Here is a 56,547-nt window from a genome sequence, read left to right as displayed (position 1 = left end):
GTGATCGGCTACCTGCACCAGATCAGCGGGAACCATGTGATCAGCGGCGTCCACAACAAGGAACCGCTCAGCCAGCCCTCGGCCTACACGGCCCAGGCCCACTCGATCACCGGGAAGTGGGCCGGGCTGTGGGGCGGGGAGTTCGGCTTCCGGCCGGACGACATCGCCAATCGTCAGACGATGATCGACCAGGCGAAGACCGAGTGGGCCAACGGCTCACTGGTCAACCTGACCTGGCACATGTGCCGGCCCGACGTGGCGACCTGCGACTTCGACACCGGCCCCAACCCCATCAAGGGCAGCCACCTGTCGGACCCGGAGTGGAGCCAACTCGTCACGGACGGCTCGACGCTGAACACCGACTACAAGCGCAGGCTCGACCAAGTGGTGCCGTACGTGCAGCAGTTGAAGGACGCGGGCATCCCCGTGCTGTTCCGTCCGCTGCACGAGATGAACGAAGGCTGGGCCTGGTGGGGCGGCAAGACCGGCGCGGCCGGGAGCGCCCGGCTGTTCCAGATCACCCACGACTACCTGGAGTCCAAGGGCCTGGACAACATCATCTGGGTCTGGAACGTCAAGGACATCGACGGCGGAGCGGCCCACGTGGCCGACTACTACCCGGGTGACGCGTACGTGGACGTCGCCAGCCTCGACCCGTGGGTGCACGGCTCGGCCAGCACCGAGTGGTACCAGGCGATCGTCAACCAGGCCCACGGCAAGCCGGTTTCGCTCGCCGAGGTCGGTACGGTCCCCACGCCCGCGCAGTTGGCGGCCCAGCCGCTGTGGACCTGGTTCATGATCTGGTCCGACTACCTCACCTCGGCCAACACCACCGCCGGTCTCCAGACCACCTTCAACACCTCCCGCGTCCTCAGCCAGGGCCAGTTCACCGTCCCCACCGGCACCCCGCCCACCTCTCCTCCGACCTCGCCGTCCGCTCGTACGGGACCCATCACGGGTGTCGGCGGCAAGTGTGTGGATGTGGCGTCGGCGAGCAGCGCGGACGGCACTCCCGTGCAGCTTTACGACTGCAATGGCACCAACGCGCAGTCGTGGACGGTCGGTTCGGACGGTACGGTCCGGGCGCTGGGCAAGTGCCTGGACGTGACGGGCCAGGGGACGGCGAACGGGACGAAGGTCCAGCTCTGGACGTGCAACGGCTCGGGTGCGCAGCAGTGGCAGGCCCAGGCGTCGGGCCAGCTCAGGAATCCTCAGTCGGGCCGTTTCCTCGATGATCCGGGCGGCAGCACGGCCAACGGCAGGCAGTTGCAGATCTGGGACTCCAACACCAACGCCTGGCAGAAGTGGAACCTCCCCGGCGGGGGAGGGACGGCGCCGGATCAGTGCGTGCCCGCGCTCGGCAGCGGGCAGTACAACACGCCGGTGTCGTTCGGCGGCGCGACCTACCAGGTCCTCGTCCGTATCCCGGCTCGCGCCCAGGGCGCGCTGCTGCCCCTGGTGCTGGATCTGCACGGCAGCCAGGGCACGGGCGCCGGGCAGCTCGCGTACAGCGACATGGCGCCGACCGCCGACGCGAACGGCTTCGTCGTCGCCGCGCCCACCGGGGTGGTGCCCAGCGGCGGCGGCTTCATCTGGAACGTTCCCTCCGTCACCCCGCAGGGCACCCGCGACGACGTCGGATTCCTGCGCCAGGTGATCGACACGGTCACGGCCTCCGCCTGCGTCGACCCGGCGCGGGTGTACGCGACCGGCTACTCCGGCGGCGGCCGGATGACCTCCGCGCTGGCGTGCGCGCTGGCCGACAAGGTCGCCGCGATCGCCCCGGTGGCGGGCATCCGCGCCGGGCGCCCCGACCCCGCCGATGGCAGCCGGCCGGACGCCGCGTCCTGCGCGCCCGGCAGAGCCGTACCGGTGATCGCCTTCCACGGGCAGCAGGACAGCACCAACCCGTACTACGGCGGCGGCGACAGCGCCGCCTGGCACTACTCGGTGCCCGTCGCCCAGCAGCGCTGGGCCTCCCTCAACGGCTGCACGACGGGACCGGCCACCACCCAGACCACCCCACACGTCCAGCGGACCGTCTACGGAGGCTGCCGCGACGGCGCGGACGTCGAGCTGTACTCGGTGTCGGACGGGGGTCACACCTGGCCGGGATCACCACAGGACTCCGCGGGCAACGGTACGACGACGCGTGAGATCAGCGCCGACGCCCTGATGTGGCAGTTCTTCCGCCGGCACCCCATGCCCCTCACGCCGTCAGTTCTCTGACGAGCGCGGCCACTTGATCCGTCTCGATGAGGAATCCGTCGTGCCCGTACGGCGATTCGACGATCCGCAGCCGGTCGGAGTGCGGGATGCCCGCCGCCAACTCGGCCTGCTGGGGGAGGGGGTAGAGGCGGTCGGAGTCGACTCCGGCGACCAGGGTCGTGGCGGTCACGCGGCGCAGGGCCGCCGCCGTACCGCCGCGGGATCTGCCGATGTCGTGCGCGTTCATCGCCTCGGTGAGCACGACGTAGCTGGCCGCGTCGAACCGCCGCACCAGCTTGGCGGCGTGGTGGTCGAGATACGACTCGACGGCGTACCGCCCGCCGCGCCAGGGCTCCTCGCCGTCCTGCGCGGAGCGGCCGAAGCGGGACCGCAGCTCGCCCTCGCTGCGGTAGGTGACGTGGGCCAGCCGCCGCGCGAGGCCGAGCCCCGCGTGCGGTCCTCGGCCCGGACCCGCGTCGTGGTAGTCGCCGCCGCGCCAGTGCGGGTCCGAGCGGATGGCGTGCGACTGGACGGCGGCCCAGGCGATCTGCTCGGCACTCGCCGCGGCGGGGGAGGCGAGCAGCAGCAGGGCGCGGGTGCGCTCGGGGCGACCGACCGCCCACTCCAGGGCGCGCATCCCGCCCATCGACCCGCCGACCACCAGCGCCCAGCTCCCGATGCCCAGCGCGTCGGCCAACTCCGCCTCGGCGGCGACCTGGTCACGCTGCGTCAGAAACGGGAAGGAGCCGCCCCAGCGACGACCGTCGGGACCGTACGAGGACGGACCCGTACTGCCCTGACAGCCGCCGAGGACGTTCGGCGCGACCACGAACCACCGGTCGGTGTCCAGCGCGCGGCCCGGTCCGATCAGGGCGTCCCACCACCCGGCGGTCGGATGCCCGGGACCCGCCGGACCCGCCGCATGGCTGTCGCCGGTCAGGGCGTGCAGCACTAGGACCGCGTTGGACGCGTCCGGCGCGAGCCGCCCCCAGGTCTCGAACGCCAGCCGCACGCCCGGCAGTTCGCCGCCCGCCTCCAGGGCCAGCGGCCGGTCGAGGGCGTGCCAGTTCCGGCGCCCCGGCGGGTCCCCCGGCTGCCAGGCGCCCGTGGCGGGCAGCAGGGGGACCCCAGTGGTGGCAGCGGTGTTCAGGACGCGCCCTTCGCCGCGCGGAAGCCCGCCTCCAGGTCGGCCTTGAGGTCGTCGATGTGCTCGATGCCGACCGACAGCCGCACCAGGCCCGGCGAGGTGCCGGTGGCGGCGAGCTGCTCCTCGTCCAACTGGCTGTGCGTGGTGGACGCCGGGTGGATGATCAGGCTCCGCACGTCACCGATGTTGGCGAGGTGGCTGAAGAGCGACACCGCGTCCACGAACCTCTTTCCGGCCTCCGCGCCGTCCCGCAGCTCGAAGGCGAGCACCGCGCCCGCCCCGCGCGGCAGATAGCGCTGGGCCGCGTCGTGCCAGCGGCTGGACGGCAGTCCCGGATAGTGGACGACCGCGACCTCGTCACGCGCCTCCAGCCACTCCGCGAGCGCCTGCGCGTTGGTCGAGTGCCGCTCCAGCCGCAGCGACAGCGTCTCGACGCCCTGGAGCAGCAGGAAGGACGAGTGCGGCGACAGCGCCGGGCCGAGGTCGCGCAGGAGCTGCACGCGCAGCTTCGCCGCGAAGGCGCCGGGGCCGAGCGCGGGCCAGTACTGGAGACCGTGGTAGCTGGGGTCGGGCTCGGTGAAGTCGGGGAACCGCTCGGCGTGCGCCCCGAAGTCGAAGGTCCCGCCGTCCACGACCACGCCCGCGATCGTCGTGCCGTGCCCGCCGAGGAACTTGGTCGCCGAGTGCACCACGATGTCCGCGCCGTGCTCGATCGGCCGCAGCAGGAACGGCGTCGGCACCGTGTTGTCCACGATCAGCGGCAGACCCGCCGCGTGCGCGACGTCGGCGACCGCCCGCACGTCCAGCACATTGCCGCGCGGATTGCCCAGCGTCTCGGCGAACAGCGCCTTCGTCCCCGGCCGGATCGCCGCCCGCCACGCGTCCGCGTCGTCGGGGTCCTCCACGAAGGACACCTCGATGCCGAACTTCGGCAGCGTGTGACGGAAGAGGTTGTACGTGCCGCCGTACAGCGACGCGCTGGAGACGATGTGGTCACCGGAGCGCGCCAGCGTGAGGATCGCCAGCGTCTCCGCGGCCTGCCCCGACGCCAGCGCCACCGCCGCGACACCGCCCTCCAGCGCGGCGACCCGCTGCTCGAAGGCGTCCTGCGTCGGATTGTGGATGCGCGTGTAGATGTTGCCGGGCTCCGCCAGCGAGAACAGGTCGGCGGCGTGCTGCGTGTCGCGGAACACGAACGACGTCGTCTGGTAGATCGGCACCGCCCGCGCGCCGGTCGTCGGGTCGGGCGCGGTGCCCGCGTGCACCTGCTGGGTCTCGAACGACCACCCCGGCAGGTCCCGCGCCGCGGTGTCCTCCGCGGTGGTGCCCGCGGTCACGGAGTCGATGGGCTGGGTCATGGCTCTCCCCTGGGAAATGGCGTACGGCCCTCGGCTCGCGCGGAGCGCGCCGTACGGATGTGCGGATGTGTCCGGCGCGCGGACCGCCGCCGCGACGACCCGTACGGCGGGCGGCGAGGACGGCACCCGGCGGTGGCACGGCGCGGCACGGGAACGCGCCTTGCGTGGTGAAAGGGGCTGATCAGCGGCCGTTGCGGGCGGCAGGACGTCGAGCGCGCGACGTCAGCGCACGGCGGGACAGGCCATGTTCGTGACACGCCCGTAGTCCACGTGGCGGCGCATCACGAGCAGCGGGGTCATGACGCCAGGGAACCACAGCGGCGGCCGGTGTGTCAGCGGACCGGCGCCCTCGACCGGCCGGTGTGACACGTTGTTCATCTTTCTGTCCGCGTTCACCTCTCTGTCCGCCTTTCGACCCGTCCTCCCGAGCCCCTCCGGGACCATGTCGCGCCCGCTTCCGCGTCACCGCCGTGACCGACGGTGTACCGGCCGGGTCCCCAGAGGCGGGCCGGGGCGTCGCGGGAGATGATGGGCGGGTCAGGAGGTCCCATATGGATTACCCGGAGATCTACGAGCTGGTGTTCCAGGCCCCCGCGGTGGAGGACGACGTCGTCGTCGTACGCAGGACCGAGAAATCCGGCGCGGGCGGCTACCCGGTCTACGAGGACGAGACGGGGATCGTCCGCGCCGAGATCAGCGCGGACGGCGAGGTGCGGATGATCGCCAGCGGCGGCCACCAGGCCCCCGGCGTCCCCCGTGCGGTCCGCTCCCTCCACCCCTGAGACCCCGGAGCGCGCTAGCCCCCGCGGAGGCGGCGGCGTAGGCCCCGTCCGGGGGTCCCCTACGCCTCCGCCCCGCCCTGCTCCACCAGCGCCCGCTCGCGCGCCGAGATCACCGCCGCGGACAGGCTGTCGATGTCGTACGCGCCATGGTGGCGGCGGCCGTTGATGAAGAAGGTCGGGGTGCCCGACACCCCGCTCAGGTCGGCGGACTCCACGTCCTTCGCGATCCGCCGCGCGCCGTGCCGCTTGTGCAGCGACTCCTTGAACAGCGCCACGTCGAGCCCGATCTCCCGCGCGTGGTCCAGCAGGTCGCGCACCTTGAGCGCGTCCTGCCGCTCGAAGAGCAGGTCCCGCATCTCCCAGAAGCGGCCCTGCTCGGCGGCGGCCTCCGACGCCTCCGCGGCGAGCTGGGCGTGCGGGTGCACGTCGTTGAGCGGCAGGTGCCGCCACACGTAGCGGACGCTGTCGCCGAAGTCGGCGAGCAGTTCGCGTACGACGGTCTCCGCCTGGCCGCAGAAGGGGCACTCGAAGTCGCCGTACTCCACGATCGTCACCGGCGCGTCCACCGGCCCGCGGACATGGTCGCGGGCCGGGTCGACGGGCTCGACGAGGTCCACGACGGACTCCGCGGTGCCCAGCAGGGCACGCGCCCTGCGCGTCTCCGGCAGCCGCCCGGCGACCAGCGCGACCACCGTCGTGCTGAGCATGGCGAAGACGACCGCGCTGAGCACGCCGATCTTCGCCTGCGCGAGCTGGTCCCCGTCGAAGGCCAGCGTCGCGATCAGCAGCGACACCGTGAAGCCGATACCCGCGATGGAACCGCCGCCCAGCACCGCCGCCCAGCCGACCGACGGCCGCATCCGGCCCCGGCTCAGCCTGGTGGCCAGCGCGGACGCGCCCACGATGCCGATCGGCTTGCCGAGCCCGTACGCCAGCAGGATGCCGAGCGTGATCGGCGAGGTGAAGGCGTCGGCCAGCAGCGAGCCGTTGATCTCGATCCCCGCGTTGGCCAGCGCGAACAGCGGCACGATCACATAGCTGCTCCACGGGTGCCACAGCCGCTGGAGCCGGTCGTTGGGGGAGACCGCGGAGGCCAGGCCCAGCCGCGCCTCGCGCTCCAGCTCCGCGGTCGGCTGCTCGCGGAAGGACCGGAACAGCCCCGTCGCCCGCTCCAGCGCGTCCCGCGACGCCGGGTAGGCGAAGGAGAGCAGGCCCATGATCAGACCGACGACCAGCGGGTCCACCCCGGAATGCAGGAACGCCACCCAGGCGATCACCCCCAGCACCCCGTAGACCGCGCCGCGCCGCACACCGGCGCTGCGGACCGCGTACACCACCAGCAGGACGCCGATCCCGACGATCAGCGGCGTCCACGAGATGTGGTCGCTGTACGCCACCGCGATCACGCCGAGCGCCAGGAAGTCGTCCACGACGGCGACGGTCAGGATGAAGGTGTGCAGCCGTTCGGGGAACCGCGAGCCGAGCAGTGCCAGCATGCCCAGCGCGAAAGCCGTGTCGGTGGACATCGCGGTGCCCCAGCCGTGCACCGAGGACCGGCCCGCGTTCACCATGAGGTAGATCGCGATCGGTACGGCCATGCCGCTGATCCCGGCCAGCATGGGCAGCGGGATACGGCGCCGGTCGCGCAGCTCGCCCATGTCGAACTCGCGCCGCGCCTCCAGGCCGACGACCAGGAAGAACAGCGTCATCAGCCCGCTATTCACCCATTCCCGCAGGTCCAGGTCGAGCCCGTGGTCCCCGAAGCGGAAGGACAGGTGCGTCGCCCACGCCGACTCGTAGCCGCCGGGCGCGACATTCGCCCAGACCAGCGCCACCAGGGTGGCCGCGAGCAGCACGGCCGCGCTGCCCGTCTCGGTACGGATGTACGCCAACGCGGAGGCGGCCGTCGTACGGTCGCGCTCGGTCCTGCCTGACAAGGGCGCGGTGAAGCCCCGGAACATCCAGCCTCCCAGCAGAGGAACGGTCTTCCCACACCCTGGCACGAGCGGGACCCCGGTGGCGCGTCCAATCGCCATCCACGGATGAGCGGTACGGTGCGGCGTTCCGTATTTGGTACGGACCGGTGACGGACCGGAAGAGGCCGCTGGTGGGAGGATGAATGAGACGGAGATTCCAGGACCGGAACGGACACGAGAAGTGAGGGGCGGCCGGGAATGGCGCAGGACGAAGCCGTGATCGGTTGTACGGGGGAGCTGCTCATCGGCACGCGCGGCCTCGCCGGACCCGGTGAGGTCTACGTGCGGGTCAGAGGAGGCAGCGAGACCTTCCTCGCCTGGTCCGAGGAACCCCTGCCTAAGGGGGCGACCGTGCTGGTGGTGGACTCGCGTGGCACACGCCAGGTGGACGTCATCGAGTGGGCCGACCCGTTGGACGCGCTGGCCGACTGAGCCGGCGCACATGAAGGAGACAAAGGATGTTCGGTTACCGCGTTCCCGCGCCGGACGAGGCGATGTTGATCTCGGGCGGTCGGCGTGGACTGGGGGGTGCGCCGTTCCGTGTGGTCACCGGCCACGGAAAGTTCGTTCTGCCGGTCTTCCGCAAGACCCGGTTCATCACGCTCGCGATGTGCGAGGCGGAAGTCGCCGAGACCTGTGTGACCCGGCAGGGCATCGCGCTGACGGTGAAGGCCGTCATCGCGTTCAAGGTCGGCAACGACCACGAGAGCATTGTCAACGCCGGACAGCGTTTCCTGTCCGACCAGGACCAGATGTCGATTCTGACCGGCCGGATCTTCGCCGGTCACCTGCGGTCGATCATCGGCTCGATGACGGTCGAGGAGATCGTCACCGAGCGGCAGAAGCTGGCCTCCGAGGTGCTGGAGACCTCCAAGACGGAGATGGCGAAGATCGGCCTGAGCGTCGACTCGTTGCAGATCCAGTCCATCGACGACGGCGAGACCGGCTACATCGACGCCATGTCGGCGCCGCACAAGGCCGCCATCCAGCGGCAGGCGCAGATCGCGCAGGCCCAGGCCACGCAGGCGTCGGTGGAGGCGCAGCAGATCGCCGCCAGGAACCAGGCGGAGTACGCCCGGCAGACCGCCGTCGTTCAGGCCGAGTACTCGGCGCAGGTCGACCGCGCGCAGGCCGAGGCCGCGCAGGCGGGCCCGCTCGCCCAGGCGCACGCGCAGCAGGAAGTGCTCGCCGCGCAGACCGAACTGGCGCTGCGCGCTGCCGAGTTGCGCCAGCAGCAGCTTGTGGCGGAGATCGTCAAACCCGCTGAGGCGGAGGCCGAGCGGATCAGGGTGCTCGCCGTCGCCGACGCCGAGCGGATGCGCATCCAGGCCGCCGCGGCGGCCTCGCACGACCGGGTGGCGCTCGACCGCATGCTGATCGACCAGCTCCCGCTGATCGTGAAGGAGGCGGCCGGCGGTCTGGCCGGTGCCAATGTCAACGTGCTCAACGGCGCCGACGGGCTCAGCGAGATCGCGGCGGGCCTGGTCAGCCAGGGGCTGACGATCCTCGACTCGGTCCGCAACAACCTCAACGGCGGCGAGGGCGGCTCCGGTTCGGACTCGGACAGCTCGGACCACCTGCCCGCGCTGCGCGGTCTGACGCACCCGGGCGACGGCCGCAACGGCAAGGGGAAGGGCGGCAAGGGCACGTCGTCCGACGGCCCGATCGACATCGAGTAGGACGCGTACGGCCGCTCCGCCGGGGCGGCCGCACGGCGTGTGCGCACGGCACAGACGGGCGGACCTCCTGTACGGAGGTCCGCCCGCCGCTTCTACGGGTGCGGTGCGGGCCGGGGCTGGAGCCCGCACCCTCAACCGTTCGTCCTCAACCGTTCGTCCGCAGCCCTTCGCGCTCAGCCCTTCGCCCTCAGCCCTTCGCGCTCATTCTTTCGCCCGCAGGTCCTTGACCCGCTGGATCTTGCCGACCGAGCGCTCCAGCGTCTCCGGGTCCACGACCCGCACCTCGACGCTCACGCCCACACCGTCCTTGACGCCCTGCGCGATGGCCGCCGCGCCCGCGTCCCGCAGCTCCGTACCGGCCTCGGCCCTGGCCTCTGCGTAGACGGTCATGTGGTCCATCCGGCCGCGCCGGGTCAGCTCGATCCTGAAGTGCGGCGCGACACCGGGCGTCCGCAGCACGATCTCCTCGATCTGGCTCGGGAAGACATTCACCCCGCGCAGGATGATCATGTCGTCGCTGCGGCCGGTGACCTTCTCCATCCGGCGGAAGGCGGGCCGCGCGGTACCGGGCAGCAGCCGCGTCAGGTCGCGGGTGCGGTACCGGATCACCGGCAGCGCCTCCTTGGTGAGCGAGGTGAAGACCAGCTCACCGCTCTCGCCCTGCGGCATGACGTCGTCGGTCAGCGGGTCGACCACCTCCGGATAGAAGTGGTCCTCCCAGATGTGCAGACCGTCCTTGGTCTCCACGCACTCCTGCGCCACGCCGGGGCCGATCACCTCCGACAGGCCGTAGATGTCGACGGCGTCGATGGCGAAGCGCTCCTCGATCTCGCGGCGCATCTGCTCCGTCCACGGCTCCGCGCCGAAGATCCCCACCCGCAGCGAGGTGCCGCGCGGGTCGACGCCCTGCCGCTCGAACTCGTCGAGCAGCGTGAGCATGTACGACGGGGTGACCATGATGATCTCGGGCTCGAAGTCCTGGATGATCTGCACCTGACGGGCCGTCATGCCGCCGGACGCGGGGATGACCGTACAGCCCGCACGCTCCGCGCCGTAGTGCGCGCCCAGGCCCCCGGTGAACAGGCCGTATCCGTAGGCGACATGGACCTTGTCGCCGGGACGGCCGCCCGCCGCGCGGATCGAACGGGCCACCACGTCGGCCCACATCGACAGATCGCCCTCGGTGTAACCGACCACCGTGGGACGACCGGTGGTGCCGCTCGACGCGTGCACCCGGCGCACCTCGGACATCGGCACGGCGAACATCCCGAAGGGGTACGTGTCGCGCAGATCGGCCTTGGTGGTGAAGGGGAAGCGCGCCAGATCCTCCAGCGTCCGGCAGTCGGCGGGTACGACACCCGCCTCGTCGAACTTCCGCCGGTACAGCTCCACATGGGCATACGCGTGGCGCAACGTCGCCTGAAGTCGCGTGAGCTGAAGGTCCGTCAGCTCCGCGCGGGTCATCCGCTCCGCCGCGTCCGGGGTCTCCCGCGGGGTCGTCCCGCCCAGGTGGCTCACGAGGTCTCCTTCGCGTCGGCGCCGCGCAGCGTACGGCTCCGGCCGCGGAATTCGGCGATCAGCTCGTCGCCGCGCCGCACCTGTACGTCGTAGATCCCGCTGCGGCCGAACCGCGCCCGCTCGCGGGCGGTGGCCAGCAGCGCGTCGCCCTCATGGGCCGGGGCGACGAAGTCGATGTCCGCCGCCGCGGCGACGGTCGCCGCCCCGTCGGTGTTGCAGGCACAGGCGAAGGCGGTGTCGGCCAGCAGGAAGAGATAGCCGCCGTGGGCGGTGCCGTGCCCGTTGACCATCGCGGCGGTGACGACCATCCGCACGACGGCGACGCCCTCACCGAGGTGCAGCAGCTCGACACCGAGCCCGTTCGACGCCCGGTCGGCCGAGAACATCGCCTGCGCCGCCGCGATCCCGGCCCCGTTTTCGGCCCCGTCCGTGGTCACTCGCGCGGCCGCTCGCACCGCGTCCGGGGGCGGACCCGGTGCCGGTCCCGTGTCGAGCCTGGCGTCGCTGCCCTGAGTCACCGCTGCCCACCACCTTGTGGATGCACCGACCGACCATTCGGTTCGGGCGTATGACAGCTAAAAAATCAGCATCGGGAGTGCCTGTCAAGCACAAGGCGGGACGAAGCGGCCGGCCGCGGGGGAGAGGCGGCACCGGACGGCCGGGCGCCCGGTCCGCCCGACCGCCGCGGTCGTCGCGATCACCACGGCCGCCACGGTTCGCCGGGAAAACCGGTACGCCGATCGCCGACCGGCTGCCTACGATCCGGGCATGAGTACACGCACCTTCCGGATCACCGTCCGCGGCGCCTTCGACGCGCTCACCGCGGACCAGCGGACCGCACTGCTCGCGCGGGCGGCGGAGCACGACATCCTGCACGCCGCCTTCACCGCCGAGGGCACCCTGACCTACGACCTCGCGGCCCGCCCCTTCTTCACCTTCCGCTACCTGGACTCGGGCGAGGCGGAGGAGGACATCCTGGAGGCCACGGAGCGCGCCGAGGCCGCCGCCCGCGGCTGGCTGACCGAGCGCGGCTACGGCTGGAAGAACCTCACCTCGAACGCCGAGGACCTGTCGCAGGCCGCCCTCGGCAAGCGCCGCCGCCAGGCCGCGGCCCGCGGCGAGGGCTGACCACCTGGGCGGGGTCGGCACCGCGACTGCGGGGGCTCACCGCGCGGCGACGGACGGGCGGCGCCGGTCGCCCAGGGCCGGTACGAGCGCGACGAGCATCAGGCCCGCGGTGAGCGTGAAGGCGAGCGGATAGCCCGTGGCGGCGGCCAGCGCGCCGTATCCGAGGGCGCCGAAACCCATCCCGGCGTCGTACGCGGAGTTCCACAGCGCGCTGACCGTGCCGTAGCCGGACTCCGGGACGCGCGCGTACATCAGGGCCAGCGTCGCGTTCTGGGCCATGCCGAAGCCGACGCCGAAGAGGGCGACCCCGGTGAGGACCGCGACCGCGCTGCCGGTGAGAGCGGTGAGCAGCAGCCCGGAAGCCGACAGCAGCAGGGCGGGCAGCACGAGGCGCTGCGAGCCGTGCCGGTCGCCGCTGCGTCCGGCGAACCAGTTGGCCGCGGTGGACGCGGCGGGTTGTACGAACAGGGCCGCGGCGACCAGGCCGGTCGCGCCGGAGGGCACGGCGAGCGGCAGGAAGGTCACGATGATCCCCACGCCGAGCGCGGTGGTCGCGAAGACCGCGGTGGGCCTGGCCAGCGCGCCGGTACGGAATCCGGCCAGCACACCCACCGACGCCTTGTGCCCGTCCCCGGCCGGCGCGTGTCCCGGCAGGGCGGGAACGACCGCGACGGCGGCGAGCGCCAGCAGCCCACCGGCCACGCAGACGGCGGTGTATCCGACGTGCGCGGCGAACCACACCCCGAGCGGCAGCGCGATGAACGAGGGCACCCCCTCCATGGCGCCCGCGAGCGCGAGGCCCTCGCCCCGCCGCTCGGCGGGGATGAGCGTCGCGGTCAGCGCGCCGCCCGCGACGATGGTCAGGGCGAAGCCCACGCCCCGGACGAAGCAGACCGCCGCGATCCACGCCATGCCGTCCGACGCGGTCAGCACCAGGGCGGGCGCGCCGAGCAGCACGAGACCGGCCGCCAGCGCCCGCCGGTACCCGTACCGGGCGACGAGCCGAGGCGTGGCCAGTTCGCCGCAGACAGTGGCCAGCATCAAAGTCCCCGACGCCAGCCCCGCCCCGCCACTCGCGCCGGACCGCTCCGCGTACAGCGGCACCACCGACAACAGCAGAAAGAAGCTCGCCGACGCGCCGACGATCGTGGCGCAGCGCAACAGCAACTCCCGCGTCACCAGCGTCGGCCGCACGCCGCCGGACCCGGCCCCTGCACCCGAGCCGGTCGCCGCCGGACCGCGAGCGGCCGACGAGCAGTCCCGAGCCTGCCCCGAGCCGCCCCCCTGGGCGGGACCCGAGTCCGCCCCCGCCTCCCGGCCTGAAGCGGGCTCCTGGGCGGAGCCCGAAGCCGGATTCGCCTCTTTGCCGGAGCCGGGCTCCGGTGCGTGGCCCGTGGCGAGAGCCGTCTCCTCGCCCGAGCCGGGCCTCTCGGCGGGAGCCGAGGTCAGGCCCGGATCCCGGCCCGAGCCGGGCCCCTGGGCAGGACCCGAGTCCAGGCGCGGATCTCGGTCCGAGGCCGAGGCGGGTTCCGGGGCCGGGTTCGGCTCACGGCAGGTGGCGGGCTCCGAGGGGTCGTCGGCATCTGGTTGCGCGGCCGGGTCGGCGGCGTCGGAGGCGCGCGTCGTGGTCGTCATGGCATTGACGCTAGGGGTGCGGCCGGTACCCGGGTAAGCTCCATTTTCATGCCGCTGGAGTGGTCCGGTTTGTCGCCGGAACTGTTGCTTGTGATCGACCGGGACAGTACGGAACCGCTGCGGTCGCAGCTCGAACGCGGGGTGCGGGACACGATCAGATCCGGCCGGCTCCAGGTCGGCGAGCGGCTGCCCTCCTCCCGGGAACTGGCCTCGGCCCTCGGCGTCTCGCGCGGCCTCGTCCAGGACTGCTACGCCCAGCTCCAGTCCGAGGGCTATCTGGTCACGCGGGTCGGCTCCGCGACCCGCGTCGCCGCCGGGGCCTGCGCGCCGCCCGCGCCGCAGCCGAGGAGGCCGCCCGCACCGCGCCTGCTCGCCGACTTCCAGGCGGGCGTCCCCGACCTGGCCGCGTTCCCCGTCGCCGACTGGCTGTGGGCGATGCGCGAGGCGGTCCGCGCCATGCCCGCCTCGGCCCTCGACTACGGCGACCCGCGCGGCCACGCGCTGCTGCGCGAGGTGGTGGCCGGATATCTGCGCCGGGTACGGGCCGCCGCGGCCGACCCGGAGCGGACCGTGATCTGCTCCGGTTACGCGCAGGGCCTCGCCCTGACCCTGCGCGCGCTCGCCCGGTCCGGCGTCCGCACCGTGGCGTACGAAGACCCCGGCTCCCACGCCGTGATCGGGCCGGCGGCCGCGGCGGCGGGCCTGACCGCCGTCCCCGTACCCGTCGACGAGCACGGCGTCGACGTGACCGCGCTGGAAGCGACCGGCGCCCGCGCGGTCGTCGTGACCCCGGCCCACCAGTGGCCGACCGGCGTGGTGCTGGCGCCCGAGCGGCGCCTGGCGCTGATCGAGTGGGCGGTGCGCAGGGACGCCGTGGTCGTCGAGGACGACTACGACGCCGAGTTCCGCTACGACCGCGAGCCGGTCGGCGCGCTCCAGGGCCTGGCCGCCGACCGGGTCGTCGCCATCGGCACCGTCAGCAAATCCCTGGTGCCCGCGCTGCGGATCGGCTGGCTGCTCTGTCCGCCCGCGCTCGTCGACGCGATCGTGGCCGACAAGCATCTCAGCGACCGCGGCTCACCCACCCTCGACCAACTGGCCCTGGCCCGGCTGATCGAATCGGGCCGCTTCGACCGCCATCTGCGGCGGATGCGCGGGACCTACGGGGCCCGGTGCGAAGCACTCAAGGCGGCGCTCGCCGCGCACGCGCCCGCCATCCGGCTCAGCGGCCTGGCCGCCGGTTTCCACGCCGTGGCGCACCTCGACGCCGCCGCGCGGCCCGGCGTCACCGAACACTCCGTCATCGCCGCCGCCCGTGGCCGCGCGGTCGGCCTCTACGGCATGAGCGCGTTCCGTTCGACGGGCGCGCAGTCTCCGGCCCAACTCGTCCTGGGATTCGGCAATGTGAACGAGCGCGCCGTCACGGAAGGGATCGCCGCGGTCGCCGACCTGCTCGCATGAGCCGGTGCCGGGCCGGTCGGCCGGGCCGAAGTCCGCGACGGCGTCACGTACCTGAATCCCGGTCAGGTCATGGTCCGCGCGCGACCCCTTGACGCGCCGCGTCCGGAGCAACACTCTTACTCCTCAAGCAGGTTAGGAACCTTTCCTAACTATCGCGACGACCCTCTCCTGCCCGGTGCGCGCTCCCGTGCCCGGCGCCGTACCCCACAACCGACGAGGAGTTGGAAGATGCCACGACCCGTGAAGACGAGGACGAGGAGGCTGGCGGCCTGTACGGTCGCCGCCTGCGCGTCCTTCGGCCTGCTGGCGACCGCGGGCGGCGGAACGGCCGACGCCGCCACCGCCCCGGCGCGCCCGTTCCCCGCGCACACCGCGTACAAGGTGGGCGTGCTGCCCTCCGCGACGCAGACCACCCGCGACGCGGCGGTGAAGAAGGCGTACGACTCCTGGAAGAGCGCCTACCTGGTCAAGGGCTGCGCCTCCAACGAGTACTACGTCTCGACCAAGGGCGACGACGACGCCCCGCACAACGGCACGGTCTCCGAGGCCCAGGGCTACGGCATGAACATCGTGCCCCTGATGGCCGGTTACGACAGCGACGCCAAGGCCGAGTTCGACGGCCTGTGGCAGCTCGTCAAGGACCACAAGGACGCCGACGGCCTCATGCAGTGGCAACTCGACGGCAAGACCTGCAAGTACACCGACAGCGGCACCCCGGACTCGGCCACCGACGGCGACCTCGACATCGGCTACGGCCTGATCCTCGCCGACAAGCAGTGGGGCGGCTACACCGCGGACGCCAAGGCGTGGCTCGCCTCCTTCTACGCCCACGACGTCGCGCCCGACGGCCACCTCAAGTGCGAGGACGACGGCCCCACCACGGACACCCGGCCGTCCGACATGATGCTCGACCACCTGCGCGCCTTCGCCGCCTACGACACCGCGCACGACTGGAACAAGGTCGTCACCCGCACCGAGGCCGTGATCAGCGAGTTCACCGCGGGCTACTCCTCGTCCGCCGGACTGCTCTCCGACTTCGTCGTCAACGCCAACACCACCAGCCCCAAGCCGGCCCCCGCCGACTACCAGGAGGACCAGCCGGACGACATCGTCGGCTACAACTCCCTGCGCGTGCCCTGGCACTTGGGCACCGACGCCCTGGTGAACGGCTCCTCGACCGCCGCCGTCGCCTACGGCGCGGCGAAGAAGGAGTCCGCCTGCCTGAAGTCGCTGTCCGGCGGCAACCCGGCCAAGGTCCAGCCGCACATCAAGCTCAACTGCGCCAACGGCAACGTCTCGGGCGACACCGAGGCGGAGGAGGCCGGGGACTCGGCCGGTCCCGCCGCCATGGCCTCCGGCGACCAGGCGTGGACCGACGCGATCTGGAAGCAGCTCGCCTCCAACCCCTTCGAGGACGCCTACTACGGCGAGACCATCAAGATGCTCGTGTACATCGTGATGGCGGGCGACTACTGGAGCCCGGCCGCATGAGCCGCCTGCGTACCCCGCGCGGCGCGGCCGTCCTGTGCGCCCTCGTCCTGGCCGTCATGGCCGCGCTCGTCGGCGCGACCCCGTACGCCTCGGCCGCCTCGAAGTCCCCCGCGGCGGCGGCCGCCACCGACCGGCAGGCGTTCCTCACCTTCTACGGCTGGTACGACAACACCCCGCCCGGCGGCGACATCTCCTACCCCGGCCTGCACGACACGGCCGGCGGCACCGGGACCTACGCCGACCCGATCACCTTCGCCTCGTCCACCAAGGAGATACCGGCGGGCACGCGGATCTGGGTGCCAAGGGTCGGCAAGTACTTCGTCATGGAGGACTCCTGCGAGGAGTGCGGCGCCGACTGGAGCGGCCACGGCCCCAACGGCGGCCCGAATCTGTACCACTTCGACCTCTGGCTCGGCGGCCAGGGCGGCAACGCCTTCGACGCCATCGACTGCGAGGACGCGCTGACCCACTACAACGACGACAGCACTCCGGTGCTCGAATCCGTCGTCGTGGACCCGCCGTCCAACGAGCCGTACGACGCCACGCCCGTCTTCAACACCAAGACCGGCGCCTGTTACGGCGGAGCCCGGCCGACCACCACCGTCGGCCAGTACAAGAACGTCTCCACCGGGCAGTGCCTGGACAATCCGGGGAACAGCTCGGCCAGCGGCACCAAGCTGGACACGGCGGCCTGCACCGGCTCCGCAGCGCAGGCGTTCACCTTCCACGGCGCCTTCTTGATCAGCAACAATCTCTGCGCGACCCTGTCCGGCTCGTCGATCACACTCAGAGCCTGCGACGGCGGCCCGAACCAGCAGTGGTCGGTCAACCCGAATCTCACCGTCTCCGACATCCAGACCGGGCAGAAGTGCTTCCGGGCGAGCGGCTCGACGCTCACCGCCGGAAGCTGCTCCGGGGCCGCGAGCCAGTGGAACTTCACCCCATCCGGCGGCACGGGACCGCCACCGGGCGGCGGTGACACCCTGCTCTCGCAGGGCAGGTCCGCCACCGCCTCCTCCACCGAATCCACCGCCTTCCCCGCGAGCAAGGCGGTCGACGGCGACCTCACCTCCACCCGCTGGGCCAGCAAGGAAGGCTCCGACCCGCAGTGGATCCGGGTCGACCTGGGCACGAGCGCGCACATCAGCCGGGTGAAGCTGAGCTGGGAGGCCGCCTACGCCAAGAGCTACACCGTCCAGACCTCCCCGGACGGCGCCGCCTGGACCACGGTCTACTCCACCACCGCGGGCAAGGGCGGCACCGAGGACCTGACCGGCCTCACCGGCACCGGCCGCTACGTCCGCGTCAACGGCACGGCGCGCGGTACGGCGTACGGCTACTCGCTCTACGAGGTCCAGGTGTACGGCGCCACGCCCTGACCCCCGGTCACGGCGCCACCTCCTGATCCTGCTCGTCTCGACGGCCCCGCCGGCGGCCGGCGGCCACCGCGCCGTCGGCCGCTGCCGTGTCCGCCACCTCCTCGCCGACCGCCGTGTCTGCCGTCCCTGCCGTGTCCTCGGCGTTCGTGGTGTCCTCCGGGCGCTCGTCCTGGTCGATCGAACGGATGCCGGGCACCGGCGACGGCAGCAGCCACAGCACGGACAGCGCCCCGCCGACCGCCGCGACCAGCAGGGTCGTACGCAGCCCGAGGAAGGTCGCGAGCACGCCGCCGACGACCGCGCCGAGCGGACGGATGCCGTAGTTGACCGTGGCGTACGCGCCGGAGACCCGGCTGCGCATCCCGTCGGGGATCACGGACGCCTGAAGGGAGTTGAGGTTGACGTCGAAGAGCATGACACCGAGGCCGGAAAGGAACTCGGTGCCGGTCAGCGCCACGGCGCCGACCCACGGCGGCCCGTCGGCGACCGCCACCAGCGCGATCGGCGCGGGGAAGAGCACCGCGCCGATCGCGATGCTGCGCCCCATCCCGATCCACCGCGAGATCCGCGGCGCCAGGACCGCGCCGAGCAGCGCGCCCGTGGAACCGATGCCGAAGGCCAGGCCGATGAAGCCCGCCGACAGACCGAGGCTCCTGGTGGCGAAGAGCACCATCAGACCGCTGCCGGAGACGAAGGTGAAGAAGTTGACGGTGGTCGAGGTGCCGAGCCCGGCCCGCAGCACCGGGTGCCGTACGACGAACGCCAGCCCCTCCTTCGCCCGCCGCAGCAGCGGCGCGTCCCGCCCGCCCGCGGCGACCGGCGGCTCGTCGATCCTGATCCGCCCGATCAGCACGGCCGAGGCGAGGAAGGACAGCGCGTCGACCACGACGGCCACCGGCGCGGTCAGCGCCTGCACGAGCGCGCCGCCCACGGCAGGACCCGCGACATACGACGCGGACCGGCTCGCGCTGAGCTTGCTGTTCGCGTCCACATACGACGAGCGCGGCACGAGGTGCGCGAAGAACGGGGGATAGGAGGTGTTGAACAGCACCTCGGCGGCGCCGATCAGCAGCGCCACCGCGTAGAGCTGACCGAGCGTCACCGCCCCCGCCAGGTACGCGACGGGCAGCGACAGCAGCACCCCGGCGCGGATCAGATCCGCGGCCACCATCAGTCCGCGCTTGCGGGCCTGGTGGTCGACCCACGCGCCCAGGACGATCGCCAGCAGATTCGGTGTCCAGATCAGCGCGGTCAGCCACGCCACCTGGTTGGCGGAGGCGTGCAGCGCGCTCACCGCGATCAGCGGCAGGGCCAGTTCGCTGATCCGGTCGCCGAACTGCGAGACGCTCTGGCCGGCCCAGAAGCGGACGAAGCGGCGGTCGCGCGCCACGGATATCGGGGGCGGCCGCGTCGCTGCGCCGGTCACCGGGTGCCGCCCCCGTCGCCGTCGTCGTCCTTACGCGCGGCCGTACGCGTACCGGTATCCGTATACGAGTCCGCGCCCGATTCCGTGCCCGGTGCGCGGCCCTGTGCCTCAACCTCAGCCGGACCTTCACCCTCACCTTGAGGTTCACCTTCAGGGAGCGTGTAGCGCAGCAGGCGTACCGAGCGGGCGGCGGCCGGGCGGTCCGCCGCGTCCCGCGTCACATAGGGCGCGAGCACGCGCTCGATCCCGTCCTCGATGGCGGCGGCCTCCTCGGGCGTCACCACGACGCGCGTGTTGGCGAGCCCCGAGAGCCGCCGCCACGCGGGATCGAGGCCGGGCTCCACGGTGGCCGCCCAGCGGGCCGGCAGATCGGCGGAGCGCAGGAACATCTCACGCGAGAGCAGCCGCGCCGCGGAGCGGCCCTCCTCGTCCCCGTCGTCCTCCGGCACCTCGAAGCGGAAGCCGCGCGCGACCGCCTGCCACCGCCGCTCACGCCGGTCCCGTCGCCCGTTGCCTCCGGCGTCCGGATCGGGGTCCGCGTCCCGGACGAGCCCGAAGCCCGCGAGATGCCGCAGATGCCAGCTCGTCACCGAAGGGGTCGCCCCGACGCGGGGTGCGAGCACGGTGGCCGTCGCGGGCCCGTTGCGTTGCAGATGCTCCAGGATCGCCAACCGCACCGGATGCGCGAGCGCGCGCATCGCCTTGGGGTCGGTGATCTCGATGTCTCCCAAACGGTTACCCGGTTCCATAGCGTGAGAGTGTCCTCTCGCAATGTATGAGAGTCAACTCTCACGCTTTTCGCGCTGCTTGTGGCGGCGCGCGGCGAGGTCCGCCGCGCGGGGGACATGCCGGGGCAGGGGGGATGTCGAATCGTCGAATCAGGGCGCCGCCGGGGCGTCGCGTACGGCGGTGGCGACCGTGCTCGTCGCCGTATCGGTCGGACCGGTCGCCCGACCCCGGGCTCAGCCGCCGCCCTTGACCGCCCAGGCGGGGTGCCCTTCCGTGGCCGCGTCGGTGCTGAGCCGCCGTTCGCCGGTGCCGTCGGCGCGGACCGCCCAGATCTCGGGAGTGGCGAGCGGGCCGCGGACGAAGGCCACCCACGCGCCGTCGGGAGACCAGTCGGGGTCCATCTCGTGGGCCGGGGTGGCGGCCAGCGGCCGGTCGCCGGTGCCGTCGGTGCCGACGAGGCGGATGTCGCCCTGCGTGCCCTTGCCGTAGTCGCCCGAGGTGTAGGCGAAGACCTTGCCGTCGGGGGACCAGACCGGGTCGAGGGCGGGCCGGGGCAAGTCGGTGATCCGCTGCGGGGCGGCGCCCGGCGTCGTCGGATCGACCATGTTGATCTGCCAGTTGCCCGTCCCCTTCTCGACGCAGATCGCGATACGGGTGCCGTCCGGTGACCAGGAAGGGTCCTCGATACGGGTGCTGCCGGTGGTCATCTGCTGGGCGGAGCCGTCCGCGACGTCCACGACGTAGAGCTGCTGGACGCCGCCGGTCTTGCGCAGCACGGCCAGTTTGCCGCCGTCGGGAGACCAGGAGACCCGGCCGCCCGAGGTCTCGGCGATTCGCTTGGCGCCGGTGCCGTCGGCGCCGACCGTCCACACCGAGGTGTCCTGGGCGGTCCTGCGGGTGAAGGCGACGGTCTTGCGGTCGGGCGACCACTTGGGGAGGAAGTCGCACGGGCTGCCTGACGCGAGCCGCTTGAGGCGGTCGGTCGTGCTGTCGCGCAGCGCGATGTAGGAGTGGCAGGTGGCGGGCCAGCCGGGGGCGGTGTCCACCCGGACCAGCAGCGGCACATCGGGGAACGGCGCCGGGGTCGGCGGCGCCGACGAGGCGGTCGTGGTGTGCCCGCCCGAGGGAGCGCCCGCGTTGTCGTCCTTCGCGGAGCCGGACGTCCACGGATGCCAGACCAGCGCCCCCGCGACGGCGGCGGCCACCACGACAAGACCCACGGCCGCGGTCCCCTTGCGCCGGTCGCGCGGCGGCCCCGACGGCGGACCGAAACCGGGCGTCGGGGTGGGCGCGGGCGTCGGCGGGCCGCCGTACCCCTGCCCCGGACCGTACGGGGACGCGAGCGGCGACGGCGAACTCCCCGCCGGGGGCCCCGCGTAGGAGGCGGTCGGCGCGGACGCGGCGGCGGGCCCGGTGGCGTGGGGCGGGGGCGGGGGCGTCGAGACCGCGGGCGGTACGGCCTGCGGCTCCACCTGCGTCAGCAGCGCCGTCGCCTCGGCGGGCAGCCAGTCGCCGTCCTCCGGGTGACGTACCGTCAGCCTGCTCAGGAACTCCGAAGGGGTGGGCCGCGCGGCGGCTTCCTTCGACAGACACGCGGCCACCAGCGCGCGCAGTTCGTCAGGTACCGCCCTGAGGTCCGGCGACTCGTGAACGACCCGGTAGTGCCGGGCCGCTGACGGGCCATCACCGAAGGGCGCGCCTCCCGCCGCCTGGCTGAGCACCACGCCCAGCGCGAACATGTCGACCGCCGCGGTGACCTGACCGCCGGTCAGCTGCTCGGGCGCGAGAAAGCCGGGGGTGCCGATCTGGAGCCCGGTCTGGGTCAGCGCCGTGCCGTCGAGGGCGCGGGCGATGCCGAAGTCGATGACGCGCGGGCCGTCCTCGGCCACGATGATGTTCGCGGGCTTGAAGTCGCGGTGGATCACCCCCGCCCGGTGGATCGCCTCCAGCGCCTCCGCCAGCCCGGCCGCCAGCACCGTGAGGGTGTCCGTCGGCAGCGCGCCGACATCGGCGAGCACGTCCGCCAGCGTGGGCCCCGGCACGAACGCCGTGACCAGCCAGGCCGGTTCGCCGTGCGGATCGGCGTCCACCACGGGCGCGGTGTGGAAGCCGCCGACCCGGCGCGCCGCCGCCACCTCGTCGGCGAAGCGGCGCCGGAATCCCGGCTCGGTGCTCAACTCGGGGCGTACGACCTTGACCGCCACCGCCCGGCCGGACCGCGACCGGCCGAAGTACACCACACCCATTCCGCCTTGGCCGAGCCGGCCGGCCAGCCGGTATCTGCCTTCGCCCACGGAAGTGGGATCACCCGCTTCGAGCGGCTTCATGGTTCCCCCCATTCGCACCGTCCGCGCGGTGACGGGATCTCCCTACCGCCCCGCACGGGACCAGTCAAGCACCGCCCGGCGCGGGTCCGCCCACTCCTTCACTCCGGTCCTTCACCCGCCCTTCCCCGTGCGTACGCCGGGGGCTGCTTCCCTGGGCACATGGACCACATCACATTCCTTGTGGCACTGGTCATCGTCACGGCCCTGGCCTTCGACTTCACCAACGGTTTCCACGACACCGCCAACGCGATGGCCACGTCCATCGCCACGGGAGCGCTGCGGCCGAAGGTCGCCGTCCTGCTCAGCGGCGCGCTGAACCTGGCGGGCGCCTTCCTGTCGACGGAAGTCGCGAAGACGATCTCCGGCGGCATCGTCGACGACGCGCTGGTGACCCCCGGCATGATCTTTGCGGGCCTGGTGGGCGCCGTCCTGTGGAATCTCATGACCTGGCTGCTCGGACTGCCGTCCAGTTCCTCGCACGCGCTCTTCGGCGGCCTGATCGGCGCCGTGTGGGTCGGTGCGGGCCGGCACGGCGTCCACTTCGGCAAGGTCGTCGAGAAGATCCTCATCCCCGCCGTGGCCTCGCCTGTCGTGGCCGGGCTCGCGGCGCTCGCCGCGACGTACCTCGCCTACCGGCTCACCGGCCGGGCCCGTAAGGACACCGTCTCCAAGGGCTTCAGGATCGGCCAGATCGCCTCCGCCTCGCTGGTCTCGCTGGCGCACGGCACCAACGACGCGCAGAAGACGATGGGCGTCATCACCCTCGCGCTGATCTCCTGCGGAGCGCTCGGCCACGACGCCGGTCCGCCGGTCTGGGTGATCCTCGCCGCCGGCCTGGCCATCGCGCTCGGCACGTACCTGGGCGGCTGGCGGATCATCCGCACCATGGGCAAGGGCCTGGTCGACATCGAGTCGCCGCAGGGCTTCGCCGCGGAGTCGGCGTCCACCGCGGTCATCCTGTCCTCCGCGAATCTGGGCTTCGCCCTGTCCACCACGCAGGTCTGCTCCGGCGGCATCCTCGGCGCGGGCATGGGACGCAAGCTCGCCGAGGTCCGCTGGGGCACCGCGGGCCGGATGGCGCTCGCCTGGCTGGTGACGCTGCCCTCGGCCGCGGCGGTCGGCGCGGTGGCCGCGAGCGTCGTCGTGCACGGCGGTACGCCGGGCGTCGTGGTGATCGCGCTGATCGCCGTCGCGGTGGCGGGCGGCATCGTCGTCCTCTCGCGCCGCAACCCGGTCCACGCCGACAATGTGAACCACGGCCACACCACCTCCGTCCGTCCCGCCGCGCCCGCCGGCGCGGGCGTCTGAGCGGCGACGCCACCGGAATCACCGGCATCATCGGGGAAAAGGGGAACAGCAGTATGAGTGTGGACTGGAACGCGCTGGGCGAGGTGGCCGCGGTGAGCTTCGGCGTCACCGTCGGCGTGGTCGTGGTCTTCGCGGTCGGGGTGCTCGCGCTCTCCGCCCGCGACACCGTACGGGCGTCGGGCGGCAGCGGCACGGGACAGTTCGCGGGCGCCGGGGCGTGTTTCCTGGCGTGCGCGTGCGCGGTGCTCTACGGGCTGTATCTGATCATTCCGCAGTTCCACTGAGGCCACCCGCGGTGGCTGAGGACCACCGGGTCCACTGACGGTTCCACCGGCGAAGGGCGGGCGAGCGATGAGCGCAGGCACCGACGGCTCCGCACTCCTTGCGGGCATGCATGTCGACTACACCGACCAGGACGACCCGGTCCTGGTCAGGGCGGACGGCAGCGTCGTCGACACCTGGCGGGAGAACTACCCGTACGACACGCGGATGGAGCGGCCCGAGTACGAACTGCACAAGCGGCTCCAGCAGATCGAACTGCTGAAACTCCAGAGCTGGGTGAAGGAGACCGGCCAGCGGCTGGTCATCGTCTTCGAGGGCCGGGACGCCGCGGGCAAGGGCGGCACCATCAAACGGTTCATCGAGCACCTGAACCCGCGCGGCGCACGGGTGATAGCCCTGGAGAAGCCGACCGAGCGCGAGAGCGGGCAGTGGTACTTCCAGCGGTACGTCGCCCACCTGCCGACCGCGGGCGAGATCGTGATGTTCGACCGCTCCTGGTACAACCGGGCGGGCGTCGAGCGGGTCATGGGCTTCTGCTCGGACGACGAGTACCACCGCTTCATGCGGCAGGCCCCGGCCTTCGAACGGATGCTGGTGGACGACGGCATCCACCTGGTGAAGTTCTGGTTCTCGGTCTCGCGCGACGAGCAGCGCACCCGGTTCACCATCCGGCAGGTCGACCCGGTGCGGCAGTGGAAGCTCAGCCCGATGGACCTCGCCTCGCTCGACCGCTGGGACGACTACACCGCCGCCAAGGTGGCGATGTTCCGTGAGACGGACACCGCCTACGCGCCATGGACGGTGGTCAAGAGCAACGACAAGAAGCGGGCGCGCGTCGAAGCCATGCGCAGCGTCCTCGCCCGCTTCGACTACGCGGACAGGGACGACGAGGTGGTCGGTACGCCCGACCCGCGCATCGTCGGCTCCGCGGCCACGCTGCTGGAGCGCGGTGAGGACACGCTCTGAAGCGCGGTGAGGAGACCGTCTGGATGCGGGCGCGGGTCCGGGGGCGGGCACGGACGCACGTACTGGCACTGGCACAGGCACGGCTGCGGACGAGGTTCCGGAGCCCGGCGGTTCCTGACCGGAATCCCGTGCCCGCCCCGGCGCGTCACTCTCCGGTGAAGTGGCGACAGGCTCCTACGATGTGACGAAATGTCAGAGTTCACCCCGTAGGAGCCTTCATGCTTCGCTTCTCGCGAGCCTGTGCCACCGGTCTCACCGCCCTCACGCTGTTGACCGCCCCCGTGGCCCAGGCCGTCGCGGCGGACAGCGTCGCCATGGCGCCCGCCGTCGCCCGACCCGCCATCACCGCCAAGGCGACGGTCAGCGCGATCAACGCATGGCAGCAGTTCCGGATCTACGGCGCGACCAAGAACATCAAGGTCGGCACGCGGGTGACGCTCCAGCAGATGCAGGGCAAGCGCTGGGTCTCGCTGCCCGCGTCGATGAACACCAACCACGACGCCACGTACAACCTGCGGGTCAAGCTGGGCATCAAGGGCCTCAACAACCTGCGCATCGTCGGCGGTGGCGGGATCTCCAACGTCGTCAAGGTCACGATCCGCTGACGCGGCGAACAGCGCGCAAGCCGCTCACGGCGCTCACGGCGTCAACAGCGCGAGCACCGCGTCAGCCGCGAGGACCGCGACAGCCGTAAGGCGTCGCGAGGCGTTCGGCCGCGGGTACGGAAGATGCGCTCCGGGCCCGCGGCCGTGCTCCCGCCGATGCCACCGATCCCGCCGTTCCCGTCGCACGCGCCGCTCTCCTCACCGATGTCACGCGGCGGTCGGCGGCAGCGACACCAGCGGTTCGTGGGCGATCACGGTCGCCTCGACGGGTGTCGGCAGCAAGGTCACCATCCGCACACGGGGGTTGTGGGCGGGGGAGGAGACCAGGGTGCGTACGCGGTACGGGGCACGGCCGCCCGGCGGGATCAGCAGCCGGACCTGACCGTCGTTGTGCAGCGCCATCCGTCCGCCCCGGCCGACCGTCTGCCACAACACGCCCAGCTCCGGGTCGAGTTGCAGCTCCGCGACGATACGCCGCAGCTCCGGCTCTTCGCTGATCCCCGCCTCCAGCCTGAGCTGCCGCAGGTACGGCACCGCCCAACTCGCCTGCCAGTCCCCGCACAGGCGTCGCGCGTAGGGCGAGAAGAGGATGAAGCGCAGCAGATTCGCCGGCGGCCGCTGGCCCTCGGGCTCGAACAGGCCGCGCCAGGCCGCGTTGTCCTCGTGGATCCGCCACGTGCTGTCGAGAACGAGCGCGGGCACCTGGAGCGCGCGCAGGTACAGCCGCCAGCCGCTCATCGCCTCCAGGTCCGGCTGCGCCGGGCCGGTCGGCGCGAAGCCGCCGGTCACGATGAACCACAACTCGTCGCGCTGGTACGGGTCGAGGCCGAGGGTGCTCGCGAGGCTGTCCAGCCGGTGGACCGGCACCGGCCGGCCGCCGCCCTCCCAGTCCTGGTACAGCCGCGGCGAGATGTCCATCCGGTGCGCCACCGCCTGCTGGCTCAGCCCGGCGGGGCGGTGTCCCGTGTGCCCGCTGCCCGGCTCCGGCGGCCCCGCGTAATCCTTGCGGGCCTGCCGCAGAAACCCGCGGATGAGCGGGGTGGTGCTGTTCGAGCCGCGCGTCATGACCGTTCCCCCCGGATGCTCGGCCCGCGCCCGGACTGACCAGTGGCGTGCCCAGCCGCAGAATGCGCTTACCAGTCGATCGTGTTCGCTGGACGCATGGGGTGTCAACCGACTTGGCCGACCCCCACCACCTGCGCAAACCCGTCCTCAGCGGTCGAATCCCGCCCTGCGTCAGTGGTCGGTCGCCGTCCGTGGCAACGTCGTTGACCTGCGACGACGTACCGACCAGTGGCAGTCGGCAAGCGCGCTCGCTACGCCGCCGCCACCATTGTCCAGTTGGGTCGCTGTCTCCTTTTGGACACCTCAGGTGGCCTGCGCGAAGCCGTTCACCGGGCATTACGTACTCGGGGGTTCGTAGCCAGCGGTTGTCGGGTGGGTAAAGATCGAGGTGTGGTCGGGTACGGCGCCGAATGTGACTTCGGCCGGTGCGCGGCCTCGGGGGGAACGGCATGCCGTCGGCTCCGGGAGGGCTCGTGAACGTTCAGGCGTAGCGAGGGAGTTGTCGGCAGGCCGATCACCATCACGCGGAGGTCCCGCGTGCGCACCACCCGCCGCGGGCGACGGCCGGACCGCCGCGGCGACACGACTTCCGGCCCGTGGATCCCCCGAATGTCCGCGGGCCGGGGCTGCCGGAGGCGGCACTCCACCTGGTGTGGAGGCCGCCGAAGGCAGTCGGCGGGGGCACCACCTGGGCCTGGTGGCGCCCCCGCTGGTACGTCACGGCCTTCAACGGGTCACCCCAGCCGGTCAGTTCAGCGGGTAGACCTTCATCAGGGCCGGGTCGCGGGCGAGTTTGAGACCCGCCTCGAAGCGGCTTGAGGCATTGAGGCGGTCCATCAGTTTGGCGACCGCGCGCTGGACCGTGCGGCGGTGCACGCCCATCTTCCGGGCGATCTGGTCGTCGCTCAGCCCGCTCGCCATCAGCCGGATGACCGTGCGCTCCTGGTCGTTGACCTCCGGGCCCTCGGCGGGCGCGGGCGGCGCGGCGAGGACGACGGGGGAGGCGCGCAGCCAGTAGTCCTCGTACAGCGCGGTGTAGCCCTTCAGGAGGGCGGAGCCGCGGATCAACAGCATGGACTCGCCCGGCCGTTCGGGGTCGCCGGGCACGCACGCGGTGTGCCGGTCGAAGAGCAGGATGTCGAAGGGGGAGTGCTCCAGGAGCCGCACCTCGACGCCGATGTCGAGCAACCGGTGCAGATACCACGTGTACTTGGGGGAGCGCAGCAGCGACTCGGGGTAGATCACCCGGACCCGGATACCGCGCGAGGTCAGCTTCGCGTCCTCGTCGAGCGACGCCTCCAGCGCCTCGGCCGGGGGCATCGGACCGGGGTGCATCGAGTCGCAGGCGTCCAGGACGGCGGCGTTGAGGTCCCGCACCGTACGCGTCCTGCGCTTGCGGTCGCCGAGCCGTTCCACCGCGACATCGGCCGAGTCACGGGCGACGGCCGGGCGGAAGACGGTCATCAGGGACTCGGTGACCCGGCGCAACGAGTGCGCGTCCCGCAGTTGCCTGGCGGTGTTCTCGTTGTAGGTGTCCATCGCGTGCGCCATGGCCGCGTCCGGATCGACCGGTTCGACGACCGCGCCCACGATCCGGATCAGGCCCAGCTCGTCCAGCCGCCGCCAGCCGCCCGCGGATTCCGCGGCGTCCAGACCGGCCGCCTCCGCGACCTCCGCGATCCGTCCCTCGCCCATGTCGCGCAGGGTCCGGTAGAGCGTGAGCGCCGCCGCCTCGTCGCGCTGGAGGTGCGCCGCGGACACGGCCGGGTGGTCCGGCGGGACCGGTCCGCCTCTGGACGCGCGCAGCGTCACCGGGATCTCCTCCAACCGCGATCGGCAAACGGTGCGTGCCTCCGCCCGCGTGTACGGCTCGACACTCTATGACGCGACACCGGCGTTCGCAGGGGTGTTCGGGTGGGGCCGGTCGCTCATTGCGGACAACCCGTCACGGACCGCACGGCGAGGCATCCGCACATTGCGAACCCTTTACCCGCGCCGGTGCCGTCCGGGCCTTCAGGCGCCGTCGAAGGCGGCGAACGCCGGTCCGGGGTCGCGGAAGCGCAACAGCAGCATCGCCGCGTCGTCGTGCAGCGGCCCCTCCGTGTGCTGCACCAGATCGGTCCGCAGCGCCTCCAACGCCGCTTCCGGATCCGGGTCCTTGAGGAAGTGCGCGCGCTGCCCCAGCGGATAGAAGGCGCCGGTGTGGTCGCGGGCCTCGGTGACACCGTCGGTGTAGAGCAGCATCTGGTCGCCGGGTCCGAAGGGGACGGCGAACGGCTCGGGAGCGTCACCGCCGTGCACGCCGAGCCCCAGCGGCATCGCGTACTGCGGCGGCTCGGGGAAGCACGCGCCGCCGTCCTGGCGCAGCACCATCGGCGCGGGATGGCCGAAGTTGAGGAGGGTCGCGCCGCGCTCCTCGCTGATCTCGGCGATGATCGCGGTGACGAATTTCTCGCCGCTCAGCGCCCGGTCGGCGGCCCGCTGCACCCGCTCGCCGACGCCCGTCAGATCCCGTTCGTCGTGCGCGGCCTCACGGAAGGCGCCGAGCACCACGGCGGCGGTCTCCACCGCTTCGAGGCCCTTGCCCTGCACATCGCCGATGATCACCCGCACGCCGACCGGCGACGCGACGACCTCGTACAGATCGCCGCCTATGCGCGCCTCGGCGACGGCGGAGGTGTACGACACGGCCGTGCGCAGATGGCCCGCGCTGCGCGGTACGGGGCGCAGCAGGACCCGCTGGGCGACCTCCGCGATCGACCGTACGTTGGCGAATTCGGTCTCGCGGCGCTGGCGCATCACGGCGGCGATCACTCCGGCGACCGTCACGCCGATCACCGAGGCGAGGGCGCTGAAACCGCGCCGCTCCTCGAACAGGCCGTCGTAGACGCCCAGGGCGCACACGAGCGCGACGGCCAGGGCCCCGACCAGGGCGGTCCGCCGCCAGCCGCCGACCAGACCGGAGAAGGCGGGGCCGAGCGAGACCAGCGGCAGCAGGCCGACACTGGTCCCGACGCTCACGTCCACCACGGCGACCACGGCCATGAACACGTACGGCAGTGCGGTGAGCACCGGCGGTGTCCGCCCGGCGACTGACACCTGCGGCGAGAGGTCGGGGTGGGGCGTCGGGAGGCGGCGGCCGAAGGATATTCGTCGTGTCACGGCCACCTCCCTCTCCCCGGCTCAGGCTAGGCAGATGATCCGGGGCCGGAGGAACACACCCTACTCATTGTCACCTGTTCAGGGGGCAACTCGCACCTGTGAACACCCTGAGATCTCCCGTCCCTCCCTTCCGGCGCGTCGCAGGTCGGTGCGGGTCCGGGGCGGCGCCCACAGGCTGAGCGGAGGGCTCCCCGGCTCAGGCGGAGGTCTCCAGCAGCCGCCGCAGATCCTCGGCCATCCGCAGCGCCGCCGCGCGCCCGTCACCGCCGAGCGAGCCGCTGTCGGCGGGCCGTGCGCGGTCCACGACCACCCGCAGCGCCGCCGCCGCGTGCCGGGCGAAGAGCGCCAGCAGATCCAGTTCGTCCAGGCTCGACCTGGACTGCGGCACGGGATCGAGGACTTCCAGCACCCCCAGCACCCGGTCACCGTGCGTCAGCGGCGCGGCCATCAGCGAATCGGGCACGTACTCCGTGGACTCCGCGAAGTCCCGGTCGAAGGACGCGCTGTGCGACAGGTCGTCCACCACCATCGGCTCACCCGAGGAGACCACCCATCCCGCGATCCCGCTCTCGGCCGGGAAACGCCGTCCCACCAGGAAGCTCTCGCCCTGGCCCGAGACGGCCTGGAAGACCAGCTCGTGGCTCGACTCGTCCAGCAGGAACACCGAACTGGCCTGGGCGCCGAAGATGGCCCGTGCCGTGTCGACCACCGACTGCATCAACTCCTGCGACAGCGGATCCGTCGCTGTGTTGCTCTGTGTCACGAAGCACCCCTGATGCCCAGTTGGACGTTGGCCGCGGAAAGGTAGAGCGCGTTCTTGAGCTGGAAGGTCGTCATCCGGCGGTGCCGGGACAGAATGCGGGCGCAGAGCCCGGCGATGTACGGCGTGGCGAAGCTGTTGCCCGTCGTCCTGATCGTCGCCCCGCCGAGCCAGGCCACCTGGACGTTCTGGCCCGGCGCGAAGAATTCGACCGGCGGGCTCGGGTTGTACAGGTGCAGATCGGGATCGTCCTCCTGGTGGCTGCCCACCGAGATCACCGAGGCGAAGCGCCACGGGTAGCTCTCCACCGGAGTGTTGTGCGCGGAGGCGACGATCGCCGTCCCCCGGAAGTACGCCTCGTCGGCGAGGACCCGCAACTCCTCGGCGAACTGCGGCCTCGTCGTGGACAGGCTGAGATTGATCACGTCGAAGCCCTGCCGGATCGCCCAGCGCAGTCCCGCGAGCAGGACGTCGCCGGTCCCGCCGAACCCCTTGCCGAGCACCTGCACGCTGTACAGCTCGCAATCCGGCGCGGTCCTGCGGATGATGCCCGCGCAGGCCGTGCCGTGCCCGCAGGTGTCGGTCGCCGTCGTCTCGACCACGCTGGTGCCCGTCTCGTCCTTGCGCACCGTCCACGCGCCGTCGACCGGGCCGATCAGCGGATGGCCGTCCTCGACACCCGAGTCCACCACGCACACCCGCACCCCGGCGCCGCGCGCGTCGTCCCAGCTCCGGTCGAGCGCGGGCAGCTCGCCGTCGGCGGTGATCAGCACGTCCTCGGGGCGCTTGCCGCGCAGCGTCCAGGTGAGTCCGGGGCCGGCGCCGTGTTCGGCGGTTTTCATCAGCAGCCTTTCGCGTTCTGGCGTTGTCGCCTTCCGATGCGGTGGTGGCCCGAGAGGCCGGAGCGGGAGCGGACGGGCGCCGGTCGGCGCCCGCGGCTCCGGTGCCCCTGGTCCTGGCGCCTCACGGCGGACCCTCCCGCCATCGCACGGCGCGGCGCGCCCCCGGCACATGGCCCTTGGCGCCGAAGTGCCGGGCGGCCTGCGCGGCGGCGCTCGCGGACTCCTCGGTACGGCCCGCCAGGCGCAGGACGTCGGCCCGGTCGAGCCAGGCCACCGCCAGGACGACGGGCGAGTCGGTGCCGGACGCGGTCCGCACCGCCCGCTCCGCCAGCGGTGCGGCCTCCTCGGCCGCGCCGCGCGCCGCGGCGATCCTGGCCAGCAGCCCGTCGAGGTCGGCGGCGTCCGAGGCGGCGAGTGCCGTGTGTCCGGGGTCCGGCGCGGTGGCCAGCCTGGCCGCGGCCTCGTCGTGACGGCCCGCGTCCACCAGCAGTCGCGCCGCGTCCCTGGCCACCGCGTCCCGCAGGGCCTCGGCCTGCAACTCCCGTGCTGCGCCGTCCGCTTCGTCCAGCAGACCGAGCGCCCGGCTCCCGTCGCCCGCCAGCGTCGCCACCGCCGCGGCGAACAGCGGCAGCACCACCCGGCCCTCGGCGTAACCGAGTTCACCGGCCAGCCGCTCCGCCCCGGCGAGACAGGCGTGCGCGTCGTCCCAGCGCTCCTGGAGCGCGAACAGCACGGCCAGCGGGCAGTTGAGGGTCAGCCGTACGGTGGGGCGACGGTCGCCGTGCTCCGCCAGCAGGCGGCGACTGCGCGAGACCGCCGAGGGGACCGGCTCGGGCCCGCGCCACAGCGAGACGCCGATCGCGCCCAGCGCCAGGGCCCGTTCGGGCTCGGCGCCCGAGCGGCGCGCGTGGTCCAGGGCGCGGGAGAGCAGGACATCGGCCTCGCCGTGCCTGCCGTGCAACTGCCGCTCCTGCGCCAGCCGGATGCACGCCCGTGCCTGCCCGAGGTCGTCGCCCGCGCTCTCGAAGACCGGCAGCGTCCGCTGGGCGACGCTCCCCGCGCTGCTCCCGTCGGGGGCCGCCGACACCGCGGCCAGGGCGAGGTCGGCGTGCGCGGCCTCCACCGGCCGCACCGCGTCACCCGGCGTGGCGTCCGCGGCGGCGAGCACGCGCAGCAGCAGCGCCCGGCCCTCGTCCGTCCGCCCGGTCGCCAGCAGCACGTCACCGAACCGCCGGGCCGCCGCGGCCCACTCCGGCTCGCCCTCGACGGTCAGCTCCACCGCCCGCTCCAGCAGCCCGCCCGCCCACGCCAGATCCGAGCGCGCGAGCGCCCTGGAACCGCCCTCGATCAGCAACGCGGCGGCCCGCAGGCGCAGTTCGTCCGTCTGCGGGCCGAGCGTGCCCAACTCGGCGCGGTAGCGGTAGGCGCGCTCCAAGTGGCCCGCCACGGCGGCGGCATCCTCGGCGCCGCGCGTACCGGGAGCGCCACCGCCGAACAGGACGCCGCCGTACGGGGCGGCGCCTTCCCCCGCGCTCCCCGCCGCCGTGCCGCCGCCCGCCAGCCGCGCGGACAGCGCCGCCGCGGCCCGCTCGTGCCGCTCCGCCCTCGTCCGCTTGGCCATCGACTGATACGTGACCTCGTGCACGAGACCGCTGCTGAAGCGCAGCCGGTACGGGGAAGGCCCCTGCCGGTCCGCGGGCCGCAGCAGGCGGTGACTGCTGAGCATGCCGAGCGCCGCGCCGACCGCGCCGTCCAGCGCCGGGTCGCCGGACCCGGTCTCCGCCGAGGGCGGGTCCGCGTCGTGCAGCGCGCCGCCGGGCGCGCCTTCCCGGTCCCCGCCCACCAGTTCGGCCACCTCGTCGGCGCTGAACTCCCGGCCCACCACGGCCGCGATGTCCAGCGCCGCGCGCTCCGCCCGGCCGAGCGCCCCGATCCGGGCGCCGAGCAGCGCCTGCAAGGTTGTCGGCACATCGCCTCCGCCGTCGGGGCGGTAGCCGGACTCGGGCTGCGCGAGAGCGGCGATGAGCTGTTCCAGATAGAACGGATTGCCGCCCGCGGACTCCAGCACCTGCGGCGGCACGCCCGTACCCCCCTCTTGGGACGGCGCCCCGCCGTCCCAGTGCGCCCCGACCTCGGTCAGCGCTTCGGCCACCGCCTCGGCCTCCGTCGCCGTCAGACCGGGCAGCGTCAAGGAGAGCGAGCGCGGGCCGCCCTCGCCCCAGCCTGCGCCGCGGTCGAGCAGGTCGGGGCGGGCCGCGCAGACGAACAGCACAGCGGACGCGGTGAGTTCGGCGCTGAGCGCGCTGACCATCGTCAGCAGCGGGTCGCTCGCCCACTGGAGGTCGTCCAGCACCAGCACGACCGGCCGTCTGCGCGCGAGCGCGGCCAGCAGACCGGTCAGCGCCGCGCAGGTGTCGTCGGTCGACGGATTCGGTGTGCCGTCCTCCAGCAGCCCGGCCGACAGTACGGCCAGCGCCGCGTCGATCTCCTGGCGCTCGGGGGAGGGCTCTCCCGCGCGCGCCGGGGACTGGGCGATCTCCGGGAAGGCGTCCAGGAGTTGGCTCACGGCGTCGGCCAGCGGCGCCAGGCTGCCGCGTTCACCGTACGTGCGGCAGCGGCCCGAGCCGTAGCGGAAGGCGCGGCCCGACCGTTTGCGCCACTCGTGGATCAGCCGGGTCTTGCCCATCCCGGCCTCACCGAGGACCGTCACCAGATTCGGGCCGCGCCCGGCGCGGTCCGCGACGGCGCGGAACGTCGCCCACAGAGCGTCCAGTTCACGGTCCCGGCCGACGAAGGGCACATCGAAGCGGCGGGTCAGCTCCGGCTCCTCCTCGACCACGTCCAGCAGCCGGTAGGCGGTGACCGCGTCCTCCTTGCCCTTCAACCGCAAGGGGCCGACGCGCTCGGTGACCGCTGTCGCCCCCGCGGCCCTGCGGCTCTCGGGACCGATCAGGACCTCGCCCTCACCGGCGTTCTGCTCCAGCCGGGCCGCGACGTTCACCGTCTCGCCCGACACCAGTGCCTGACGGGACGACACATCCGAGGCCGTGACCACCGGGCCGGTGTTGATGCCGATCCGGACACCGATCCGAATGCCGAGCGTCGGCTCCAACTCCGTTTCGTTGAGCCGCTGTATGGCGTCGAGCATCGCCAGGCCCGCGGCCAGCGCCCGCGCCGCGTCGTCCTCGTGCGTCACCGGCACGCCGAAGACGGCCATCACCGCGTCGCCGATGAACTTCTCGACCGTGCCGCCGAACTGCTCCAGGCACTCGCGCATCAGGTCGAAATAGCGCAGCACCACCGTGCGCAGCGTCTCCGGGTCGAGCACACCGGACAGCGCCGTCGAGCCGACGAGGTCGCAGAAGACGACGGAGACGACCTTGCGCTCCTCGACCGCCGTCACGGGTGCGGGGGAGTCGGCCGGTGTGCCGCAGGACGGGCAGAAGCGCGCGTCCTGCGGCAGGTCGCCGTCGCACGAGGCGCAGCGCGTGGTCATCTCGTCTCCCCGTCCCTTCCCCGTGTCTTCCCGATGGTGTGGACCCCGGTCTCTTCCCGATGGTGTGGACCCCGGTCGCGGGGAGATGTCAGAAGAGCGCCCCGCCGGCGATCTCGCTGTGGGCCTGCACCTCGGGACCCACCTCGTCCAGCCGGGCCTTGATGTCGAGCATCATCGACAGCTCCTGACTGCTCAGCCCGCGCAGCACCTCGCGCTGTTCGTCGGTGAGTTCGCCGACGCCGAAGCCGTGCGACTCCAGCACCACCAGCGCGTCGTCGGCTCCGTCGCCTGCCCGCTCCGCGCTCTCCCCGCCCCGCGCCGCCGTGTCACTCATGAGGTGTACGTCCCTTCCCTGAGGTGTTCCGGCTCCGCTGTCCGGCCGATGCGCGCGAAAAGCTCCACAAGTCCGTCCACGGTGTGCAGCGCGCTCATCACGACCGCGCGTACCTGGGCCTGGTCCAACGGCAGCGCGTCGAGCAGCGCGAAGAGCGCGGCGGTGTGCCCGGTGTCCAGTTCGGCGTGGCCGCGTACCGTGCGCAGCGCCGCCTCCGGCACGCCCGCGGCGGCGATCCGGTCCGCCAGCCAGGGCGCGGGCGCGTTGCTCTCCAGCACCGCGATGTAGCCGAGCAGCGCTACCGGATGGTGGTGCTCGATCCAGTAGTACTGCGCGCCCGCCAGGCGCGCGACGCCGGGTATGGGCTGCTCGGCGAGGACCGCCGCTGGTTCCCCGCCCAGCGCGGTGATGTCACCGAGCAGCCAGTCGTCGTGGCCGCGCTCCTCCTCGATGTGCTCCCGCAGATAGTCCGTGAGCGGCTCGCACAACGGGTCGCGCGGGCCGAATTCCGCCAGCCGCGCCACCGCCCGTTCCATCAGCGGCACCGAGGCGCGGACGACTCCGTGCATCACCGTCAGATACGTGGCGTAGCGCGCGGCGAGTCCGGGCGGTCGCCACACGGCCGCGGTCGTCGCCCGCACGGCGGGGGCCGTCAGCAGCAGCCGGACCCGCAGCGCGGCGCCCGCGCCCGCCGTACCGACCGTGGTCATCGCCGCGCTCCGGGCAGGTCGACCAGGTCCGCGTAGGGCGCGCAGCCGTGCCGCCGCACCAGCGTGGCCGCGCCCGCCTCGACCTGGCCGCGGGCCGCGTACCGGTCGAGCAGCGCCCCCACGGGCCCGCTGGCCGCCGCACTCGCCGCGGCCAGCGCCTCCGGATGGTCACCGAGTGCCCGGCAGCCCGCGCAGTAGTCGGGGCGCGCGGCCGCCTGCTCCGCGCCGCCGTACCGGTGCAGGAGGTGGGCCGGGCCGACCGTCCTGATCATCCGCAGGACCGGAGAGGTACGCGCCCGTACGGCGACCGACTGCCAGTCGTCGGTGGCGATGTGACCGAGCGTCAGGTGACGCGGGGCGGGCCTGCGGTCGACGACCCGCTGATTGCAGCAGGCGACCACCGTGCCGTCGGCGGCCACCACCGGCCACGCGGCCATCGAGCACGGCAGCGCCCGCTCGGGGTCGGGCGCCGCGGTACCGGGCAGCGCGGCACCGGGCAGCGCCGTGTTCGCGGCGGCCCAGGACGCGGCGCGTCCCACCCGGCGCAAAGAGTTGACGAGCATCGGGACGCGGTCGCCGAAGGTACGGCGGATGTCGGCGGTGACGTCCGCGAGGTAGGGGTCGTCGGGGCCGGCGCCGACCAGGTGGAAACTGGTGGCCACTCCGGCCTCCAACACCCGCCGGATCAGGCCGAATACGGACCTGCGGTCGACCTCGCGCTCATGGAAGGCGTCAAGGCTCACCGAGAAGTGGTCGACGGAGGTGACGGCCCGCCAGATCCGCTCGGGAACAGGCGCGGAATCGGGCACGGGAGCGGGCAGCGGGCCGGCGCCGGAGGTGAGGTGTCCCGCGCCGTGGTCCGCCCGGCCGACGAAGAAGGCGCCGGTCAGCAGCGCCGTCCTGGTACCCGCCGCGCGCGCCGTGGCGGCGAGGTCGGTGACCAACTCGGGCCGCAGCAAGGGCTCGCCGCCGGTCATCATCAGCACCGCAGGGTGCTCGGCCGGGGTGAAGGTGGAGACGAAGGCGCGCAGCCGGTCCGCGTCCGGCTCGTCCGCGGCCATCGTGGCGGCGGTCGAGCAGTGCGCGCAGTGCAGGGGGCAGCGGCCGGTGACGGTCAGGAGCAGTCCCGCGCCGGGTTCGGGGCGCAGCGTCATGAGTTCGGCGAGTTCCATCGCGTGCTCCCTTCCTCGTCCACCGAAGTCTCGGCGGGGCCGGTTCGAGGTCGGGGTCATGGACGGTTGGGAAACGGTAAATCCGCAGCTCACCGGCGCGCCTGGTGGCGTGTTCCGTCGCGTGTGCCCTGCGCCGAAGGCCCCTCAGGCGGTGGCCCGGGGGAGTGGCCGCATCCCCAGGAGGGATTGTTCACGCGCGTAGACTCTTGTCAGGCGCGGGAGTTCGTACCGCGCGGCGTGCGCGGTGACCTCGCTGTCCGGGGCGAGCAGCGCGCCCGCGTCGAGCAGGGACTCCAGCCGGCGCAGCGCGTCGTCCTGGCCGCAGGTGAGCGCCGCCGCGGCCTGCCGCAGCGTGAAGGGCCCCTCCGACAGGTGTCCCAGCAGGCACAGCGTGGTCCGGTCCGCCGCCGACAGGTCCCGCCACCCGCTCGCCAGCCGCGGCCGTACATCCGTGTCGCCCGCGACCAGTTCGTCCAGTACGGTCCTGCCGTCGGCCAGCCGCGCCGCGTACTCGCCGAGCGGCAGATGGCGTCGTACCGCGAGCTTCAGACCGCTGACCCGGACCGCGAGCGGCAGCATGCCGGTCGCGGTGACGATGCGCCGGGCCGCCTCCGGACAGGCCCGCAGCCGCTCGTGGCCCACGATCCGGCCGAGCAGTTCGAGGCTCTCGCCGAGGTCGAAGGGCGCCAGTTCCAGCCGGTCGGCGGAGACCAGTCCGGCCAACTGCGCGCGGGAGGTCACCAGTACGGCGCTGCCGCCGGAGTCCGGCACCAGCGGCCGTACGGACGCCTCGTCGGCCGCGTCGTCCAGCACCAGCAGGATCCGGCGCGGCCCGAGCCAGTCACGCCACGCGGCGGCGGCCTCCTCGGCGTCCTCCGACACGTCGTCGACGGCCGCCGCCCGCTGCCCGGGAAGGTCCGCCATCCGGGCCAGCTCGGCGACCACCGAGGCGGCCGAACGCGGACGCCCGGCCGCGTCGCGCATCCGGATCAGTACGCGGCCGTCGGGGAACTCCGCGGCGAGCCGGTGCGCGGTGTGCACCGCCAGCGCGGTCTTACCGGTGCCGACCGGCCCGGTGACGACCGCCAGATGCCGGTCACTGCCCAACAGCTTGAGCAGAAAGCGCAGTTGGCGTTCACGGCCGGTGAAGTCGGCCAGGTCCTGGGGGAGCAGGGCGCCGAGGACTCCGCAGGAGCGCCGCGCCGCGGCCCGCACGCCGGACGGAGCGAAGGGGCCGCCGGGCTCCTGCGGGCCGCCGTCGAGCATCGAGCGGTACAGCGTCTCCAGCGCGGGGCTCGGCTGGAGCCCGTACTCGACGGCGAGCAGCCGGCGCAGCCCCTCGTACGCCGCCAGGGCCTCCGTCTGCCGCCCCTGGTCGAACAGCGCGTTCATCTGGACGGCCCTGAGCCGTTCGCGCTCGGGGTGACGCTCCACCAGATCGGCGACGGTGTCGGCGACTTCGGTGGCCCGGCCCAGCCGCAACTCGGCCTCGGCCCAGTCCTCGTAGACCTGGAGGTAGCGGCTGTCGAGCCGCTCCGCCTCGGATCTGACGGTGGGTGAGAATCTCAGGTCGTGCAGCGGCGGTCCCTGCCGCAGCCCCATCGCCTCGCGCAGCATCCGGGACGCCGGGCCGAACGCGCCCTGCCCGGCGGCCTCGCGGGCTGATCTGGCCAGGCCCTGGAAGCGCAGCGAGTCCAACTCGTCGTCGCGCACCCGCAGCAGGTAGCCGCCCGGGTGGTGCTCGAGCCGGTCGCCCGCTCCCGCGCGGTCGAGGAGTTTGCGCAGCGCGGAGACGTACACCTGGATGTTCTTGCGCGCGGTGCGCGGCGGATTGCCGTCCCACAAGGTGTCCGTCAACAAGCCCAGTGAGACCGGGGTGTTGGGCCGGCACAGCAGCATGGCCAGGAGCAGCCGCTGTTTGAGCGGGCCGAGCGGGAAGGGGCCTTCGGCCGTGCCGACGGACAGCGGGCCGAGGACGGAGAGCCGCAGACTGACGTGCGCTGGTTCGGCCATATCCGGTTTCACCTTTCCCGCCCGTTGATCCGGAGATGGGATCGTGAGCTGAGATGAATGACATCAGGCAGACGACTTATATCAGATGATGTGCCTGTGGCGAACCGGCAATGCGGGGACTGCTGGTGAGAGTTCGGACCAACCCCGCATCACCTGGGACGATACCGCGCTTATACCGCGGCTTCACCGGTTCCGAAACGGCCGGTCCTAGCTTCTGAGGTGTTCCCACCACCTGCTCGTACCCCGCCCAGAAGAGGAGACGATCATGGCTGATTCCGTCGAGCCCACCAACGAGGACATCGCGGAGACCCCCGAGAACGAGGTCGAGGCGCACGCCGAATCCCCCCTGGACCTCCAGGAGATGGGCGTGAGCAAGCCCGACCAGGGCGAGGGTGTGCTGGGCGGCCTCCAGGCCCCGGGCAGCACGGTCAGCCTGGCCGCCTGCGCCTGACCGAGCTGGGTGGGTGGCGCGTCCTCGTGGACGCGCCACCCACACGTCTTTCCCGCTCGCGTTGTCCTCCGGGGCGGCCCTTCCGACACCTGAGAACCGACAGGAGACGACCATGAGTGATTCCGCCGAATCCGCCGCCGAGGAGAACGCGCCCGAAGGCGCGGACGCAGGCGAGGGCGAATTCGAGGTGGAGGCGCACGCCGAATCCCCCCTGAGCCTCCAGGAGATGGACCCCACGACGTCGGTGATCAGCAGCCCCGTCGCGTCGATGAGCGCGACCAGCGTCGTCGTCTGCTGCTGAGCCGCCGCCCCCTCGCGTCCCACATCGGAGAGGCCCATGATCCCCTTCCCGTTCGTCGTGGCGGACAGAGAGTTCTACGCGCCGCTGGAGACCACCCGTGACCGCGGTGAGATCTACCGGCCCGGGCCGGTACCGGACGGGTGGACCGAGACCCCGTCGGGGATCTGGACCATGTGGCACCGGGGCAAGCAGCTCCGCGGTGTCGAGGACGGCTGGAAGGTGCACGTGTCCGCGCGGCCCGACCGCCTGCCGTACGTCCTCGACACCGTCGCGGCCGTCTGCTTCGAGCAGGACGTCGCCTTCAAGCACCTCGCCGGCAGGCTCTTCTACTGGTGGACCCACCACAAGCAGGCCGCCAGGCAGCAGAGCGGGAAATTCATCGCCGCGTATCCCACCAGCGTCGCCGCGGCCCGTGACCTCATGGAACGGCTGCGCACCGAACTGGCCGACGAGGAAGGCCCGTTCATCCTCACCGACAGGCGGTACCGGGACTCGCGCACGGTCCACTACCGCTACGGGGCCTTCGCCCCGCGCGAGCGCGTCAACGCCGACGGCACCCACACCCTGCTCGTCCGGGGCACCGACGGCGAGTTGGAGGAGGACCGCAGGGGCTTCTCCTTCTACCTCCCGGCGGGCATGACCGACCCCTTCGTCGAGACGCGCCCGGCGCCGAAGTCCTCGGCCGAGCCCGCCGCCGCCGGCGGAGGCGGGCCGATCGTCTTCCACGGATTCGCCTTCGAAGACGCGCTCCAGTTCACCAACTCCGGCGGCGCCTACCTGGGACGGGAGACGGCCACCGGCCGCAAGGTCTTCATCAAGGAGGCGCGCGCGCACACCGGCGTGGCGATGGGCGACACCACCGCACCCGACCAACTCCGCTCCGAATGGCAGACGTTGACCGCGCTGCACGAAACGGCGCCCGGCCTCGCCCCGGAGCCGCTCGCCTACTTCCGCGAGTGGGAGCACGACTTCCTCGTCACCGAGTTCATCGAGGGCACGACGCTCCAGCGCTGGATGGTCGCCAACCAGGTCATGCTCGGCGTCGACCGCGGACCCGAAGCGGCCGGGGACTACTACGGCCGGTGCGAGAAGCTGTTCGCGGAGATCGAGAGCACGCTGCACCGGCTGCACACGGCCGGCTACCTCTTCGTCGACGTCAGCCCCGGCAATGTGATGGTCACCGAGGACGACGGCATCCGACTGGTCGACTTCGAGGCCGCCCAGCGCCTGGACAGCGACGACACTCCGGTGATGGGCACGCCCGGCTACACCCCGCCCGCCGAACTCGTCGGCGACGATCCGCTGATCCACGACAAGTACGGCCTGGCCGGCCTCGCCCTGCTGCTCATCGGGCCCTTCCACCAGGTGGCGCAGCGCAATCCCGACACCCTCGCGCACCTGCGCCGCGAACTGCTGGAGCGGGCGCCGCTGCCGGAACCGCTGTGGGAGCGGGCCGTCGCGTATCACCGGCCGCGGCCCGCGGCGCAGGGCGTCACCCCCATCCCGACGCCCGAGGAAGTCGCCGCGGACCCGCTGCGGCACCTGGCCGACCTGCGCGACCGTACCGCCGACGCCATGGTGGCCATGGCCGACCCGGCCCACCCCGACCGGGTGTTCCCCACCATCGCCGAGGGCTACCAGAGCAACACCCAGTGCCTGGCCTTCGGCACCGCGGGCGTCGTGCACGCCCTGACCCGGGCGGGCCGCGCGCTGCCGGACGGCGTGCTGGAGCGGCTGCGGCACGACGCGCTCGGCGGCGTCGGGAAACTGCCCCCGGGGCTGTTCGCGGGCACCGCGGGCATCGCATGGGTGCTCGCCGACCAGGGGATGCTGGACGAGGCGAGGGATCTGCTCACCGCCGCCGACCGCCACCCCATCATCGCCTCCGGAGCGTCGGCGACCCTCTACGGCGGCACCTCGGGGGTCGCGCTCACCCACCTGGCGATGTACGGCCACACCCGCGACGAGCACCACATCGACCGGGCCCTGGAGCTGACGGCGGCGCTGCCGGCCGACGCCGACCTCACCCCGTACCTCGGCGCCAACGACGCCACCGGCCTCGTGCACGGCCGCACCGGGATCGCGCTGCTGCTCCAGCAGCTCGCCGCCGTGACCGGCGCGGACGACGAACTCGCGCGCGGCGTCCGGCTGTTGCACGCCGAGCTGGACCGTGCCACCGAGCCGGACTCGCCGGGTCTCGCCTTTCCCATCTCGGCCACCGACAACCGCAGCCTGCCCTACCTCTACTGCGGTTCCGCCTCGATGGCGCACACCGTCACCCGCTACACGCGGTCGGTGGACGACGAACGGCTCGCCGACGCGCTGCCCCGGCTGCTGACCTCGACGCGCACCACCTACACCGTGATGTCGGGGCTGTGGCAGGGACTGTCCGGCCTCGGCCTCGGTCTCGCGGAGTACGGGCGGCTGACCGGTGACGGCCGGGGCCGGGACGACGCGATCCGTGCGGCGTGCGGGCTGTTCAAATTCGCGGTGCCGCACGAGACCGGTATCCGTTTCCTCGGCGACCAGCTCATGCGGTTCAGCGCCGATCTGTGGAGCGGTTCGGCAGGGGTGCTGCTGTTCCTGTCGCAACTCCTCGCCCCCGCGCCCGACCCGCTGTTCACCGTGGACGCACTCGCCGGCGCGTACTCCCGTTCCGTCGCGGCCCGTTGAGGTGAACTGATGAGCCACCAGGAAATCGCCGAGCCGGCGCAGGCGCCCGAGAGCGCCGGCCCGGGGGACCCGGGCAACGCCGTCGGACGTGACGTCAGTCTCTACTGGTGCGGGCAGACGGCCTCCGCCTTCGGCTCGACCTTCACCGCCATCGCGCTGCCCGTCGTGGCCGTCGTGCACCTCCACGCCTCGCCGGGCGCCATCGGCCTGATCAGCGCCGCCACGACCGCGCCGATCCTGCTGCTCGGCTTCCCCGCGGGCGCGCTCGCCGACCGCATCGCCCACCCTCGCCGCACGCTCGTCCTGCTGGACCTGATCTGCGCCGCGGCCATCGGCGTGGTCGCGCTGGGCCTGGCCGTCGGCGCCATCTCGCTGCTGTGGCTCGGCCTGCTCTGCGTGATCATGGGAGCCTCGTCCACCCTGTCCGCGGCCGTCTACTTCCTGCACCTGCGCCAACTCGTCGGCCCCGAAGGCATCGGCGGTGCGCGCGCCAGACTCCAGGCAGGACAGTACGGCGCCGCGCTCGTCGGACGCCTGCTGGCCGGTCCCGCCATCGCGGTGCTGGGCGCCGCCGCCGCGCTGTCGGTCGACGTGGCGAGCTATCTGCTCAGCGCGACCGCGCTGATGACGATGCGCTCACCCGACATCGTGCCCCGCGGGCCCGCGCCGTCGGTCCTCACCATGATGCGCGGCGCCATGGCGGGCATGCGGGTCTTCACCGGTGACGCCTTCCACCGCGCGCTGGGCCTGTTCATCGTGGTGCCCGCCGCGACGATGGCGGGCGTGACCGCCCTCACCGGTCCGTTCCTGTTGCGGGTGATCCATCTGCCGACAGCCGCCTACGGTTCCCTGTTCGCGCTCTCGGGGCTGATGGGCCTGGGCGGTTCCGCCGTCGCCGCACGGCTGCTCGCCCCGGGCCGCGACCCCCGGCGGGTGATGCTGATGTCGTTCACCGGCGCGGTGGTGTGCAGCCTGCTGCTGCCGCTGGCGGCGGGACCGCTGCCCCTCGCCGCCTTCTGCGCCGCGATGGGCATCGGGCTGCCGGTCTTCTTCGGCGCCGTCGCCAATGTGGCCGTCAGTTCCGTGCTCGTCGCCGACATGTCGGAGGACACCCTCGGCCGCGCGATGGCCGCGCTCCAGGTCTGCCTGGCGGGGGCGGGCCTGATCGGGGCGGTGGGATGCGGTCTGCTCGGTGACCTGGTCGGGGTACGCGGCGCGCTGTGGGTCATGGGGCTGACAGCCCTCGGCTGCGTGGCCCTGAGTCTGCCGTCCGCGCTGCGCGCCGCACGGCGGTCCCACGACGCGGCGCAGCCGTCACCGGCCTCCGTTTGACCCAAGACCCCCGTCGCCGTCCGGCGGCGGACCACCGGAAATCCCATGGACGAGAGACGAGGAAACACCCATGAACGAGGTGCTCAGGCTCCAGGCGCTGGGGAGCGAGAAGGACCAGGGCAAGGCGAATCTCCAGCCGATCAGCGTGGCCGGCAGCACGCTCAGCGTGGTGTGCGGATGGGACTGCGTCTGGGGCAGTTCCCTGCGCATCGCGCAGGAGCCGCAGGGCCCCGGCCTGCTGAACCCGGCCTGACCGACCCGCCCGACCGCACCGGTCGGGCGACAACTCCCTTGCCTCTTAGGCCAATCGGCGGCGGTGTCCGGCACGACGGACACCGCCGCCGCCGTATGGGCGCACGCAAGCGGGCCATTCCGGCGGCTGTGTGTACCAGCTAGGATGAAGCCGGACACGGGACGAACCCATACTGGCTGCACCGACGAAGGGGAGGCGGGCGATGGGCGAGAACGAGTCGCGGGCCCCCTCCGCGTCGACGCTGGCCGACAAGATCGACGCGCTGTTCCGGGTCGTGCGACGGCCCAACCGTGAGCCGTACAGCCATGAAGAGGTCGCCCGCGCCTGCCGCGAGGCCACCGGCGAGAGCTTCTCCGCGACCTACCTGTGGCAGTTGCGCACGGGCCGTCGCGACAATCCCACCAAGCGTCATCTCGAAGCCCTGGCACAGTTCTTCGACGTGCCGGTCGGATACTTCTTCGACGACGAGCAGGGCGCCGCCATCGCCAAGGAGCTTGAGCTGCTCGGCGCGCTGCGCGACGCGGGCGTCCGCAGCATGGCCCTGCGCGCGGTCAACCTCTCCCCTGAGGGCGCGGCCACGATCAGCGACATGATCGATGTGCTCGCCCGCAGGGAGCGTGGCTCTCCCAGCCGCGAACCCTGACAGCGCCTGAAGTGCACGCAGCGCTTGAAGTGCGCGAACTCTTCGGTGAGATCTCGCGGTTCCACCCGGCGGACAAGGGGACAGCGTGTGAGACGTGTGCGACGTGACCGGAGCCGAGCTCTGTGGCACAGATGTCAGCGGACGGTCGACGGGCTCGACCTGCCCAATCCGTTCGACGCGACGGTCTTCATCGGGATGCTCGCGGTCGCCCGCGGCCGTCCGATCGAACTCGTGCCCGTCTCCTCCCGGCCCCACACACCGTGCGGCCTGCTGGTGACCACCGACCACGGCGACTGCATCCTCTACGCCGCCGACACCAGCGCGCTGCACCAGCAGCACATCCTGCTGCACGAGGCGGCCCACCTGGTCTGCGGCCACCACGAGACCGCGCCCGCGGCGTCGGCCGCCGCCCAGGTCCTGTTACCGCACTTATCGTCGTCCCTGGTCCAGCGGGTACTCGGCCGCAGTGTGTACACCGAACCGCAGGAGCAGGAAGCCGAGTTGGTCGCTTCGCTGATCCTGACCCGTACCGCCCGTCCGTTGGGGAACACCGTCCCCGTGCCGCCGCCGCATCCGCAACGAACGCGTCTGGACAGGTTGTTCGGCATACCGGAGGACCGCGCGTCGGGCCGCCGTGATGGCTGATCTCCTGTCGTTCGTCTCCGCCGCGTTCTTCCTGGTCTTCGGTGTCCACCGGCTGGTGATCACCCGCCGGCCGTGGTCCGATTCCGCGCAGCGCTACGTCTACGGCTTCGCGCTGTGCCTGGGCTCGGGCATGCTGTTCAACACCCCCGCCCTCACGAAGGCGTTGTCCTCCGACACGACCTTCGACAACCTGGTCAACCTGGGCATACACGACGTGAAGATGGTCGGTTTCGCCTTCCTCGTCCTGGTGGCGTACGCGCTCAAGTCCCCTGCGGCGGCGGCCCCGCGTGCGGTGCGCCTCCAGATGTGGGCGGCCGGTGCGGTACTGGCCGTCTCCACCGCGCTCTACCTGGTGGCCGACCCCGCCATCGCGGGCGACACGCTGACCGTCTCCTCCGGCCACCGGTGGGCCCTGGCGTCGTACAACGCGCTCTTCGCCCTCTACGGTTCGTGGTGTCTGGCCGTCCTGGCCAGGGAACTCGCCGACCACGCCGCTCGGACCGCCCCCGGGCTGCTGCGTACGGGACTGCGGCTGATGCTGCTCGCCGCCGCGGTCGGCGCGGTGTGGACGCTGTGGGCGCTGGACGATGTCATCGCGGACCTGCGCACCGGCAGCCAAGGCGTCGCCGAGGACGTGGTCTCCTCCGTGCTCGGCGCGGTCACCGCGGCGCTCGCCACCGGAGGAGCCACCACCACGCTGTGGGTCGGCGCGCTCGGCGCCCCCATGCGCTGGCTGCGCGCCTACCGCAGCCACCGGGCGCTGGAGCCGCTGTGGTCGGCGCTGCACAGCGAACTGCCCGAGATCGCCCTCGACCCGTCGGCCGCCGACCGCCGACCGGGCCTGCGGCAGGCCGAATTCGCCCTCTACCGCAGGGTGATCGAGATCCGCGACGGCCATCTCGCGCTGCGCCCGTACTTCGAGTCCGGCGTCACGGCCTGGACCGACGGACGCGGGGGAGACGACGGCAGCGAGGTGACCGGCGGCGACGCGATCGACTGGGCCGACGAGCGCGGCCGTGACCGGCGGGCCGTGCTCGAAGCGGCCACGATCGCGGCGGCGTTGGAGAACAAACGCGCCGGGCGGCTGTGCGAAGGCACCGCCGCTGAGCGGTTCGCGCCCCCCGGCCACACCCCGCCCACGGTCCCCGGCACCGTGGAGGCCGAGGCGGCCTGGCTGCTGGAGGTGACGGCCGCCTTCACCTCGTCCCCCACGGTCGCCGCCGTACGCCACCGCACCCGTACGACCGCCGCAGCCCATACGGCCGGGGTCCGCGCGTCCGAGGCCCGCATGCCCGAAGCCCGCAACGGCTGAGCCGCCCCTCAGACGTCCTGTCCCGCGACCCCGTCGGCGTCCTCCGACAGCTCGAACCACACCGTCTTGCCCTCCGACTCCGGCCGTACGCTCCACTGCTCGGACAGGATGTCGAGCAGGACGAGGCCGCGGCCCGAGGACGCCATCTCGCCCGGGGTGCGCTGGTGGGGCAGTTCGTCACCGCTGTCGGAGACCTCGACGCGCAGCGTGCGGTTGCCGGGCTCGCCCGAGATCGAGGCCATCAGGGCCGCCGTCTGGTCGGTGTGCACCAGCACGTTGCCCAGCAGCTCCGACGCGAGGAGCACGGCGGTGTCCACCTGGTCGGGCTGCGCCCAGTCGTGCAGCAGCGCCCGCAGCTCGGAGCGCGCCTCGGCCAGGCCCTCGGCCTCGTCCTGCTCGATCGTGGTCAGGATGCGCCGAACGGGTCGCACGGGGCGCTGGACGCCGGTGTCGCGGCGCAGCATGAGCAGCGCGATGTCGTCCTCGTTGCGCGGGCTCAGCCGCTCCTCGCCGTTCTCGGTCACCGGGCCGACCACGCTCTGGATCAGCCGGTCGGCCATCCCCTCCAGGTCGGAGGTCGGGCCGGGCGACAGCGCGTCCCGCACCCGGTTCCAGCCGGTGTACATGTCGTGCCCGCCGGTCTCGATGAGCCCGTCCGTGCAGAGCATCATGATCTCCCCGGCCTGGAGCTCCAGTACGTTGACCGGGTAGTCGTCCTCGTCCGGCATCAGGCCGAGCGGCAGCCCGCCCCTGATGTGCTTGATCATGCAGGTGCCGTCCGGCATGCGCAGCACGGGGTGCGGATGCCCGGCCCGCGCCACGTGCAGCGTGCCCGCCGCCGGGTCCGCCTCGATGTAGATGCAGGTCGCGAATCTGTCCCCGTCCAGCGAGGTCAGGAAGCGCGACGTCCGCGACAGCACCGCGTCCGGGCCGTGCCCCTCGGCGGCGTACGCGTGCACGGCGGTCCGCAGCTGGGCCATCAGGCTCGCCGCGTGCAGGTCGTGGCCCTGCACGTCGCCGATGACCAGCGCCAGACGGCCCGAGGGCAGGTCGATGATGTCGTACCAGTCGCCGCCCACCACCAGCCCGCCGCCGGTCGGCACGTACCGCGAGGTCACGGTCATCCCGCGGTACACCGACGCGCCCCGCCCCATGCTGCTGCGCAGCCCGCGCGACAGGGCCAGCTCCGCCTCGCCGGTGTGCGTCCGCTCCAGGGCGCGGGAGATCAGCCGGGCGAGCGTGACCAGCGTGCTGCGCGTGTCGCTGTCGAAGTCGACGTCGTCCAGGAACGCCACCAGCCACACCCCGGTGATCCGGCCCGTGCTCACCAGCGGCAGGAACGCCCACGACCTGCTGCCCTTGCGGGCCGCGAGCCGCCACGTCGTCGGAAAGCGGTCGCGGTACTCCTCGACCGTGGGCAGATACACCGGGCGGCCGGTGCGCAGCACCTCCGCCGCCGGATAGTCGGTGGTGATCGTCATACGGACGGTCCGGCTGCCGCTGGTCCGGTACCCGTACCGCCCGATCAGGTTCAGCGACCGCTCGGTGACGCCGAACAGGGCCGTGCCGTCCATCGGGAACTCCGGCGAGGTGAGCGACGCCAGAGCCATGAAGACCTCGTCCACGGAGGTCGCCTCGGCCAGGGCGCGGCCCGCCTCCAGCATCCGCACATCACGGTGCCTGCCCGCGTCGGTGGGCGCGCGGGCGGCGCCGTCCCGCTCACCGTCCTCGCCCGGCGCGGGCCTGCGGGTCCTCTCGTGCGGGCCGGTCTCGTTCAGGGCATCGATCTGACGCAGTTCGGCGGCCTGCTCGGCGGCGCGCCCCGCCGTCCGGTCGTCCGCCGGGGGTCCCTCGTCACGATCGTTCATCCACGGCCCCTTCGACTCATCCGCCGTCCCGTCGCTTCGTCGTTTTGTCCGCTTGTCGTCCGTACCATGCTCCGTCGAGTCGGCCGTCCGTGCAGCGCGGTGTACGCCGTGACCGGCCGTCCGGCTGGCGGGCCCGCTCGCGCCGTACTAAGACAGGAGGTGTGCCGGACCGCGTTCACGGGGCAGGGGAGCAGACGGACGCGAAGACCTGAGAAGGGACGGATGTCGTGGCACGACCCAGGATTCTCGTGGTGGGCGCCGGTTTCGCAGGAGTGGCGTGCGTACGCCGCCTGGAGCGGTCGCTCGCCGCCGACGAGGCGGACGTCTCACTGGTCACACCGTTTTCGTACCAGCTCTACCTGCCGTTGCTCCCCCAAGTGGCCTCCGGGGTGCTGACCCCGCAGTCCATCGCGGTGTCGCTGCGCCGCAGCAGCAGGCACCGCACCCGGATCATCCCCGGCGGGGCCGTGGGAGTGGACACCAAGGCCAAGGTCTGCGTGATCCGCAAGATAACGGGCGAGATTTTGAACGAGCCGTACGACTACATCGTGCTGGCGCCCGGCAGCGTCACCCGCACCTTCGACATCCCCGGACTGCTGGACAACGCGCGCGGCATGAAGACGCTCGCCGAGGCCGCGTACATCCGCGACCACGTCATAGCGCAGCTCGACCTCGCGGACGCCAGCCAGGACGAGGCCGAGCGGGCCTCCCGGCTCCAGTTCGTGGTGGTCGGCGGCGGCTACGCGGGCACCGAGACCGCCGCCTGCCTCCAGCGGCTGACCAGCAACGCGGCCAAGCGCTACCCGCGCCTCGACCCGAAGCTGATCAAGTGGCACCTGATCGACATCGCCCCGAAGCTGATGCCGGAACTCGGCGACAAGCTGGGCAGGAGCGCGCTGGAGATCCTCGGCAAGCGCGGCATCGAGGTCTCGCTCGGGGTGTCGATCGCGAAGGCGGGACCCGAGGAGGTCACCTTCACCGACGGCAGGGTGCTGCCCTGCCGCACCCTGATCTGGACCGCGGGCGTCGCCGCGAGCCCGCTGGTCGCCACGCTCGACGCCGAGACGGTACGCGGCAGGCTCGCGGTCACCCCCGAGATGACCGTGCCGGGGCTCGACGGCGTCTTCGCGCTGGGCGACGCGGGCGCGCTGCCCGACGTCACGAAGGGCGAGGACGGCGCGATCTGCCCGCCCACCGCGCAGCACGCCATGCGGCAGGGCCGCACGATGGCCGACAACATCCTGGCCACCCTGCGCCACCGGCCGCTCACGCCGTACGCGCACAAGGACCTCGGCCTGGTGGTCGACCTCGGCGGCAAGGACGCGGTCTCCAAGCCGCTCGGCATCGAACTGCGCGGCCTGCCCGCCCAGGCGGTCGCCCGCGGCTACCACTGGTCGGCGCTGCGCACCAACGTCGCCAAGACCCGCGTCATGACCAACTGGCTGCTCAACGCGGTGGCGGGCGACGACTTCGTCCGCACCAACTTCCAGTCCCGCAGCGCCGGCACCCTGCGCGACTTCGAGTACACCGACACGTATCTGACGCGCGAGGAGATCCTGGAGCACACCAGGGGCATGGTCGCGGGCGGCTGACGGCGGCGGTCGCCGGACGTTACGGTCGCCGTACACATCGGGCCGTCGCATACGTCGGGCCGCCGCGTCCGCCGGGAGGACGGAGAGCGTGAGCACGGGTACGGGTACGGAGCCGGTCACCGGCACGGGCGTCGTGGACGAGGCGGTACGCGGCAGGCCCGCGCCCGCCCTGCGCGGCCTGGTCGGCTGGTACTCCGGCTACCGGCAGCGCGGCGTGCCACCGACCAGGCACCGGGGGCTGCCGTCCCCGTACCTGACGTTGATCCTCACGCTCGACGAACCGCTCACCGTCGCCGCCCACCCCGACCCGGCGGAACCGCCAGGCGACTTCTCGGCGCTCGTCGGCGGCCTGCACACCGCACCCGCGCTGATCAGCGTGCCCGGCCGCCAGTCCGGCGTGCAGATCGCCCTCGACCCGCTGGGCGCCCGCGTCCTGCTCGGGCTGCCCGCGGGCGCGCTGGCCGGAGCGGATCTCGCCGCGCAGGACGTGCTCGGACCGTCGGTCGCCGACGTCCTGGACCGGCTGCGGGCCGCCCCGGACTGGGCGGGCCGCTTCGCCGTCGTCGACGCCTGGCTACTGGACCGGGCACGCGCCGACCCGCGCGCGGGCGTACGGCTCCATCCGGAGGTACGGCACGCGTGGCGGCTGCTCGCGGCCACCGGCGGCACGATAGGCGTGGCGCGGCTGGCGGCCGAGGTCGGCTGGAGCGACCGGCGGCTGCGGGACCGCTTCGCGGCCGAGGTGGGACTGAGCCCGAAGGCCGCCGCACGGGTGATCCGCTTCGACCGCACCCGCCGCGGCCTGGCCTCCTACGGCGCCGCCGAGGGGCGGCTGGCCAGGGTCGCCGTCGAGCGCGGCTACTTCGACCAGGCGCACATGGACCGCGAATTCCGGGCCTTGGCGGGCTGCCCGCCGACACTGTGGCTCGCCGAGGAGCGCCGAAACATCCAATCCGGGCATCACCCGTCCGAGTGAGGCTGGACGCGACAGCACACCGGCAGCACTGAGGAGGTCCGATCCCCATGACCGAGAGCACTGGCGACAACCCGGCGCAGGGCGCGAGCGACGGCGGTTCCGCGCGAGCGAAGACCGCACCGCCGCCCCAGGTCTGGCCCACCCTGCGCGCCCGCGACGCCCGCGGGCTGATCCGCTTCCTCGTGGACGCGTTCGGCTTCGAGGAAACCGCGGTCTACGGCGAGGGCGACACCGTCGCGCACGCCGAACTGGCCTGGCCCGAGGGCGGCGGCATCATGCTCGGCTCGGTCCGCGAGGACCCGGACGGCACCTGGGCCAAGCGGCCCCCCGGCTCCTTCGGCGCCTACGTCGTCACCGCCGACCCCGACGCGCTGCACGCGCGCGCCAAGGCCGCGGGCGCCGAGATCACCGCCGAGCTGTTCGAGACGGACTACGGCTCCCGCGACTTCGCGGCCCGCGACATCGAGGGCAACCACTGGTACTTCGGCACCTATCCGGGCGAGCCGCGATAGGCCAGCGCGGCCTCAGTCGGCCAGCCGGAACTCCAGGTCCGTCTCCCACTTCGCGGTGTCGGGCTGCGAGCGCGGATCGGTGCGGTAGCTCTCCATCCGGCAGCCCCACCGGTCACCCTCGGCCGTCGGCCTCATGTCCCAGCGCAGCCCCGCCGCCAACGCCCAGTCGAGCAGCAGCGCCGTGGCGCCGACGAGCCCGGCGGGGCTGCCGAGGTGCGTGTACGTCACGAAGCGGCCCGCGGGCAGCACGCCGGAGAACAGGTCGCCGTCGCGCACCACCGCCCCCGCGACGGGCACCCCCGCCTCGACCTCGAGCTGCCTCGCCATGTCGATGACGTTGTACTTGAGGAAGGGCGGCCCGGCGGGCTCCACGCCGAGCGCGGACAGCCGCCCGATGACTTCGGGGATGCGGTGGGCGATGGTGTCGACCGATTCCATGGTGACAAGGGCCCGGACGGCCGCATACGGGCGAGCGGCGCGGTCGACGATCCGGGGCGGTACGTATCCGGTAGTGGTCATGCCCCGGTAGACCGGCCGCGGACCGCGAACTCATCGCGGGCGCCGCACGGGGTCCGCGAAAACCACTTGCGGGCCTTCGTAGCGTTGGCTCGTATGACGAACAGTGACGGCCTGCTCGCGGCCTATGACGAGCAGATGCGCGGCGCTCCGCCGAACCTCCCCGCCGGGGTCAGGTGCGAGTGGGACGGACCGGTCCTGCGGCTCAGCGGGCAGTACCGCGGCTTCGTGAGCACACCGCCCGACCTCGGGGTGGAGGGCGCGGAGCTGGACCGGCTGATCTCCCGCCAGCGCGACTTCTTCGCGGCGCGCGGCGAGGCCGTGGAGTGGAAGACCCGCGCGCACGACCGGCCCGCCGACCTGCCCGAGCGGCTGCTCGCGGCCGGCTTCGTGCCCGAGGAGCGGGAGACCGTCGTGATCGGGCGGGCCGAGGAGATGACGGCCGACCCCGTACTGCCGGACGGCGTCGTCCTGCGCCAGGTCACCGCCGACGCCGACCTGCGGCGGATCGCCGCCATGGAGTCGGCCGTGTGGGGCCAGGACTGGGGGTGGCTGGCCGACGACCTGGCCGGCCGGATCGCCGCCGCGCCCACCGAGGTCGTCGTCCTGGTCGCGGAGGCCGACGGCCAGGTCGTCTCGGCGGCCTGGCTGGTGGTCAGGACCGGCACCGACTTCGCCGGGCTGTGGGGCGGCTCGACACTGGAGGCGTGGCGTGGCCGGGGCATCTACCGCGCGCTGGTCGCCGCCCGCGCCAATGTCGCCGCCGCCCGGGGCATCCGCTACCTCCAGGTCGACGCCTCGGACGACAGCGCGCCGATCCTGCGGCGCCTCGGCTTCCACGCCGTGACGACCACGACGCCCTACATCTGGTCACCCCCGGTCCGGACCTGAGAGCGGGGACGTGCCCGCGGTACGGACTCCCGTGCCGCGCCCGGCCACCGGTCTCTTTACGGTAGGGGTATGGAAGAGAGCACCGAGGACATCTCGCGGACCGCGGTCCAAGCGGCCCACGACCTGCGGGTGACGGTCAGCCGTCTGCTGCGCAGGCTGCGGGAGATCGCCGACACACAGGACCTGACCCCCTCCCAGACCTCGGTGCTCAGCAGGCTGGGCAAGGGCGAGGAGTCCACCGCCAGCGCGCTGGCCGCCGCGGAGGGGGTCCGCCCGCAGTCGATGGCCGTCGCGCTCGGGGCGCTCGAACAGCACGGGTTCATCGAGCGCCACCCCGATCCCCGCGACGGCCGCAGGCAGTTGATCGTGCTCACCGCCGCGGGCCGCGAGCGGGTCCAGGGCAACCGCGTGGCCCGCGAGGAGTGGCTGGCCCGCGCCTTCCAGGACCGCTACACGCCGCAGGAGCGCGAGACGGTCATCGAGGCGCTGGCCCTGATGGAACGCCTCACCCAGCCGTAGTCCGCGCGGCGGCCGTCCTCACGCGGGTCCTGATCCGTCGGGTCCTGTTCCGTCGGGTCCTGTTCCGTCGGGTCCCGATCCGGCATTCCCCGACCCGGCGGGCCCTTCCGGCGGCTCCTCGCGCTCGACCGCCGCGAGGGTGCGGCCGGTGAGGACCGAGCGGGCCCTGCGCGGATCCGGAGTGGTCCCGCGGCCCGGCGTGCTGTGCGCGTCCTTCTTCTTGACCAACAGCCACGCCGGGTCCGCCGCGTCCCCCTGACCGCCGTCGGCGGCCTGGTGGATCCGGGTCAGCGCGTACGCGCCGAGCAGTTTCGTACCGCGCAGTTCGAAGGAGGCGTGGCCGCGCTCCAGGGCCCGCGCGAACGCCTCGGGACCGCCGTCCGTCAGCGGGTGGTACGTGCCGTGGTCCCAGACGATGACGGGCCCCGCGCCGTACTGGCCGCCGGGGATCACGCCCTCGTACTCCCGGTACTCCAGCGGGTGGTCCTCGGTGGGCACCGCGAGCCGTTTGTCGCGCGGGTCGGTGGACGGCCCCCTCGGGACCGCCCAGGACTTCAGCACCCCGTCGACCTCCAGCCGGAAGTCGAAGTGCATCCGGGTCGCGTCATGGATCTGCACGACGAAGGACGGGTCGTCGCCGGGGGCCGCCGTACCGCCCTCGGGCTCGTCGGTGCGGTCGAAGCGCCGCATGCCGCGGTACTTCGCCAGCCGGTCCCGCTCCTGGCCCGTACCCCGGTCGGCGCCCTGGCCCGCTCCCTCGTCGTCGCCCGAGCCCGTGCCCGTCCTCGCGTTGCTGTTCGCGTCGGTGTCGGCGTCCGCCACGACGGCTCCTCTCCGTACGGCCCGCTTCTGCCATCATCGGGCAGCCGGAGCGCTCCGGCCCGGCCGGAGCGGTCCGCGCGGGTGGCTGCCGGCCGCCGGAAGAGGCAGGCTCGACAGTGGGGCCATGGGAAGCGCACGGCCCCGGCCACCGTTGCACGGCAGGAAGACGTACGCAGACGCACACCAACAAGTGTGGAGACATCGCATGAGCGGATCGGCGGACATCGGCGTCACCGGGCTGGCAGTGATGGGCAGCAATCTCGCCCGGAACTTCGCCCGCCACGGCTTCACCGTGGCCTTGCACAACCGCACCACCGCCAAGACGAACGCCCTGGTGGAGCAGTTCGGCGACGAGGGCACCTTCATCGCCGCGCAGTCCGCGCAGGAGTTCGTCGCGGCCCTGGAACGGCCGCGGCGGCTGGTCATCATGGTCAAGGCCGGTGAGGCCACCGACGCGGTGATCCAGGAATTCGCGCCGCTGCTGGAGTCGGGCGACGTGATCATCGACGGCGGCAACGCGCACTTCGCCGACACCCGCCGCCGCGAGAAGGAACTGCGCGAGCAGGGCATCCACTTCGTCGGCACCGGCATCTCCGGCGGCGAGGAGGGTGCGCTCAACGGCCCGTCGATCATGCCCGGCGGGTCCGCCGAGTCCTACGAGTCGCTCGGCCCGCTGCTGGAGCGGATCGCCGCCAAGGCCGAGGACGGCACGCCCTGCACGACGCACATCGGTCCCGACGGCGCCGGCCACTTCGTGAAGATGGTGCACAACGGCATCGAGTACGCCGACATGCAGCTCATCGCCGAGGCGTACCACCTGCTGCGCGAGGTCGCCGGTTACTCGCCCGAGCAGATCGCCGAGACCTTCAAGACCTGGAACACCGGGCGCCTGGACTCGTACCTGATCGAGATCACCGCGCAGGTGCTCGCGCACACCGACGCGGCCACCGGCAAGCCCTTCGTGGACGTCGTCGCCGACCAGGCGGAGCAGAAGGGCACCGGCCGCTGGACCGTACAGATCGCCCTCGACCTGGGCGTCCCCGTCTCCGGCATCGCCGAGGCGGTCTTCGCCCGCTCCCTGTCGGGCCACGGCGAGCTGCGGGCCGCCTCCCGCGACCTGCCGGGCCCCTCGGGTGCGGTACTCGGCGAGGCCGAGGCCGCCGCCTTCGCCGACCGCGTGGAGCAGGCGCTGTACGCGTCCAAGATCGTGTCGTACACGCAGGGATTCCACCAGATCCAGGCGGGCAGCCAGACCTACGACTGGGACATCGACCTGGGCGCGGTCGCGTCGATCTGGCGCGGCGGCTGCATCATCAGGGCCGCCTTCCTCGACCGGATCAAGGAGGCGTACGACAGCCGCCCCGACCTGCCGAGCCTGCTGTCCGACAAGCAGTTCGCCGAGGAGATCGGCGCGGCGCAGGACGACTGGCGGTCGGTCGTGGCGACCGCGGTGGGCCACGGCGTGCCCACGCCCGGTTTCTCCGCGGCGCTGGCGTACTACGACGCGCTGCGCGCCGAGCGGCTGCCCGCGGCGCTCACGCAGGGTCAGCGCGACTTCTTCGGCGCGCACACCTACCGGCGCACCGACCGCGAGGGCTCTTTCCACACGTTGTGGGGCGGCGACCGCTCGGAGGTGAGCACGGATTGACCCGACTGCCACGTGCGTGTGGCGCGTGGACCGGGGCACAAGGAAAGTGAACGGGTACAGCACGTCACCAGGAGGACTCGTCATGATCAAGCCCGCTGATCTCCGCGAATGGCGCGACCACGACGTGGTCGACGCAGAGGGACACAAGATCGGCTCCCTCGAAGCGGTGTATGTGGACACCGGCACGGACGAGCCGCTGATGGTCACGGTCCAGATCGGCCTGCCCACCAGGCACCGGCTCACCTTCACGCCCGTCACGGACGTGATCGTGGGCCCCGGATGGGTGAAGGTCCCGTACGACAAGGCATTGGTGAAGTCGGCCCCCTCGATCGGCACGGACGACGTCCTGCCCGTCGAGGACGAGGAGGCGATCTTCCAGCACTACGGTCTGCCGTACAAGCCGACCGGCGACGGCGTGCGCCTGCTCGCCCGACGCTGACGGCGCGTTCGCTGACAGCGCGCGAGCACTGACGGGCACACCCGTTCCCGCACCACCGCCCGTGAGAGAACAACCGAGTGGGGGGGGGGGGGGGGGCCCCCGCCCCCCCCCCCCCCCGGCCCCCCCCCCCCCGCGCCCGGGGGGCCCGGGGGGGGGGGGGGGGCGCCCCCCCCGGGGGGGGGGGGGGGGGGGGGC

At 72.6% G+C, this 56,547-nt stretch carries 50 protein-coding genes (1 of these 50 only partly in view); 27 read left to right on the top strand and 23 right to left on the bottom strand.

Annotation, left to right across the window (positions count from 1 at the left end; translation table 11 throughout):
- Nucleotides 1-2,229 carry the 3' portion of a glycosyl hydrolase gene (locus ABZX65_RS19185; protein ID WP_355340876.1) on the top strand. The gene continues 126 nt to the left of window position 1, outside the view, so only the last 2,229 of its 2,355 coding nucleotides appear in the window; its start codon lies off the left edge, out of view; its stop codon occupies nt 2,227-2,229.
- Here ABZX65_RS19185 and ABZX65_RS19180 read toward each other — a convergent pair.
- The 3 genes from ABZX65_RS19180 to ABZX65_RS19170 form a co-directional block, all read right to left on the bottom strand.
- The gene (locus tag ABZX65_RS19180; RefSeq protein ID WP_355341326.1) at nt 2,210-3,358 is read right to left on the bottom strand and encodes a homoserine O-acetyltransferase; all 1,149 of its coding nucleotides are present in this window, start codon (nt 3,356-3,358) and stop codon (nt 2,210-2,212) included. The genes ABZX65_RS19185 and ABZX65_RS19180 overlap by 20 nt on opposite strands.
- Nucleotides 3,355-4,713 (bottom strand): bifunctional o-acetylhomoserine/o-acetylserine sulfhydrylase, encoded by a 1,359-nt coding sequence (locus ABZX65_RS19175; RefSeq protein ID WP_355340873.1) that lies wholly within the window; start codon nt 4,711-4,713, stop codon nt 3,355-3,357. The genes ABZX65_RS19180 and ABZX65_RS19175 overlap by 4 nt, the downstream gene beginning before the upstream one ends.
- Before the next feature lie 222 nt (nt 4,714-4,935).
- Nucleotides 4,936-5,091 carry a hypothetical protein gene (locus ABZX65_RS19170; protein ID WP_355340870.1) on the bottom strand — a complete coding sequence of 52 codons (156 nt, stop codon included), beginning with the start codon at nt 5,089-5,091 and terminating at the stop codon, nt 4,936-4,938.
- Nucleotides 5,092-5,264: 173 nt separating this feature from the next.
- Here ABZX65_RS19170 and ABZX65_RS19165 point away from each other — a divergent pair, with 173 nt between their 5' ends.
- Nucleotides 5,265-5,495 carry a DUF6296 family protein gene (locus ABZX65_RS19165; RefSeq protein WP_355340867.1) on the top strand — a complete coding sequence of 77 codons (231 nt, stop codon included), beginning with the start codon at nt 5,265-5,267 and terminating at the stop codon, nt 5,493-5,495.
- 59 nt (nt 5,496-5,554) lie between these two features.
- Here ABZX65_RS19165 and nhaA read toward each other — a convergent pair whose 3' ends face one another.
- Nucleotides 5,555-7,456, bottom strand: coding sequence for a Na+/H+ antiporter NhaA (gene nhaA / locus ABZX65_RS19160; protein ID WP_355340864.1), 1,902 nt, complete (start codon nt 7,454-7,456; stop codon nt 5,555-5,557).
- A gap of 213 nt (nt 7,457-7,669) precedes the next feature.
- Between nhaA and ABZX65_RS19155 the strand changes: the two genes are divergently transcribed.
- Nucleotides 7,670-7,903, top strand: coding sequence for a hypothetical protein (locus ABZX65_RS19155; RefSeq protein ID WP_188285579.1), 234 nt, complete (start codon nt 7,670-7,672; stop codon nt 7,901-7,903).
- A gap of 26 nt (nt 7,904-7,929) precedes the next feature.
- The gene (locus ABZX65_RS19150; RefSeq protein WP_355340860.1) at nt 7,930-9,150 is read left to right on the top strand and encodes an SPFH domain-containing protein; all 1,221 of its coding nucleotides are present in this window, start codon (nt 7,930-7,932) and stop codon (nt 9,148-9,150) included.
- A 201-nt stretch (nt 9,151-9,351) separates the two neighbouring features.
- On the opposite strand, the gene paaK is transcribed toward ABZX65_RS19150, so the two are convergent.
- Both paaK and paaI read right to left on the bottom strand, forming a co-directional pair.
- Entirely contained in the window at nt 9,352-10,614 is a 1,263-nt protein-coding gene (gene paaK, locus ABZX65_RS19145; protein WP_355341323.1) for a phenylacetate--CoA ligase PaaK, read from the bottom strand.
- 50 nt (nt 10,615-10,664) lie between these two features.
- Nucleotides 10,665-11,054, bottom strand: coding sequence for a hydroxyphenylacetyl-CoA thioesterase PaaI (gene paaI / locus ABZX65_RS19140; protein WP_355341320.1), 390 nt, complete (start codon nt 11,052-11,054; stop codon nt 10,665-10,667).
- Nucleotides 11,055-11,436: 382 nt separating this feature from the next.
- On the opposite strand from paaI, the gene ABZX65_RS19135 reads away from it, so the two are divergent.
- The gene (locus tag ABZX65_RS19135; RefSeq protein WP_355340856.1) at nt 11,437-11,796 is read left to right on the top strand and encodes a DUF6204 family protein; all 360 of its coding nucleotides are present in this window, start codon (nt 11,437-11,439) and stop codon (nt 11,794-11,796) included.
- Between the two features lie 36 nt (nt 11,797-11,832).
- Here ABZX65_RS19135 and ABZX65_RS19130 read toward each other — a convergent pair whose 3' ends face one another.
- Entirely contained in the window at nt 11,833-13,431 is a 1,599-nt protein-coding gene (locus ABZX65_RS19130) for an MFS transporter (RefSeq protein WP_355340853.1), read from the bottom strand.
- A 48-nt stretch (nt 13,432-13,479) separates the two neighbouring features.
- On the opposite strand from ABZX65_RS19130, the gene ABZX65_RS19125 reads away from it, so the two are divergent.
- The 3 genes from ABZX65_RS19125 (at nt 13,480) to ABZX65_RS19115 (ending at nt 17,762) form a co-directional block, all read left to right on the top strand.
- Complete coding sequence (locus ABZX65_RS19125) at nt 13,480-14,892, top strand: PLP-dependent aminotransferase family protein (RefSeq protein ID WP_355340850.1); 1,413 nt, start codon at nt 13,480-13,482, stop codon at nt 14,890-14,892.
- A 228-nt stretch (nt 14,893-15,120) separates the two neighbouring features.
- Nucleotides 15,121-16,383 carry a glycosyl hydrolase family 8 gene (locus ABZX65_RS19120; RefSeq protein ID WP_355340847.1) on the top strand — a complete coding sequence of 421 codons (1,263 nt, stop codon included), beginning with the start codon at nt 15,121-15,123 and terminating at the stop codon, nt 16,381-16,383.
- A complete protein-coding gene (locus ABZX65_RS19115; RefSeq protein ID WP_355340844.1) occupies nt 16,380-17,762 on the top strand; it encodes a discoidin domain-containing protein in 1,383 nt (460 codons plus the stop codon). Before ABZX65_RS19120 ends, ABZX65_RS19115 begins: the two co-directional genes overlap by 4 nt.
- Nucleotides 17,763-17,769: 7 nt before the next feature.
- Here ABZX65_RS19115 and ABZX65_RS19110 read toward each other — a convergent pair whose 3' ends face one another.
- The 3 genes from ABZX65_RS19110 to ABZX65_RS19100 all read right to left on the bottom strand — a co-directional run bounded on the left by ABZX65_RS19110 (nt 17,770) and on the right by ABZX65_RS19100 (nt 22,211).
- Nucleotides 17,770-19,188: an MFS transporter gene (locus ABZX65_RS19110; RefSeq protein ID WP_355340841.1), complete on the bottom strand. Its 1,419-nt coding sequence runs from the start codon at nt 19,186-19,188 to the stop codon at nt 17,770-17,772.
- A complete protein-coding gene (locus ABZX65_RS19105; protein WP_355340838.1) occupies nt 19,185-19,919 on the bottom strand; it encodes a helix-turn-helix domain-containing protein in 735 nt (244 codons plus the stop codon). The genes ABZX65_RS19110 and ABZX65_RS19105 overlap by 4 nt, the downstream gene beginning before the upstream one ends.
- Nucleotides 19,920-20,150: 231 nt before the next feature.
- Nucleotides 20,151-22,211: a protein kinase gene (locus tag ABZX65_RS19100; protein ID WP_355340835.1), complete on the bottom strand. Its 2,061-nt coding sequence runs from the start codon at nt 22,209-22,211 to the stop codon at nt 20,151-20,153.
- A gap of 192 nt (nt 22,212-22,403) precedes the next feature.
- On the opposite strand from ABZX65_RS19100, the gene ABZX65_RS19095 reads away from it, so the two are divergent.
- The 4 genes from ABZX65_RS19095 to ABZX65_RS19080 all read left to right on the top strand — a co-directional run bounded on the left by ABZX65_RS19095 (nt 22,404) and on the right by ABZX65_RS19080 (nt 25,405).
- A complete protein-coding gene (locus ABZX65_RS19095; RefSeq protein WP_355340832.1) occupies nt 22,404-23,552 on the top strand; it encodes an inorganic phosphate transporter in 1,149 nt (382 codons plus the stop codon).
- A 53-nt stretch (nt 23,553-23,605) separates the two neighbouring features.
- Nucleotides 23,606-23,836 (top strand): hypothetical protein, encoded by a 231-nt coding sequence (locus ABZX65_RS19090; RefSeq protein WP_355340829.1) that lies wholly within the window; start codon nt 23,606-23,608, stop codon nt 23,834-23,836.
- Between the two features lie 67 nt (nt 23,837-23,903).
- Complete coding sequence (ppk2, locus tag ABZX65_RS19085; RefSeq protein WP_355340826.1) at nt 23,904-24,800, top strand: polyphosphate kinase 2; 897 nt, start codon at nt 23,904-23,906, stop codon at nt 24,798-24,800.
- A gap of 218 nt (nt 24,801-25,018) precedes the next feature.
- Nucleotides 25,019-25,405, top strand: coding sequence for a hypothetical protein (locus ABZX65_RS19080; protein ID WP_355340823.1), 387 nt, complete (start codon nt 25,019-25,021; stop codon nt 25,403-25,405).
- A gap of 207 nt (nt 25,406-25,612) precedes the next feature.
- On the opposite strand, the gene ABZX65_RS19075 is transcribed toward ABZX65_RS19080, so the two are convergent.
- From ABZX65_RS19075 to ABZX65_RS19030, 10 genes are all read right to left on the bottom strand, one after another.
- The gene (locus ABZX65_RS19075) at nt 25,613-26,470 is read right to left on the bottom strand and encodes a helix-turn-helix domain-containing protein (RefSeq protein WP_355340820.1); all 858 of its coding nucleotides are present in this window, start codon (nt 26,468-26,470) and stop codon (nt 25,613-25,615) included.
- 747 nt (nt 26,471-27,217) lie between these two features.
- Nucleotides 27,218-28,282 (bottom strand): helix-turn-helix transcriptional regulator, encoded by a 1,065-nt coding sequence (locus ABZX65_RS19070; protein WP_355340817.1) that lies wholly within the window; start codon nt 28,280-28,282, stop codon nt 27,218-27,220.
- Nucleotides 28,283-28,483: 201 nt separating this feature from the next.
- Nucleotides 28,484-29,515 (bottom strand): PP2C family protein-serine/threonine phosphatase, encoded by a 1,032-nt coding sequence (locus ABZX65_RS19065; RefSeq protein ID WP_355341317.1) that lies wholly within the window; start codon nt 29,513-29,515, stop codon nt 28,484-28,486.
- A gap of 313 nt (nt 29,516-29,828) precedes the next feature.
- Complete coding sequence (locus ABZX65_RS19060; protein WP_188285584.1) at nt 29,829-30,350, bottom strand: GAF domain-containing protein; 522 nt, start codon at nt 30,348-30,350, stop codon at nt 29,829-29,831.
- A 41-nt stretch (nt 30,351-30,391) separates the two neighbouring features.
- Nucleotides 30,392-31,234, bottom strand: coding sequence for a S8 family serine peptidase (locus ABZX65_RS19055; protein WP_355340814.1), 843 nt, complete (start codon nt 31,232-31,234; stop codon nt 30,392-30,394).
- Between the two features lie 121 nt (nt 31,235-31,355).
- Nucleotides 31,356-34,730 (bottom strand): adenylate/guanylate cyclase domain-containing protein, encoded by a 3,375-nt coding sequence (locus tag ABZX65_RS19050; protein ID WP_355340811.1) that lies wholly within the window; start codon nt 34,728-34,730, stop codon nt 31,356-31,358.
- An 88-nt stretch (nt 34,731-34,818) separates the two neighbouring features.
- A complete protein-coding gene (locus ABZX65_RS19045; protein ID WP_355340808.1) occupies nt 34,819-35,064 on the bottom strand; it encodes an aroma-sacti cluster domain-containing protein in 246 nt (81 codons plus the stop codon).
- Complete coding sequence (locus tag ABZX65_RS19040; RefSeq protein ID WP_355340805.1) at nt 35,061-35,774, bottom strand: iron-containing redox enzyme family protein; 714 nt, start codon at nt 35,772-35,774, stop codon at nt 35,061-35,063. Before ABZX65_RS19040 ends, ABZX65_RS19045 begins: the two co-directional genes overlap by 4 nt.
- Nucleotides 35,771-36,946: a radical SAM protein gene (locus ABZX65_RS19035; protein WP_355340802.1), complete on the bottom strand. Its 1,176-nt coding sequence runs from the start codon at nt 36,944-36,946 to the stop codon at nt 35,771-35,773. Before ABZX65_RS19035 ends, ABZX65_RS19040 begins: the two co-directional genes overlap by 4 nt.
- Nucleotides 36,947-37,090: 144 nt before the next feature.
- The gene (locus ABZX65_RS19030; RefSeq protein WP_355340799.1) at nt 37,091-38,959 is read right to left on the bottom strand and encodes a BTAD domain-containing putative transcriptional regulator; all 1,869 of its coding nucleotides are present in this window, start codon (nt 38,957-38,959) and stop codon (nt 37,091-37,093) included.
- Between the two features lie 265 nt (nt 38,960-39,224).
- Here ABZX65_RS19030 and ABZX65_RS19025 point away from each other — a divergent pair, with 265 nt between their 5' ends.
- The 8 genes from ABZX65_RS19025 to ABZX65_RS18990 all read left to right on the top strand — a co-directional run bounded on the left by ABZX65_RS19025 (nt 39,225) and on the right by ABZX65_RS18990 (nt 46,569).
- A complete protein-coding gene (locus tag ABZX65_RS19025) occupies nt 39,225-39,410 on the top strand; it encodes a hypothetical protein (protein ID WP_188283862.1) in 186 nt (61 codons plus the stop codon).
- Between the two features lie 112 nt (nt 39,411-39,522).
- Nucleotides 39,523-39,711: a hypothetical protein gene (locus ABZX65_RS19020; RefSeq protein ID WP_355340796.1), complete on the top strand. Its 189-nt coding sequence runs from the start codon at nt 39,523-39,525 to the stop codon at nt 39,709-39,711.
- Between the two features lie 36 nt (nt 39,712-39,747).
- The gene (gene lanKC, locus ABZX65_RS19015) at nt 39,748-42,384 is read left to right on the top strand and encodes a class III lanthionine synthetase LanKC (protein WP_355340793.1); all 2,637 of its coding nucleotides are present in this window, start codon (nt 39,748-39,750) and stop codon (nt 42,382-42,384) included.
- A 9-nt stretch (nt 42,385-42,393) separates the two neighbouring features.
- The gene (locus ABZX65_RS19010; protein ID WP_355340790.1) at nt 42,394-43,716 is read left to right on the top strand and encodes an MFS transporter; all 1,323 of its coding nucleotides are present in this window, start codon (nt 42,394-42,396) and stop codon (nt 43,714-43,716) included.
- A gap of 70 nt (nt 43,717-43,786) precedes the next feature.
- Entirely contained in the window at nt 43,787-43,969 is a 183-nt protein-coding gene (locus ABZX65_RS19005) for a hypothetical protein (RefSeq protein WP_355340787.1), read from the top strand.
- 202 nt (nt 43,970-44,171) lie between these two features.
- Nucleotides 44,172-44,612 (top strand): XRE family transcriptional regulator, encoded by a 441-nt coding sequence (locus ABZX65_RS19000; protein WP_355340784.1) that lies wholly within the window; start codon nt 44,172-44,174, stop codon nt 44,610-44,612.
- Between the two features lie 87 nt (nt 44,613-44,699).
- Complete coding sequence (locus tag ABZX65_RS18995) at nt 44,700-45,257, top strand: ParH-like protein (protein ID WP_355340781.1); 558 nt, start codon at nt 44,700-44,702, stop codon at nt 45,255-45,257.
- The gene (locus tag ABZX65_RS18990) at nt 45,250-46,569 is read left to right on the top strand and encodes an MAB_1171c family putative transporter (RefSeq protein WP_355340778.1); all 1,320 of its coding nucleotides are present in this window, start codon (nt 45,250-45,252) and stop codon (nt 46,567-46,569) included. Before ABZX65_RS18995 ends, ABZX65_RS18990 begins: the two co-directional genes overlap by 8 nt.
- An 8-nt stretch (nt 46,570-46,577) precedes the next feature.
- Here the strand turns inward: ABZX65_RS18990 and ABZX65_RS18985 are convergent, their stop codons facing one another.
- A complete protein-coding gene (locus ABZX65_RS18985) occupies nt 46,578-48,437 on the bottom strand; it encodes a SpoIIE family protein phosphatase (RefSeq protein ID WP_355340775.1) in 1,860 nt (619 codons plus the stop codon).
- 227 nt (nt 48,438-48,664) lie between these two features.
- On the opposite strand from ABZX65_RS18985, the gene ABZX65_RS18980 reads away from it, so the two are divergent.
- From ABZX65_RS18980 to ABZX65_RS18970, 3 genes are all read left to right on the top strand, one after another.
- A complete protein-coding gene (locus ABZX65_RS18980) occupies nt 48,665-50,029 on the top strand; it encodes an NAD(P)/FAD-dependent oxidoreductase (protein WP_355340772.1) in 1,365 nt (454 codons plus the stop codon).
- An 88-nt stretch (nt 50,030-50,117) separates the two neighbouring features.
- On the top strand, nt 50,118-51,005 hold the full coding sequence (locus tag ABZX65_RS18975) for an AraC family transcriptional regulator (RefSeq protein ID WP_355340769.1): 888 nt from the start codon (nt 50,118-50,120) through the stop codon (nt 51,003-51,005).
- A 47-nt stretch (nt 51,006-51,052) separates the two neighbouring features.
- Nucleotides 51,053-51,517, top strand: coding sequence for a VOC family protein (locus ABZX65_RS18970; RefSeq protein WP_355340766.1), 465 nt, complete (start codon nt 51,053-51,055; stop codon nt 51,515-51,517).
- Between the two features lie 12 nt (nt 51,518-51,529).
- Here the strand turns inward: ABZX65_RS18970 and ABZX65_RS18965 are convergent, their stop codons facing one another.
- The gene (locus ABZX65_RS18965) at nt 51,530-52,036 is read right to left on the bottom strand and encodes a GyrI-like domain-containing protein (protein WP_355340763.1); all 507 of its coding nucleotides are present in this window, start codon (nt 52,034-52,036) and stop codon (nt 51,530-51,532) included.
- 93 nt (nt 52,037-52,129) lie between these two features.
- On the opposite strand from ABZX65_RS18965, the gene ABZX65_RS18960 reads away from it, so the two are divergent.
- Both ABZX65_RS18960 and ABZX65_RS18955 read left to right on the top strand, forming a co-directional pair.
- Nucleotides 52,130-52,924 (top strand): GNAT family N-acetyltransferase, encoded by a 795-nt coding sequence (locus ABZX65_RS18960; protein ID WP_355340760.1) that lies wholly within the window; start codon nt 52,130-52,132, stop codon nt 52,922-52,924.
- A gap of 69 nt (nt 52,925-52,993) precedes the next feature.
- Nucleotides 52,994-53,443 (top strand): MarR family transcriptional regulator, encoded by a 450-nt coding sequence (locus ABZX65_RS18955; RefSeq protein WP_355340757.1) that lies wholly within the window; start codon nt 52,994-52,996, stop codon nt 53,441-53,443.
- A gap of 18 nt (nt 53,444-53,461) precedes the next feature.
- On the opposite strand, the gene ABZX65_RS18950 is transcribed toward ABZX65_RS18955, so the two are convergent.
- The gene (locus ABZX65_RS18950; protein WP_355341313.1) at nt 53,462-54,151 is read right to left on the bottom strand and encodes a DNA polymerase ligase N-terminal domain-containing protein; all 690 of its coding nucleotides are present in this window, start codon (nt 54,149-54,151) and stop codon (nt 53,462-53,464) included.
- Between the two features lie 319 nt (nt 54,152-54,470).
- Between ABZX65_RS18950 and gndA the strand changes: the two genes are divergently transcribed.
- Both gndA and ABZX65_RS18940 read left to right on the top strand, forming a co-directional pair.
- Nucleotides 54,471-55,913 (top strand): NADP-dependent phosphogluconate dehydrogenase, encoded by a 1,443-nt coding sequence (gndA, locus tag ABZX65_RS18945; protein ID WP_355340753.1) that lies wholly within the window; start codon nt 54,471-54,473, stop codon nt 55,911-55,913.
- Nucleotides 55,914-55,995: 82 nt separating this feature from the next.
- The gene (locus ABZX65_RS18940; RefSeq protein ID WP_355340750.1) at nt 55,996-56,352 is read left to right on the top strand and encodes a PRC-barrel domain-containing protein; all 357 of its coding nucleotides are present in this window, start codon (nt 55,996-55,998) and stop codon (nt 56,350-56,352) included.
- Nucleotides 56,353-56,547: the final 195 nt, after the last annotated feature.

This window comes from Streptomyces sp. NPDC003300, from assembly GCF_040610915.1.
Classification (GTDB): Bacteria; Actinomycetota; Actinomycetes; order Streptomycetales; family Streptomycetaceae; genus Actinacidiphila.
This window is presented reverse-complemented; position numbering and strand designations above follow the sequence as displayed.

Coding starts and splice junctions, on each gene's coding strand:
- ABZX65_RS19175 (WP_355340873.1), bottom strand. CDS start 4,713: ATGACCCAGCCCATCGACTCCGTGACCGCGGGCACCACCGCGGAGGAC.
- ABZX65_RS19170 (WP_355340870.1), bottom strand. CDS start 5,091: ATGAACAACGTGTCACACCGGCCGGTCGAGGGCGCCGGTCCGCTGACA.
- ABZX65_RS19165 (WP_355340867.1), top strand. CDS start 5,265: ATGGATTACCCGGAGATCTACGAGCTGGTGTTCCAGGCCCCCGCGGTG.
- nhaA (WP_355340864.1), bottom strand. CDS start 7,456: ATGTTCCGGGGCTTCACCGCGCCCTTGTCAGGCAGGACCGAGCGCGAC.
- ABZX65_RS19155 (WP_188285579.1), top strand. CDS start 7,670: ATGGCGCAGGACGAAGCCGTGATCGGTTGTACGGGGGAGCTGCTCATC.
- ABZX65_RS19150 (WP_355340860.1), top strand. CDS start 7,930: ATGTTCGGTTACCGCGTTCCCGCGCCGGACGAGGCGATGTTGATCTCG.
- paaK (WP_355341323.1), bottom strand. CDS start 10,614: ATGACCCGCGCGGAGCTGACGGACCTTCAGCTCACGCGACTTCAGGCG.
- paaI (WP_355341320.1), bottom strand. CDS start 11,054: ATGTTCTCGGCCGACCGGGCGTCGAACGGGCTCGGTGTCGAGCTGCTG.
- ABZX65_RS19135 (WP_355340856.1), top strand. CDS start 11,437: ATGAGTACACGCACCTTCCGGATCACCGTCCGCGGCGCCTTCGACGCG.
- ABZX65_RS19130 (WP_355340853.1), bottom strand. CDS start 13,431: ATGACGACCACGACGCGCGCCTCCGACGCCGCCGACCCGGCCGCGCAA.
- ABZX65_RS19125 (WP_355340850.1), top strand. CDS start 13,480: ATGCCGCTGGAGTGGTCCGGTTTGTCGCCGGAACTGTTGCTTGTGATC.
- ABZX65_RS19120 (WP_355340847.1), top strand. CDS start 15,121: ATGCCACGACCCGTGAAGACGAGGACGAGGAGGCTGGCGGCCTGTACG.
- ABZX65_RS19115 (WP_355340844.1), top strand. CDS start 16,380: ATGAGCCGCCTGCGTACCCCGCGCGGCGCGGCCGTCCTGTGCGCCCTC.
- ABZX65_RS19095 (WP_355340832.1), top strand. CDS start 22,404: ATGGACCACATCACATTCCTTGTGGCACTGGTCATCGTCACGGCCCTG.
- ABZX65_RS19090 (WP_355340829.1), top strand. CDS start 23,606: ATGAGTGTGGACTGGAACGCGCTGGGCGAGGTGGCCGCGGTGAGCTTC.
- ppk2 (WP_355340826.1), top strand. CDS start 23,904: ATGAGCGCAGGCACCGACGGCTCCGCACTCCTTGCGGGCATGCATGTC.
- ABZX65_RS19080 (WP_355340823.1), top strand. CDS start 25,019: ATGCTTCGCTTCTCGCGAGCCTGTGCCACCGGTCTCACCGCCCTCACG.
- ABZX65_RS19075 (WP_355340820.1), bottom strand. CDS start 26,470: ATGACGCGCGGCTCGAACAGCACCACCCCGCTCATCCGCGGGTTTCTG.
- ABZX65_RS19065 (WP_355341317.1), bottom strand. CDS start 29,515: ATGGCCGTGGTCGCCGTGGTGGACGTGAGCGTCGGGACCAGTGTCGGC.
- ABZX65_RS19060 (WP_188285584.1), bottom strand. CDS start 30,350: ATGCAGTCGGTGGTCGACACGGCACGGGCCATCTTCGGCGCCCAGGCC.
- ABZX65_RS19055 (WP_355340814.1), bottom strand. CDS start 31,234: ATGAAAACCGCCGAACACGGCGCCGGCCCCGGACTCACCTGGACGCTG.
- ABZX65_RS19050 (WP_355340811.1), bottom strand. CDS start 34,730: ATGACCACGCGCTGCGCCTCGTGCGACGGCGACCTGCCGCAGGACGCG.
- ABZX65_RS19045 (WP_355340808.1), bottom strand. CDS start 35,064: ATGAGTGACACGGCGGCGCGGGGCGGGGAGAGCGCGGAGCGGGCAGGC.
- ABZX65_RS19040 (WP_355340805.1), bottom strand. CDS start 35,774: ATGACCACGGTCGGTACGGCGGGCGCGGGCGCCGCGCTGCGGGTCCGG.
- ABZX65_RS19035 (WP_355340802.1), bottom strand. CDS start 36,946: ATGGAACTCGCCGAACTCATGACGCTGCGCCCCGAACCCGGCGCGGGA.
- ABZX65_RS19030 (WP_355340799.1), bottom strand. CDS start 38,959: ATGGCCGAACCAGCGCACGTCAGTCTGCGGCTCTCCGTCCTCGGCCCG.
- ABZX65_RS19025 (WP_188283862.1), top strand. CDS start 39,225: ATGGCTGATTCCGTCGAGCCCACCAACGAGGACATCGCGGAGACCCCC.
- ABZX65_RS19020 (WP_355340796.1), top strand. CDS start 39,523: ATGAGTGATTCCGCCGAATCCGCCGCCGAGGAGAACGCGCCCGAAGGC.
- lanKC (WP_355340793.1), top strand. CDS start 39,748: ATGATCCCCTTCCCGTTCGTCGTGGCGGACAGAGAGTTCTACGCGCCG.
- ABZX65_RS19010 (WP_355340790.1), top strand. CDS start 42,394: ATGAGCCACCAGGAAATCGCCGAGCCGGCGCAGGCGCCCGAGAGCGCC.
- ABZX65_RS19005 (WP_355340787.1), top strand. CDS start 43,787: ATGAACGAGGTGCTCAGGCTCCAGGCGCTGGGGAGCGAGAAGGACCAG.
- ABZX65_RS19000 (WP_355340784.1), top strand. CDS start 44,172: ATGGGCGAGAACGAGTCGCGGGCCCCCTCCGCGTCGACGCTGGCCGAC.
- ABZX65_RS18990 (WP_355340778.1), top strand. CDS start 45,250: ATGGCTGATCTCCTGTCGTTCGTCTCCGCCGCGTTCTTCCTGGTCTTC.
- ABZX65_RS18985 (WP_355340775.1), bottom strand. CDS start 48,437: ATGAACGATCGTGACGAGGGACCCCCGGCGGACGACCGGACGGCGGGG.
- ABZX65_RS18970 (WP_355340766.1), top strand. CDS start 51,053: ATGACCGAGAGCACTGGCGACAACCCGGCGCAGGGCGCGAGCGACGGC.
- ABZX65_RS18965 (WP_355340763.1), bottom strand. CDS start 52,036: ATGACCACTACCGGATACGTACCGCCCCGGATCGTCGACCGCGCCGCT.
- ABZX65_RS18960 (WP_355340760.1), top strand. CDS start 52,130: ATGACGAACAGTGACGGCCTGCTCGCGGCCTATGACGAGCAGATGCGC.
- ABZX65_RS18955 (WP_355340757.1), top strand. CDS start 52,994: ATGGAAGAGAGCACCGAGGACATCTCGCGGACCGCGGTCCAAGCGGCC.
- gndA (WP_355340753.1), top strand. CDS start 54,471: ATGAGCGGATCGGCGGACATCGGCGTCACCGGGCTGGCAGTGATGGGC.
- ABZX65_RS18940 (WP_355340750.1), top strand. CDS start 55,996: ATGATCAAGCCCGCTGATCTCCGCGAATGGCGCGACCACGACGTGGTC.